The organism is Bacteroides neonati (assembly GCF_000499785.1).
GTDB classification, from domain to species: domain Bacteria; phylum Bacteroidota; class Bacteroidia; order Bacteroidales; family Bacteroidaceae; genus Bacteroides; species Bacteroides neonati.
On sequence record NZ_HG726020.1, the window covers coordinates 647,515 to 705,185 of the forward strand.

Annotated in this window: 52 protein-coding genes, 1 tRNA gene and 1 pseudogene (1 of these 54 running past the window's edge); 37 read left to right on the forward strand and 17 right to left on the reverse strand. The window is 42.1% G+C overall.

All coding sequences use genetic code 11. The features are described 5' to 3' along the window. Window positions 1-39: 39 nt before the first annotated feature. From TY03_RS05725 to TY03_RS22825, 3 genes and pseudogenes are all read right to left on the reverse strand, one after another. The gene (locus tag TY03_RS05725; protein ID WP_042368156.1) at window positions 40-867 is read right to left on the reverse strand and encodes an ROK family protein; all 828 of its coding nucleotides are present in this window, start codon (window positions 865-867) and stop codon (window positions 40-42) included. Window positions 868-1,023: 156 nt separating this feature from the next. Next, on the reverse strand, window positions 1,024-1,998 hold the full coding sequence (locus TY03_RS05730; protein ID WP_042368157.1) for a phosphatidylinositol-specific phospholipase C: 975 nt from the start codon (window positions 1,996-1,998) through the stop codon (window positions 1,024-1,026). Window positions 1,999-2,498: 500 nt separating this feature from the next. Beyond that, window positions 2,499-2,723, reverse strand: a pseudogene (locus TY03_RS22825) (fibronectin type III-like domain-contianing protein); the annotation flags it as partial. Between the two features lie 1,099 nt (window positions 2,724-3,822). On the opposite strand from TY03_RS22825, the gene TY03_RS05740 reads away from it, so the two are divergent. The 5 genes from TY03_RS05740 to TY03_RS05760 are packed head-to-tail and all read left to right on the forward strand — an operon-like array spanning window position 3,823 to window position 12,362. Further along, entirely contained in the window at window positions 3,823-6,981 is a 3,159-nt protein-coding gene (locus TY03_RS05740; protein ID WP_042368160.1) for a SusC/RagA family TonB-linked outer membrane protein, read from the forward strand. 35 nt (window positions 6,982-7,016) lie between these two features. Continuing rightward, window positions 7,017-8,660 carry a RagB/SusD family nutrient uptake outer membrane protein gene (locus TY03_RS05745; protein WP_042368162.1) on the forward strand — a complete coding sequence of 548 codons (1,644 nt, stop codon included), beginning with the start codon at window positions 7,017-7,019 and terminating at the stop codon, window positions 8,658-8,660. Between the two features lie 37 nt (window positions 8,661-8,697). Further along, a complete protein-coding gene (locus tag TY03_RS05750) occupies window positions 8,698-9,696 on the forward strand; it encodes a DUF5017 domain-containing protein (protein WP_042368164.1) in 999 nt (332 codons plus the stop codon). Window positions 9,697-9,739: 43 nt separating this feature from the next. Next, window positions 9,740-10,714: a fimbrillin family protein gene (locus TY03_RS05755; protein ID WP_187373977.1), complete on the forward strand. Its 975-nt coding sequence runs from the start codon at window positions 9,740-9,742 to the stop codon at window positions 10,712-10,714. A 16-nt stretch (window positions 10,715-10,730) separates the two neighbouring features. Next, on the forward strand, window positions 10,731-12,362 hold the full coding sequence (locus TY03_RS05760) for a fimbrillin family protein (protein ID WP_042368168.1): 1,632 nt from the start codon (window positions 10,731-10,733) through the stop codon (window positions 12,360-12,362). A gap of 147 nt (window positions 12,363-12,509) precedes the next feature. Here the strand turns inward: TY03_RS05760 and TY03_RS05765 are convergent, their stop codons facing one another. The 8 genes from TY03_RS05765 to TY03_RS05800 form a co-directional block, all read right to left on the reverse strand. After that, the gene (locus tag TY03_RS05765; protein ID WP_052332402.1) at window positions 12,510-13,424 is read right to left on the reverse strand and encodes a PL29 family lyase N-terminal domain-containing protein; all 915 of its coding nucleotides are present in this window, start codon (window positions 13,422-13,424) and stop codon (window positions 12,510-12,512) included. 21 nt (window positions 13,425-13,445) lie between these two features. Continuing rightward, a complete protein-coding gene (locus TY03_RS05770; RefSeq protein ID WP_230201912.1) occupies window positions 13,446-15,923 on the reverse strand; it encodes a DUF4955 domain-containing protein in 2,478 nt (825 codons plus the stop codon). A gap of 488 nt (window positions 15,924-16,411) precedes the next feature. Then, the gene (gene bglX, locus TY03_RS05775; protein ID WP_042368172.1) at window positions 16,412-18,661 is read right to left on the reverse strand and encodes a beta-glucosidase BglX; all 2,250 of its coding nucleotides are present in this window, start codon (window positions 18,659-18,661) and stop codon (window positions 16,412-16,414) included. Window positions 18,662-18,672: 11 nt separating this feature from the next. Continuing rightward, on the reverse strand, window positions 18,673-19,533 hold the full coding sequence (locus TY03_RS05780) for a glycoside hydrolase family 16 protein (protein ID WP_042368174.1): 861 nt from the start codon (window positions 19,531-19,533) through the stop codon (window positions 18,673-18,675). Between the two features lie 70 nt (window positions 19,534-19,603). Beyond that, window positions 19,604-21,046, reverse strand: a complete 1,443-nt coding sequence (locus TY03_RS05785; protein WP_042368176.1) for a PKD domain-containing protein — start codon at window positions 21,044-21,046, stop codon at window positions 19,604-19,606. Between the two features lie 33 nt (window positions 21,047-21,079). Then, window positions 21,080-22,615 (reverse strand): RagB/SusD family nutrient uptake outer membrane protein, encoded by a 1,536-nt coding sequence (locus tag TY03_RS05790; RefSeq protein ID WP_042368178.1) that lies wholly within the window; start codon window positions 22,613-22,615, stop codon window positions 21,080-21,082. Between the two features lie 21 nt (window positions 22,616-22,636). Then, window positions 22,637-25,816: a SusC/RagA family TonB-linked outer membrane protein gene (locus TY03_RS05795; protein ID WP_042368179.1), complete on the reverse strand. Its 3,180-nt coding sequence runs from the start codon at window positions 25,814-25,816 to the stop codon at window positions 22,637-22,639. A 290-nt stretch (window positions 25,817-26,106) separates the two neighbouring features. Continuing rightward, the gene (locus tag TY03_RS05800) at window positions 26,107-28,998 is read right to left on the reverse strand and encodes a triple tyrosine motif-containing protein (protein WP_042368181.1); all 2,892 of its coding nucleotides are present in this window, start codon (window positions 28,996-28,998) and stop codon (window positions 26,107-26,109) included. Between the two features lie 408 nt (window positions 28,999-29,406). Here TY03_RS05800 and TY03_RS05805 point away from each other — a divergent pair, with 408 nt between their 5' ends. Further along, window positions 29,407-29,889, forward strand: coding sequence for an HU family DNA-binding protein (locus tag TY03_RS05805; protein WP_042368182.1), 483 nt, complete (start codon window positions 29,407-29,409; stop codon window positions 29,887-29,889). A gap of 113 nt (window positions 29,890-30,002) precedes the next feature. Here the strand turns inward: TY03_RS05805 and TY03_RS05810 are convergent. Further along, a tRNA-Thr gene (locus TY03_RS05810) sits at window positions 30,003-30,076 on the reverse strand. Window positions 30,077-30,391: 315 nt separating this feature from the next. On the opposite strand from TY03_RS05810, the gene TY03_RS05815 reads away from it, so the two are divergent. The 6 genes from TY03_RS05815 to TY03_RS05840 are packed head-to-tail and all read left to right on the forward strand — an operon-like array spanning window position 30,392 to window position 34,844. Next, complete coding sequence (locus TY03_RS05815) at window positions 30,392-30,940, forward strand: DUF4199 domain-containing protein (protein WP_042368183.1); 549 nt, start codon at window positions 30,392-30,394, stop codon at window positions 30,938-30,940. A gap of 31 nt (window positions 30,941-30,971) precedes the next feature. Beyond that, window positions 30,972-31,928 (forward strand): glycosyltransferase family 2 protein, encoded by a 957-nt coding sequence (locus TY03_RS05820; protein ID WP_042368184.1) that lies wholly within the window; start codon window positions 30,972-30,974, stop codon window positions 31,926-31,928. Window positions 31,929-31,959: 31 nt separating this feature from the next. After that, a complete protein-coding gene (locus TY03_RS05825) occupies window positions 31,960-32,499 on the forward strand; it encodes a DUF6452 family protein (RefSeq protein ID WP_042368185.1) in 540 nt (179 codons plus the stop codon). Next, entirely contained in the window at window positions 32,444-33,247 is an 804-nt protein-coding gene (locus tag TY03_RS05830; protein WP_042368186.1) for a DUF6048 family protein, read from the forward strand. Before TY03_RS05825 ends, TY03_RS05830 begins: the two co-directional genes overlap by 56 nt. Then, window positions 33,244-33,822 carry a manganese efflux pump MntP gene (locus TY03_RS05835; protein WP_042368188.1) on the forward strand — a complete coding sequence of 193 codons (579 nt, stop codon included), beginning with the start codon at window positions 33,244-33,246 and terminating at the stop codon, window positions 33,820-33,822. Before TY03_RS05830 ends, TY03_RS05835 begins: the two co-directional genes overlap by 4 nt. Before the next feature lie 8 nt (window positions 33,823-33,830). Further along, entirely contained in the window at window positions 33,831-34,844 is a 1,014-nt protein-coding gene (locus tag TY03_RS05840) for an FAD:protein FMN transferase (RefSeq protein ID WP_042368190.1), read from the forward strand. 35 nt (window positions 34,845-34,879) lie between these two features. On the opposite strand, the gene TY03_RS05845 is transcribed toward TY03_RS05840, so the two are convergent. Both TY03_RS05845 and TY03_RS05850 read right to left on the reverse strand, forming a co-directional pair. After that, window positions 34,880-35,251, reverse strand: a complete 372-nt coding sequence (locus TY03_RS05845) for a DMT family protein (RefSeq protein ID WP_042368192.1) — start codon at window positions 35,249-35,251, stop codon at window positions 34,880-34,882. 19 nt (window positions 35,252-35,270) lie between these two features. Next, window positions 35,271-36,017 carry an ATP-binding protein gene (locus tag TY03_RS05850; protein ID WP_042368194.1) on the reverse strand — a complete coding sequence of 249 codons (747 nt, stop codon included), beginning with the start codon at window positions 36,015-36,017 and terminating at the stop codon, window positions 35,271-35,273. Between the two features lie 126 nt (window positions 36,018-36,143). Here TY03_RS05850 and TY03_RS05855 point away from each other — a divergent pair, with 126 nt between their 5' ends. The 5 genes from TY03_RS05855 to TY03_RS05875 are packed head-to-tail and all read left to right on the forward strand — an operon-like array spanning window position 36,144 to window position 40,484. Next, a complete protein-coding gene (locus TY03_RS05855) occupies window positions 36,144-37,565 on the forward strand; it encodes a tetratricopeptide repeat protein (RefSeq protein ID WP_042368196.1) in 1,422 nt (473 codons plus the stop codon). 13 nt (window positions 37,566-37,578) lie between these two features. Beyond that, on the forward strand, window positions 37,579-38,046 hold the full coding sequence (locus TY03_RS05860) for an NfeD family protein (protein WP_042368197.1): 468 nt from the start codon (window positions 37,579-37,581) through the stop codon (window positions 38,044-38,046). A gap of 29 nt (window positions 38,047-38,075) precedes the next feature. Then, the gene (floA, locus tag TY03_RS05865) at window positions 38,076-39,077 is read left to right on the forward strand and encodes a flotillin-like protein FloA (RefSeq protein WP_042368198.1); all 1,002 of its coding nucleotides are present in this window, start codon (window positions 38,076-38,078) and stop codon (window positions 39,075-39,077) included. 4 nt (window positions 39,078-39,081) lie between these two features. After that, window positions 39,082-39,960: a nucleoside phosphorylase gene (locus tag TY03_RS05870; RefSeq protein ID WP_042368199.1), complete on the forward strand. Its 879-nt coding sequence runs from the start codon at window positions 39,082-39,084 to the stop codon at window positions 39,958-39,960. Further along, on the forward strand, window positions 39,960-40,484 hold the full coding sequence (locus TY03_RS05875) for a 3'-5' exonuclease (protein WP_042368200.1): 525 nt from the start codon (window positions 39,960-39,962) through the stop codon (window positions 40,482-40,484). The genes TY03_RS05870 and TY03_RS05875 overlap by 1 nt, the downstream gene beginning before the upstream one ends. On the opposite strand, the gene TY03_RS05880 is transcribed toward TY03_RS05875, so the two are convergent. After that, entirely contained in the window at window positions 40,468-41,118 is a 651-nt protein-coding gene (locus tag TY03_RS05880; protein ID WP_042368201.1) for an NAD(P)-dependent oxidoreductase, read from the reverse strand. The genes TY03_RS05875 and TY03_RS05880 overlap by 17 nt on opposite strands. 171 nt (window positions 41,119-41,289) lie before the next feature. On the opposite strand from TY03_RS05880, the gene mnmE reads away from it, so the two are divergent. From mnmE to TY03_RS05960, 16 genes are all read left to right on the forward strand, one after another. Continuing rightward, window positions 41,290-42,696, forward strand: coding sequence for a tRNA uridine-5-carboxymethylaminomethyl(34) synthesis GTPase MnmE (gene mnmE, locus TY03_RS05885; RefSeq protein ID WP_042368203.1), 1,407 nt, complete (start codon window positions 41,290-41,292; stop codon window positions 42,694-42,696). Between the two features lie 219 nt (window positions 42,697-42,915). Then, complete coding sequence (locus tag TY03_RS05890; RefSeq protein WP_042369203.1) at window positions 42,916-44,076, forward strand: site-specific integrase; 1,161 nt, start codon at window positions 42,916-42,918, stop codon at window positions 44,074-44,076. 4 nt (window positions 44,077-44,080) lie between these two features. Then, the gene (locus TY03_RS05895) at window positions 44,081-44,788 is read left to right on the forward strand and encodes a hypothetical protein (RefSeq protein WP_042368205.1); all 708 of its coding nucleotides are present in this window, start codon (window positions 44,081-44,083) and stop codon (window positions 44,786-44,788) included. Window positions 44,789-44,973: 185 nt separating this feature from the next. Beyond that, entirely contained in the window at window positions 44,974-45,276 is a 303-nt protein-coding gene (locus TY03_RS05900; protein ID WP_042368207.1) for a helix-turn-helix domain-containing protein, read from the forward strand. Continuing rightward, window positions 45,273-45,737: a hypothetical protein gene (locus TY03_RS05905; protein WP_042368210.1), complete on the forward strand. Its 465-nt coding sequence runs from the start codon at window positions 45,273-45,275 to the stop codon at window positions 45,735-45,737. The genes TY03_RS05900 and TY03_RS05905 overlap by 4 nt, the downstream gene beginning before the upstream one ends. Window position 45,738: 1 nt before the next feature. Beyond that, on the forward strand, window positions 45,739-46,392 hold the full coding sequence (locus tag TY03_RS05910) for a P-loop NTPase family protein (protein ID WP_230201913.1): 654 nt from the start codon (window positions 45,739-45,741) through the stop codon (window positions 46,390-46,392). Between the two features lie 7 nt (window positions 46,393-46,399). Beyond that, on the forward strand, window positions 46,400-47,161 hold the full coding sequence (locus tag TY03_RS21410) for a hypothetical protein (RefSeq protein WP_052332403.1): 762 nt from the start codon (window positions 46,400-46,402) through the stop codon (window positions 47,159-47,161). A gap of 19 nt (window positions 47,162-47,180) precedes the next feature. Then, a complete protein-coding gene (locus TY03_RS05920; RefSeq protein ID WP_148335589.1) occupies window positions 47,181-47,414 on the forward strand; it encodes a hypothetical protein in 234 nt (77 codons plus the stop codon). 93 nt (window positions 47,415-47,507) lie between these two features. After that, the gene (locus tag TY03_RS05925; RefSeq protein WP_042368214.1) at window positions 47,508-48,137 is read left to right on the forward strand and encodes a hypothetical protein; all 630 of its coding nucleotides are present in this window, start codon (window positions 47,508-47,510) and stop codon (window positions 48,135-48,137) included. A 57-nt stretch (window positions 48,138-48,194) separates the two neighbouring features. Further along, entirely contained in the window at window positions 48,195-48,662 is a 468-nt protein-coding gene (locus TY03_RS05930; protein WP_042368215.1) for a hypothetical protein, read from the forward strand. Between the two features lie 20 nt (window positions 48,663-48,682). Beyond that, on the forward strand, window positions 48,683-48,907 hold the full coding sequence (locus tag TY03_RS05935) for a hypothetical protein (RefSeq protein WP_042368218.1): 225 nt from the start codon (window positions 48,683-48,685) through the stop codon (window positions 48,905-48,907). 4 nt (window positions 48,908-48,911) lie between these two features. Then, window positions 48,912-49,634 carry a hypothetical protein gene (locus TY03_RS05940; RefSeq protein ID WP_042368220.1) on the forward strand — a complete coding sequence of 241 codons (723 nt, stop codon included), beginning with the start codon at window positions 48,912-48,914 and terminating at the stop codon, window positions 49,632-49,634. A gap of 2 nt (window positions 49,635-49,636) precedes the next feature. Beyond that, window positions 49,637-50,098, forward strand: a complete 462-nt coding sequence (locus TY03_RS05945; protein WP_042368222.1) for a hypothetical protein — start codon at window positions 49,637-49,639, stop codon at window positions 50,096-50,098. Next, window positions 50,095-50,550: a hypothetical protein gene (locus tag TY03_RS05950; RefSeq protein WP_042368224.1), complete on the forward strand. Its 456-nt coding sequence runs from the start codon at window positions 50,095-50,097 to the stop codon at window positions 50,548-50,550. The genes TY03_RS05945 and TY03_RS05950 overlap by 4 nt, the downstream gene beginning before the upstream one ends. 406 nt (window positions 50,551-50,956) lie before the next feature. Then, the gene (locus TY03_RS22830; protein WP_230201914.1) at window positions 50,957-51,151 is read left to right on the forward strand and encodes a helix-turn-helix domain-containing protein; all 195 of its coding nucleotides are present in this window, start codon (window positions 50,957-50,959) and stop codon (window positions 51,149-51,151) included. Between the two features lie 118 nt (window positions 51,152-51,269). Then, complete coding sequence (locus tag TY03_RS05960) at window positions 51,270-52,217, forward strand: DUF3089 domain-containing protein (RefSeq protein WP_052332404.1); 948 nt, start codon at window positions 51,270-51,272, stop codon at window positions 52,215-52,217. Window positions 52,218-52,470: 253 nt separating this feature from the next. Here TY03_RS05960 and TY03_RS05965 read toward each other — a convergent pair whose 3' ends face one another. Then, window positions 52,471-53,205, reverse strand: coding sequence for a DUF3667 domain-containing protein (locus TY03_RS05965; protein ID WP_042368226.1), 735 nt, complete (start codon window positions 53,203-53,205; stop codon window positions 52,471-52,473). A gap of 184 nt (window positions 53,206-53,389) precedes the next feature. Then, window positions 53,390-53,836, reverse strand: a complete 447-nt coding sequence (locus TY03_RS05970) for a hypothetical protein (protein WP_148335590.1) — start codon at window positions 53,834-53,836, stop codon at window positions 53,390-53,392. Window positions 53,837-54,403: 567 nt separating this feature from the next. On the opposite strand from TY03_RS05970, the gene pheS reads away from it, so the two are divergent. The 4 genes from pheS to TY03_RS05990 all read left to right on the forward strand — a co-directional run. Further along, window positions 54,404-55,423 carry a phenylalanine--tRNA ligase subunit alpha gene (pheS, locus tag TY03_RS05975; protein WP_042368231.1) on the forward strand — a complete coding sequence of 340 codons (1,020 nt, stop codon included), beginning with the start codon at window positions 54,404-54,406 and terminating at the stop codon, window positions 55,421-55,423. 107 nt (window positions 55,424-55,530) lie between these two features. Beyond that, window positions 55,531-56,724 carry an MFS transporter gene (locus TY03_RS05980; RefSeq protein ID WP_042368233.1) on the forward strand — a complete coding sequence of 398 codons (1,194 nt, stop codon included), beginning with the start codon at window positions 55,531-55,533 and terminating at the stop codon, window positions 56,722-56,724. After that, window positions 56,721-57,395 carry an endonuclease III gene (gene nth, locus TY03_RS05985; RefSeq protein WP_042368235.1) on the forward strand — a complete coding sequence of 225 codons (675 nt, stop codon included), beginning with the start codon at window positions 56,721-56,723 and terminating at the stop codon, window positions 57,393-57,395. Before TY03_RS05980 ends, nth begins: the two co-directional genes overlap by 4 nt. Before the next feature lie 95 nt (window positions 57,396-57,490). Further along, a protein-coding gene (locus tag TY03_RS05990) for a phosphoglycerate kinase (RefSeq protein ID WP_042368237.1) crosses the window boundary here: on the forward strand, window positions 57,491-57,671 show its beginning. It continues 1,079 nt past the right edge of the window; only the first 181 of its 1,260 coding nucleotides appear in the window; its start codon is at window positions 57,491-57,493; the stop codon falls past the right edge of the window.

The following is a 57,671-nucleotide window of genomic DNA, read 5'->3' on the forward strand; positions in this document are numbered from 1 at the left end:
TAATATTTTCATTCAATATAAAGCTTACATTTATCTGGATTATTCATCAAATAATACAGAAGCTCCAAGTAAACTCGCATCCTCTAAATATGAAGGAATCACTTTCACGTTGTTCAACATAACCTCATAAGGAAAGCTTTGCATCGTCTCCTGCATTGCAGTTTTAAATAAAGGGAAAGCTGAAACAATCCCTCCACCCAATACAATTGCCTGAGGAGCATACGTAAAAAGAATTGCTTTCATTAGACAGCCCAAATGTGAGCCAAATTCTCTCCAGACCTCCAATGCTGCGGCATCACCCTTCTTAGCCCTTTCGAAAACTGCCGCGCCGGTCGTATGGTACCGTTTAAAGAAAAAGCTACTGCAATATCGTTCAAAATCAGCATCAAGATAAGGAAGCGAACCGATTTCACCAGCTCCCATGTATTGCCCATAATATAGGCGACGATTAATGATGACGCCCGCTCCTACACCCGTACCAATAGTAACCCCTACCATATTTGTATAAGGCTGACCAGCACCAAACAGACTTTCCCCCAAAGTGAAGCAATTAGAATCATTATTTATAGCAATCGGTAGCTTAAACTCCTTTTCCATAATGTCTTTCAAATATATTTCTTTCCAAGAAGATATATTAGCAACATTATACACTATTCCTTTTTTCGGATCAACAATAGAAGGAACCCCTACGCCAATGCCATTGACTTGTTCATTCATCATGCTTTCAATAAGCTGAAAGAGTCGGCTAAGTACTTTGGAAGCACTTTGCCGTGCCGGACAGACAGCAGACGCTTTCTTCAGGCATCTGCCATTTTCCACCTGCGCTATGCGAATATTAGTACCTCCTAAATCAATTGACAATTTCATAGTATATTATATTAAGAATCTTGACGTATACAAAATTAAAACTAAGCAGTTCTTTCCGAGGGCTCAATTGCGCATTAAAATCTTCATTTTGCGTAAACAAGTAAGTTTTTCGAAAGAGAGCCTATTATTTAATATCACGAAAACATCGCTTACAGATCAGTTAAAATTACTGTTTATCAGATATTCCACCAATTTTCGTCCACCCTGTCCACCCGTAAAATCGATAAAAACAATGCCACAATTCCGTTTACTGCCTGCCATTAAATGGTTAGCCACGGGCTTATTTACTTTATTTGCAAAAACCAAAGGTGTTCCAAAGGGTAAGCCAGTAGCGCTCAGAAAAGTAATCCCCCATCGAGTCAAAGTAACTGACTCCTCTGATACCCGGTTGAGGTTATTGATACATACTTCTATTTTCTTTCCGGCACCCTCACCAGACTCATATTGATATTCATCTTCAAGTAACGCATGCCCCTCCTCTCCATTTCTATCACGGAGTGTCATCAGACAAGTAGCATCATCTATCCAATTAGTGCAGGCAGCTCCTGGATAATCATCCATCGCACGATCCCTATGAAAAAAAAGAATTTTCCCTCGACAGTCTTTTAACCTCAGATCCGAGCGAAAATCTACAACGAAGTAATAAGCATTAGCCGAATTCTTCAAAGAAGCAGATAATAAAGAAGAGTAATCAGCCAGCTCCCCTCCTTCTTTTTTCAATGACACGATCAATGTTTCAGAGGGATGCGCCTTTAAAAAATGAATAAAAGCAGGCAGTACCTCGCTCTCCCAATATATTTCCTGAAAAGCATGGCTATGAAAGACTCCCAATTTAGTATCCTTCTTCTGCAAACGGATATCAAAAGCACGAATACCTTGATTTAATTGTTCCACAATGCCCAAAGTCTGTGTCTCTAACATGACTCCACCCTTGATAGAACCGCTATCGTGCGTACCCGGTATCGAGATTCTACACACCGGAAGCGTATCAAGAAGACCTTTCATCCACTCAGTTTTACTCACAATGGCTTTTGTGCTTTGCAAGGCGCCATCTGCCGCATAAGTAGGAAAACTCAACCCAGATATAAGCAGAGCCAAGGAATAAGATATTTGCAACCACTTTCGTTTCATAAACTATTACTTTATTCTTTTTGAATGATACAAAAATAAGTGGTTTGATTTCCTTATTCGTCCCAAATTGCGCATTTAGTTCTTCAATTTGCGAAAATTCTAATGCTTAGAATATTAGCATTTTCCAGTAACAGTTTTGCGTTTCTCATTTGTCCCTGAGTAATTGCACCAAAAGCGTGGAAACATCTTTCGTCATAGATATAAATGAGTACAAAAGGGTAGATTTTATATTTCTCCAAGTATTGAATCATACTCGGAAACAGGCCTTTATAGTTACAAAAATGCAAACAAACCGTATGCAGAATACTTATGCAATAAAAAAGTTCATCTGACGAATAGAAAAGTCAATCCGGAATTCTTTCTCACAAAATGAGAGATTCATCATCATTATCTGTAGGCGATATAAAGAGTCCATCCAAAACATTTAATAGAAAAGCTAAAAAAGCAGTTGTTTGAAGGAAAAACTTAACTATCAAATGATTGGGAGTATTGATTCGTTCAACAGTTTTCTTTTCGCCGGGCTTCAAAGTGATGCGCGTAAAGCGTTTCAACTCCTTCACCAGACGGGTAACAGAGCCTACCTTATCTTATACATAAAGTTGTGCCACCTCGGTAGCTTCGTATTTTCCAGTGTTTTCAAGGTTGAAGGTCACCGTTAGCACCTCATCCTTCTTCAGTTCTTTGGCAGATAAGCGCACATTGCTATAAGAAAATGTAGTATATGACTCAAGTTTCGGATTTAGAATTCATGCCGTTTGAGCATATATTCGGAGTGCTGCGAGACGTTTGTCACTTTCGATAATTTAAATAATCAGTTCTTCAGAGGCGCACTAATAAGTTCAGCAATCACTGCTACCACTTCGTATATAATGGCTCATATTTTTCGATCACAGTTAACTCATGTACTCCATCGTAAATATGAGCAAAGAGTACCCCAATTGTTTCGTAGCCATGGAGTCTCTTTATTGAAGCGAGCAAACTATAGCGTATCATAACGAGTGAGATGTGTGGAATTTGAGAAAAAAAATCTCGTGCAGAATAATCATCCAATCCCAATATTCTTTTCCAATCTGCAAAGAAAACCTATATAGACCATCGTATTACATAAATCTCGTAGGCTAGCATGAAGTCCAGTGTTACATCGGTTGCTACTAAGACTTTCCAACATTTATTCTTTCTACGTCGACAAAAAACAGCCTGAAATCTGTACCTCAGAGGGTTGAATCAGCTATCGCGTAGTGACATCTGTAACGACGACTACACCTTATAGACCTTGAACTCTTTTGTTTTCCAATGATTGCTTTAGCAGAACTTCCTCCATTTTTTAGTAGCATATTTTGTGTTTCCCATCTTTACCATACCCAAAAGATGGAACTTCTAGTGAGAACTGGAAACAAAATCCACAAGCCCAGTATAGGTAATCCATGAAATACAGAAATGCCTCAAAGCCTTTTTTATATCAAACATTACGTTGCCACTCTAAATCCCAAACTTGAGATATTTACAGGCCTTTTATCTGTAGCCCCTTAGTGAAAGGGCATACAATCCTTCAGCGCACGACGCAAAGACCCAAAAAACACATAACACTCTATTTTACAACACATTCTGATTATTAATAATGTACAAAAGTATACCTTTTCTGTACTATTATCACTATGTTAGTCTATGAATATCCCTGATATTTGCACAAAGCTATGTATGAGAATCTATGAGAAAATGAAAAAAACGTTTAAAGCCTTTACAGACAAATCTACTAGGAAATAACAGAACTGTAACACGCTTTTCAAAAAGAGACTCATGTAATCTTAAGTTTAAATTTATATTATGAAACAAAACTTATTCACGAATTTCAGAAAGCCAAGTATCATTTTACTTGTTTTACTTCTTTCGTCTGCTGCCTCACAAGCACAAATCAAAATTACCGGTACCATTACCGACGAAGCAAAAGAAGTCTTGATCGGAGCCAATATCAAAGTAAAAGACGGGGCAGCAGGCACCATTACCGATTTGTACGGTAAATACTCAATTGAGGTACCTAACAAGAGGTCGGTTATCGTTGTTTCGTTTATTGGTTATGCCACCACAGAAATAACCGTAGGCGACAAAAAAGTGATCGATGTGGCACTCAAAGAAGACGGTGTCTTACTAAATGAGGTAGTTGCCATTGGGTATGCCAATGTTAAAAAGGGAGATCTCACCGGAGCAGTCGGCAAGGTCGACATGGACGAGTTGAACAAAACCTCAGCACTCTCTTTTGATCAAGCCTTAGGTGGTCGTGTAGCCGGTGTTCAAGTAGTAAGCGGCGATGGACAGCCCGGATCAAGTTCGAGCATCGTTATTCGAGGAAGCAATACCATTTCAGATAGTGCAGATGGTTCTCCTTTGTATGTAATCGATGGCTTTGCTACCGACGACCCTAATGCAGCAGCCTATAACCCCAATGATATCGAATCGATGGATATATTGAAAGATGCCTCTGCCACAGCAATCTATGGTGCAAGAGGTGCCAACGGAGTCATCATCATCAATACCAAGCGGGGAAAAGAGAGTGCACCACAGATAACCTACAATGGCTTTGTTTCGTGGCAATCCCGCCCTCGGTACTTGGAGGTTATGAACGGGAAACAGTTCGTTACCCTACAAAAAGAACTTATGACACAGGATGAGCTTGACCAAACCTATTTCGGATACAGCGAGCAACTGGGGCGTAACCGAACATTGGATGATTACGAGAACATTCCTTATAATAACTGGCAAGAAAAGGTATTTCGTACAGCACCGCTCACCAGTCACCAACTCTCGCTCTCGGGAGGTAGCAGAAACACTCGCTACAGCTCCAGTATCTCTTATTACAATCAACAAGGAGTAATCATCAAATCATCATACCAAAGCTTGAAGGCACGCGTTACCTTAGACCAGAACATCAGCAAAAAGCTAAAATTCGGAGCTACAGTCAATTTTGCCAACAATACCTCTAACGGTTCGGCTCCCTCACAATCGGGCGGCGGAACGGCTCAATATTTCCTTTATCAAGTATTAGCCTATCGCCCATTTGTTCCAACCGAAAAAGACAATTTATTCGAAGAGGTGATAGATGTAACAGGCACATATCCGTACCACCCGTTAGAAACGATTCAGAATATATACGATAGAAACAATACCAGACAGTTGAACCTGAACACCTATCTGAATTGGGACATACGAAAAGATCTGAGTTTCAGAGCTACCTTTGCTTACAGTTGGCAACGAAACAGTCGTCAAGCATTCTACAATTCAAATACCTACCAGGGTGACTCGAGATATTCGGCCAATGGAGTGAACGGTTCGTTTACCGACAGAGAAGCAGATGGCTGGTCGAACGAATATACCCTAACTTACAAAAAACGAGTTGCCAAACACAATTTCACCGGTTTGATAGGTAGCTCTCTCAACAGCCAACAAATAACTGTGCAGGGGGCACAATCCATTCTGGATCCTTTCGAAGAGTTGGGATATTGGGGCATTGATAACGGAACTCCGAGAAACATTACTACCACTAATATTGAAAACAAACTACTATCGTTCTTTACCCGCCTCAACTACGATTGGAGCTCACGCTACCTCTTCACCGCTACGGTACGCGCCGATGGATCATCGCGTTTTCCTTACAACAAATGGGGGTATTTTCCGTCGCTATCATTTGCATGGCGACTCTCTGACGAACCGTTTCTTAACTTAAAAAATACGTTTATATCTAACCTCAAACTGCGTGCAGGATGGGGGGCAACGGGTAATAACAACACCCAAAACAACTACCCCTCTTTGAGGCTGTACGCTACCGATCAGAATTATGCCTTTAACAACACATTATTGCCGGCAGTCTATATCAGTCAAATAGCCAATAAATCGCTGAAATGGGAAACAACGTATCAAACCAATATCGGACTGGATTTCGGCTTGTTCAAAAATCGTATCAATGGAGAGATAGAGGTATATAGTAAGAATACAAAAGACTTGCTGCTCTTTGCCGAAGTACCCGGTTCATTCGGATTCACATCTGTGCAACAAAACATCGGAAGCGTGAATAACCGCGGATTGGAGATCTCTATTAATACCGTCAATATACAAGGAGAGAATGGGCGATTCAAGTGGACAACTAACTTTAACATCTCGTTCAATAAGAACAAGGTGACCGGACTGACCGGCGATCAAGACAGCCGGTTCGCAAGCGTGGTTGCACCGAATAACTATATCGGCAAAGTAGGCCGACCACTATCGGAAATGTATGGCTATGTGTACGATGGCGTGTATCAGTACGAAGACTTTGACGAAATTGCACCCAATACTTTTGTATTGAAGCCGCTTATACCCAACAATACCCAAGAACGCACCAATATCAAACCCGGTGACGTTAAGCTAAAAGACTTGAACGGTGACGGACAGGTAACAGCCGAAGATCAGACCATCATTGGCCATGGACTTCCTATTCACACGGGCGGTTTCACCAACAATTTTGAATGGAAAGGATTCGATCTAAACATCTTTTTTCAATGGTCGTACGGCAACGATGTGATTAACTACAACAGAACAAGATTGGAAACAATGCGCGGAAAGAATTTCAATCAGCTGGCTAGTGTTGTTAACCACTGGACTCCTCGAATAGATAATGGCGATGGTACCTATACACCGGGCAACTACACCAACTATCTGCCTGCCGCAAACCGAAGTCTATCTATTAATACTGACCGTGAAATAGAGGATGCCTCATTTTTACGGCTGAAGAACCTGCAGATAGGTTACAACTTTCAGCCAAAGTTATTGCGAAATTTGAAAATGCGTTCGTTACGCATCTATCTTTCAGGCGAAAATCTGATTACTTTCACTCGATACACCGGATATGATCCGGAAGTATCCACCCGTAATTCTGCTATGACACGCGGATTCGACTATTCGTCTTATCCCAGAACCGTATCTTATACATTTGGTGTCAAAGTAGGCTTTTAATAAAAGAATGTTGAATACAGAATAAATTTACAACTATGAGAAAATTAGTCTCTACACTTCTTCTCTTCCTCGGACTTTGCAGTTCGTGCAACTTCCTCGATACATCCGTTTATGATCAACTGGGAGAAAGTAATCTTTACCGCAATGAAGCCAGTTGTATGTCGGGTCTGGCAGGTGTATATGATGTATTGGGATACAGTGATGTTTACGGACAAAACCTATGGGGCGACCTTGATTCGGGCACTGACATCCTAGTGTATAACCGTGAATATGGGAAAAACAACCTGCAAGTCAGTATGTATACCTACAACAATACCGATGCTACACTCAACAACACATGGCGCGCACTTTATATGGGTGTAAATCGTGCCAATGATTATATGGATCTGATTTCTCAACGTACCGATAAAGAGTGTGGCGGTGCTAGCAAGAAAGCCATGTTCATAGCCGAAGCTAAAGCATTAAGGGCTGTATTTTACATGAACTTGCTCAGTTTTTGGGGAGAAGTGCCTTTGCGGATAACCTCCATTCGTGACCTAAGTACGCAGTTACTGAAGAAATCGCCACAACAAGATGTTTTCAATCAAATTATCAAAGACTTGTCGGAAGCCGAATCCGGCTGTCTACCCGCCACCTCCCTGAATACACCGGGACGCATTTCTCGTACAACTGTTCAGGCCCTGCTTGCACGCACTTACCTTTGGCAATCAGGCTACCCCACCTATGCAAACACTTGGGATAAAGCCTTGAGTTATGCCCGAAAAGTACGAGACAGTAAACTACACAGCCTCTATCCCGAAACAGATGGTAAGAATGGTTACATCGCATTGTTTATCAATATGTGTTCTAATAAATACGACTTGACTGCACGCGAAAGTATGTTCGAAGTAGAATTTTACGGCAACGGATTGGAAAAAAGTAACGAAAGTGGAAAGGTAGGGCTTTACAACGGCATATCGCAAGGACAAGTAGATGACCCGGATGTGCCTTTTGCCTATGCTTGGTACAATGCTACCCGCATTCTATTTCGACTGTATGAGCCGACCGGCGACGCACGCAAATGGTGGAACTTTGCCGACTACAGTTATAAAAGAAATGAACAGACAAAGAGAATAGAGAAGTTATATCTGACCGAAGCACAAAAAATTACATACGAAAAAATACCGGCTACACGCAATCCAGGCAAGTGGCGAGCCGAATATGATCCGATACGTCCGTGGGCACGTAATAACTCTTCGATCAACTATCCGATTATGAGATATGCTGATGTGCTGTTGATGATTGCCGAAGCATCTAACGAAATGTCTGGCCCCTCGCAAGAGGTAATCGACGCGATTAACCTGATACGCGGACGGGCAGGAGCTACTCTTATTCAACTAGCCGACTACGTTGATAAAGAAGCACTGCGCCGATTCATCTTTGAAGAACGTACCCGAGAGCTTTGCTTTGAAGTTCCTCGCCGTATGGAGTTGCGCCGCATGGGCGAACAGTTCTATTTCGACCAAATAAACTTATTAAAAGATCAGGGAGTGGATATTAACAGGCAACCCATTGGATACCAATATGACGATGTACATGCTACTCCGGCTATCAACATTGGCATCAGGCATCTTTATATGCCTATTCCACAAATCGAGCTGAACACGAATCCTATTTGCGGCCAAGCGCCCAACTGGTAACTACAGCCACTCAATAAAACAGAAATAACGAAATAAGATGAAAAAAACAAGTCCATATATTCACATCAACCGGCAGAAAGCAAGCATTGGTATGCTTAGCCTGATATTACTCCTGATCGGTTGCGACCGTAACAGTGTTGACAATGTCGTGTTCGGTCTACGCCTACAAAACGATATCAATACAATTTATACCGATGAATTTGTTACCTTCGAGTTCGAAGGAAATCCCGATTACCTCAGTTTCTTCTCGGGCGAATACGGTAGCAAATATGCCAACAGCAACCGTACCAAACTCGAGTTAGACAGTTTGGGCGTGTCATACACCGCTAGACAGAACTATAGCGACCCGGCAGACTACAGCAACAAAGCCATACTACATGTGCTTATTTCGGAAGACTTCGATGGAAACTATACGCCCAATGGTATCTCTGCGGCCAACTGGACCGAACTGAGCGGGACAGAGCCGGGACAATTGCAGGTACCCATCCCCAAAACAAACTCGACTCTTTCGAACATAGACTATACCGCTACCGATCTGACACCCTACAAGGACAAGCGTATCTTCTTTGCGTTTCGCTACGCGGCAGCCGCACACACCGGTACAAGATATGCGGGTCAGCCACGCATCGACATCACCAATCTAAGAATGGAAAAGCGAGAACCCGATAAGAACATACAAAGCATAACAGATTTAGTGAGTGAATGGGGGTTTAAACCGGTCTTTGTGAAATCGACTTCTCAACAGAAATATAATGTAGCCAAAGCGTCTTTGCTGTTTCAACCAACAAGCGACCATCAGAAAGACAGTATCGATATATGGATGGTGAGTCAAAAGTTAGATTTCACCAGCGTGCAACCTGACCGCGGCATAGCCATCAAAAGTATTAATGCCAGATTAGCAAACTACCAATTTATGTACTCAAAGCCTGGCACTTATACAGCATCTTTTGTTGCTACCAACAGCAATAAGTGGAATTCGACCCATGTGGTAAAAGAGATAACCTTCACCGTAAAAGAGCGTCCAACAAAACAATAAATTAATCACCTACTAAAAATAATACATCATGTACTTCTATCTAATGAAAAAAAGAATCATATACCTATTTGTAGTAGTAGCCTCGCTAATGGCTTGCCAAGACAAGCAAGATGACCGTACCGATTTGAGTAAAGCCTATCCGGCGATCATTGTCGGCAAAGCCTTTTCTTACGATGCCAGTGGTGTGGGAAGTATCTGGAACAGGGGCGAAACCATTGGTGTATATATGTTGGCCGAAGGTAGTGACCGCATCATTACCCCGTACAGCAATATACGTTACTCAGCCAACAAGCGGAACGACCAAGATTATTTCATACCTCAATCTAACGATTCACTACTTTACTATTCGCCCGAAGGCGAGCGGGTAGACATTGCCGCATATTATCCTTATATGGAAACACGTGACGACAGTCTTGTGGCCATCAACCTTAGCAATCAAAAGAATATCCCGAGCACCGGCTTGCTTTATAGCCGCATATCGAGTCTCAACAAGGATGCTCGCAAGGCCAGACTTAACCTGCACCCGGTATTGAGTAAATTATCCTTTAAATTCCGAGTCGCCGATGGGATGAATGAAAACGACTTAAACGGCTTAGGCATTGTACTTAAAGGATTTCCCAGTTCGGGGTATTTTAATGCAGTACGAGGCAGTTTTCGGCAGCATGCAGTCTATCTGGACATTTCACTTATAACCCGAAAAACAAGTATGACGCTCCCTTTGACTAGTGGAGAAACAAGTCTCACAGCCAATGGCTTCGTTATGCCAACGTTCGACACAACGGGTTATCAGGTGATGATACTACTACCTGCTCTGGGAAAAAACAAAAGCTACTTATACGAAGTAAAACAATCTATTAAATCACTGCAAGGAGGTACAGAGTACCGATTTGACACGACCATAGCCAAAGACGGTTTGGATATAAAGGTACAATCATCGCCCATCATTAATTGGGAAGAGGGAGGAACTATCAATGGAGACGGGCAAGAAACCCAATCTTTACTATTTAAAACTAACTAAAAAAAAAGACAACTTTATGACAAGAAAGACAACTTATCTCATGATGATCGCTCTAGTGCTTTTGGCATTGACAGCATGTAGCGAAGAAACAGGCAAAGAACAACTTCCTATGGAAGGAAAGCCTGTACAATTTGAAATGACTTTGAGCGGCATGACCGTTCAATCGCGTACTGTAACCGGAACAGATGCCGGACGAACGACTTCCTGGATGGAAGGCGATGCAGTAGGTATCTTTGTTTACAAAAGGGGGGAAACATCGGGTGCTATCGCAACCAACGCCAAATACATGCTGACCGGCAATAAATGGGTGGCTGCTCAAGGGAGCGAAATTTACGCAACAGACGGACAAGCATATGATTATTATGCCTACTACCCTTACCAAGAAGGGGTAACTGATCCAACCCAAATCAACATTGCAGCAAAAACCGATCAAAGCACAAGCGAAGGAACTGACTACGGACTCAGTGATGTACTGGCCGCAAAAAATGTAACAGTAAATGCGGATGCCACCACTACTCCATTAGTTTTCAAACATTTATTTGCCATGGTAGAGGTAAAAGTGGCAGGAAATATGGTGACTAAACAACCCTCTTCGGTAGTATTAAAAGGCGTTAAAGTAGGATCTAAGCTTAACATTATGGCCAACATGGCCGCTGCAACAGTGAATACTAACGAGCAACCAACAAGTGTTAAGATGTACTATTTAGTCAAAGAAACCGAGATGGTTAACGCTCCTTTCGTATATCGTGCTGTAGTTCCTGCGCAAAGTATTGCCAAAGAAACTCCACTGGTAGCAGTCAATGGCGTAGGAGATAATGCTAAAGATTATGAATTCCAATACTCCACAGAGGTAACTTACGAATCCGGTAAGTATCGATTGATCAATGTTAATATTGGATTGCCCAAAAACAGTATCGAAATTCCTAAAGCCGATCTAACGATTGATCCTTGGGGAGAGTCTGAAGCAATTGCCGGCAACGGCAGCGAAGTCGTTATAAACCTAGTAAGCACCCCGATTAGCAATGCAACAGTTTTGGCTATATACAACACAGGGAATGAGTATAGTGCCGCAATTCCCACCGCATCGTCCCATTGGAATTCACAAAAAGATGCATTGGCAACCGACTTTACAGCCACATTGAAGGATGATGCCACCTATAGAAAAGTAATTGAGTTTACACACGCAGCTCCCCAAGCAAGCTGGTATAAGGGCTCTGTCGGCTTTCACCGCAAAGAGGTTTACGAACCGGGGTTCTATAAATTGACGTTTAAAGTAAAGGCTACAGCACCCAAAGCTGATTTACGTATCTTTATCAGAAGCTCTCATTCAGCAATAGCAGGTGACAATTGGTTCTTTCTGACTGCAGACCAGAAAACCGGGAATATAGGAATGAGCCCTCTTGCCGAAGCAGATACTTGGTACGATCGAACTATTTATTATGATTTTAACATGATCACGTCAAATACCGGTGGAGCCCCTCCTGCTGATGCAAAGAAATCGTCTCTCAATTTAAGTACAAGTGCATTTGATAATATGCAATTAAGGTTTGTACCGGGCACCAATGGAACCATCACTCCCCGCCCAACCTTTACTATTACTGATGTGAAGTTAATCAAAATAGATCAGAGTGAGGTTCCTAGCGTATAGCAACGATTAGTCATTTGCTTACAAGCCTTTATTGAAGCACAAAACTTCTTGAACCCCTCCCACACAAAGAAGTTACTACCTAAAAGGGTCCGATAAAATAAATTATTTTATCGGACCCTTTTAGGTAGTAAGAGGCAAGTAACTCGGTTACTTTAACTGAACTTGCAGTTTAGCTAGTTGTGCAAAAGTACCTGCCACGGCAAGAATCGATACATCTTTCGTATTGTCGGCCACAGCCCGGGTAGCAACGGGAGCGACAACCGTGAGTATCGCGATATTTGTATCAGCATTGGGTGCTCCTAGCATAGCTTTCCAACCATCGGGAGCAGTAACGATCGTGTTTTCGACTCCTTTAATATATACGTTAAAGGTTGTTGAAGATCCTGCACGAATAGTTTGTATACCTTGATATTGAGCATCAAAGTAACAAAAGAAATTTTTGATGATGGGGATAGAAAGTTCCGTTCCGTCTTTCAGCACGATATCCAATGATTTCTCGGTCGGCGTGACACGAGTAAAGAAGGTATTGTCTGTAGCAGCGCTTACTACTGCTTTTACCGGATTCCCTTTCTCATCTGTAACCGAACGATAACTGGTTCCGCCATCATCACTCACCTGCCAATATCCTTCGCCATTGATGCGAAAAACAGGAGTTATTCCATCTTTACCACGAGCTTGAACCGGCTGGCCATCGGATCCTTTCAACAAAACATAAGTTGCTCCTGCATCATAACTCACTTGCCAGTTACCTTCAGAATTAATACCAATGAAGGGTACTGATCCGTCAATTGCCGTTTTCTCTACCAACCGAACGGTACTTCCATCACTCAGTGTAAGAGTATAAATGCCATTTTGAGCAATGGCTTCAGTAATAGTCATTCCTTCTTTGGTCAATTCTCTTATGGCTTTGATATTGTTATTCAACTCACCCGTTTTTATCTCCAAGGCGCTAATACGCATCTTCAGTTCTTCTATATCCGCCCTTAAATTACTGTTATCCGTATCCTTGCATCCTGCCAGGCAAATGACAGCAAACAAAAGCATGTAGCAACTCTTTTTCATATAGTGTATTATTTAAAATGATTATTTCAATGAATTTAACCAGGCAGGTACATACCCGAGACGAACACGTAGCTGTGCTTCATAGAGCGAGTAAGGAATTACAGGATTTCCCTGCGATTCTAATCGTTTGTACTGGCTGCGCTGTTTGAAGGTTTCACTAAAATCAACAGCCGCTCCATGAAAGCCTATGAGTACGGGAGGCATACATTTCAGCCAGGTAGAGCTAGGATCCCACCACATAAATTGATTGTTCCATCCGGATGCGTAACCTACTTTAGAAACATTCATATTCCAAAGAATAAGGTCATCCAAGTGGTTAGGTAACTGCGATTGGTCTCCTCCTTGACGGCCGGCAATAAAAGATCCTTCACAAGCATCAATCAGGGTAGCACGCGGTTGTGTGGCATGGGCTTCAAAATTACTATCTGAACCCCACTTCAACCTCCAGAGAACTGTTCCGATGCTTTGTTTGGATACTCCCGAAGCATGATGCTGACCAGCACCTATCACATAGTTGCTCAAGTCAACAGTAGTCGGACTCAGTGGAAGGTAACCATCACTTTGATCGACTACCTTACCTATAAAGACACGCGATGAAGCAGCCGAACGAATGGCCGAGTGCCCACGTTCTCCACTAATTCTTAAATCATAAGCTGACAAGTTAGCACAGCTATTCATAGTAAGTGCTTCGCTAACACTTACAAAATTGACTCGGCGTATCCACGAGTTTGTGAGTCGTACCATTTCAAGAGGCTTAAACCCGCCGGTATAGGAGGCTGATCCCTGATGTATGAATCCCGCCTTTGCTCTTCCTTGAAGGGTCAAATCCTCTACTCCTACATTCTCATAATGCGGATATTTCTGAATTTTCCAACCCCATTTGGATTCAACCTCATGCATGAGAGGCTCTGCGAAAGTTATTGAGTTACCACTGATCGATTTTACTTGATGATAATCGAGGACCGATACCCCACTCAAGATCATCTCGTTGTTCGGTAATAAATCTGCAACAGGATGGGGTACCAGCTCCTTCGTGATTAGTTCCGGGGTATTATTTTTCAACGTAAGGCATACCCAATCATTGACACCGATGCCGAGTGTAGAGGCTACCTTGACAGTAAAACTACCTTTTGGTGCATTTTCTGTTATCGTAGTTAAATCAGAAAGACCACTATAATGTTTGATAGTAAGCATCACAGAGGGACTCCATAACTCATTGCTGGTAAGTGATGTGTTCTCTGTATCCATGCGCAAGATGGTTTTATCTCGTCCGGCACCTTTAATGACAAAGTTGCCCATCGTAAGGTGAATCATTTTATTGCTTTCCCCCTCCCCTTGCAATGTATATTCGCCTTCGGGAAAGTAAATGATGGCGTTCGTATTGCCCAGAAAACGTGTTGCACCATCTGCCATCTGTACTCTTGTGGCTCCAGCTGCCTCCAACGTTTTATAAAAAGCCTCACGATCGGAAAGTGCATCATTCGGTACAGCTCCGTAATCTTTAACATTAAAGACTTTATATCCTAATGTATAAACATCAGGAGGAGCCACTTCACCATGTTTATAGCCGGCATACGAGAAATCAAGTAATACATTTTCCGGACTGCCGGTTATATACTCGTTCCAAGCTTTACAAGCATTGGCATCGAACTTAGTCGTGAGCAACTTAGTTTGGACGGTAACTACCTTTATATAACGCTTGGGTGAGATAATGGTAATTTGAATCTGCTCCTTTTGCTCGGCAACGGTCTCGTCAGGAGAAGTCAACCGAAGTTCTTTCTCGACCAATATCGCCTTCCAGCCTTTTGGTGCTTGAATAACGACTTCTTCTACCTCACTCTGCTCCACTTCATACACACGAGTCTCCCCAAGAGGAAAAATCTGCTCCGCTTCAGCTCCCTTTATTCGCAGATAAAACGTATTGATGACAGGAAAACGTAGCTGTCCATTATCCGCATTAAGAGTCAGAATGAGCTCTTGTCGAACGGTATCATATATTACACTACTAAATACCGAGTTGCTACTCTCTCCCAGATAAGCATTAATTTTACTATCATTCTGCATCAGATAATCAAAAGTGATAGCGTTGTCGTAACTAACTTGCCAATAGCCATCATTGCTGATACGCATCTGGGGTGACCTCACGGGTTTTCCTTCGCTATTCGTAGGATACGCTTTAACAGGCCGGCCCTCACCGTCAACCATAGCCATGTACTTTATGCCCTGATCGGTACTATACATCCAATAACCTTCCGGACTGATTCGCAATAACGGCACCAAACCGTTTACTGTTTCGGCACTCAAAAGATTAAGAGATTGCCCATTGGCAAGCTCCACTTTATATCCTTTTTCGATAGGGGTAACCCCAACTACTTGCTGCCCCTGCTGCAAGTAATGCAGACCAAGTACGGAAGCAGTCATCTGCTCCATTGCCGTTTCCAGAGTTGTAACACGCTCTTTTAAAAGAGCCGTTTCTAATTGTAAATCATTGTCTTTCATGCAGCTTTGCAAAGAAAGCAAAATAATATAAATACATATAAAACAAAGGTTCGGTGAATTAACGTTTTTCATAAAGTTATCATTTCAATATTTGCATGCTAAGTACGTAAGAAATAGATATACTTATGTATCAAAGAAATACAAAAAGGATACACTTTTGTACATAAAGAACGGCTCATACTAAGATATTGAGTATCAATGCTATAAATTCTTTATTTTTATATCAAAAACTCGAATGAAGTACGATTGCTTCCTTCGCTTTACCCCTCCTAATGCCCATCTTTTAAATTGAAAAGGGTGATTCATTCTAAATAAATGAACACCCTCTTCCTCTTACTCAAACCACTACCTGTTTAAACTTGGCTTTAGAGAATCATTCCACCTTCAGCCATACATCACTACACAGGTTGCGAAAAATCGAAAACACATCTCTCGGTTGGCACCTACGGTCAATTCTTCCAAGGCTAAGAACGACGATTTACACAAAATCAATCGATTACCTTAAATGAATACTCTTCTCCGCTCTGACTGTCGGTAGCCACCCAAAGCCCAAAGTCGCCGGGCTCTACCACCTTCATCATATCTATGTTATAAAACGCCAGTTCGTTTACAGGCAATTCCAAAGAAACCGTTTTCTTTTCGCCGGGCTTCAATGTGATGCGGGTAAAGCGCTTCAGTTCCTTCACCGGACGGGTAACAGAGCCTACCTTGTCTTGTACATAAAGCTGTGCCACCTCGGTAGCTTCGTACTTTCCGGTATTTTCAAGGTCGAACGTTACCGTGAGCACCTCATCCTTCTTTAGTTCTTTGGCAGATAAACGCACGTTACTATAAGCAAATGTAGTATACGACAAACCGTAGCCGAACGGATAAAGTACATCAAACCCGGCATCCATATAGAAAGAGGTGCATCCCAATGAGGTTTGTCCGGCTTCGATAGGGATATCGTTGAGTAGGGTTTCGGTGCGTGTAGCCGGCCGGCCGGTGTTGTTGTGCGAATAGTAAACGGGAATCTGTCCGACCATTTTAGGAAAGGTAACCGGAGATTTTCCGCTCGGCACTGCCTTGCCAAACAACAGATCGGCCAGTGCGGGACCACCCATCGTACCGGGGTGAAAGCAGTAAAGCACCGCTGAGGAAAGATCGGCTTCGCGCCCGATGGTTAGCGGACGGCCTGCCATCACTACTGTTACGAGTGGTTTTCCGGTTTTTGCCAATGCGGCGATCAACTCTGACTGTGCTCCTTGCAGGTTCAAATCGGCCAAACAGTGGGCCTCGCCCGATAGAATCGACTCTTCACCCACAAAAGCAAGCACTACATCGGCACGCGCAGCAGCAGCGGCTGCGGTAGCCACACCCGAGATATTCTTATCGCGGCTATACGTCAATCCTGGTTCGTAGATGATTTTCAAACGGTCGCCATACATCTCTTTGATGGCATCGAGTGGTGTTTTTGTATGCGATTTCTCGCCATCGAATACCCATGTTCCCAACTGTTCGTAAGGAGCATGCGCCATAGGCCCTACAATCGCCACCGTCTTCACTCCCTCTTTCAAAGGCAGTGTCTGATCGCTATTTTTCAAGAGAATAGCCGATTCGACTGCTGCCTGACGGGCAGCTGCCAGATGAGATTCGGCATACATCACCGATGGCTTCTTTTCATCCACATAGGGCTGATCGAACAGTCCCAGACGGAACTTGATACGCAGAATGTTACGAACAGCTTCGTTGATTGTCTCCTCTTTGACCTTGCCCTCTTTGACCAAAGCAGGCAACTGATTCATAAACGTATAACTCACCATCTCCATATCCACTCCGGCGTTGATTGCCTTCATGGCTGCCTCTTTATCATCGGCGGCAAAACCGTGGGCAATCATCTCCTTACCCGATGCCCAGTCGGTTACGACGAATCCGTCAAAACCCCACTCCTTTCGAAGTACCTGTTTTAAGATGAAAGAGTTTCCGGTTGAGGGTACTCCGTCGTTGTCATTGAACGAGGTCATAAAGGTGGCAGCTCCTGCCTTTGCGGCTGCTTCAAAAGGAGGCAGATAGACATTGCGCAAACGGCGCTCGGGAATATAGGTCGAATTGTAATCACGCCCTCCCTCTGCGGCACCGTAGCCTACAAAATGTTTGGGGCAAGCGGCAATAGACGAAGGGTTACTCAGCGAATCGCCCTGAAAACCTTTGACCATGGCAACCCCCATAACAGAAGTGAGGTATGTATCTTCGCCACATCCTTCGGATATACGTCCCCAACGGGGGTCGCGGGCTATGTCGATCATCGGGGCAAACGTCCAGCGAATACCTACCGAAGCAGCCTCAACAGCAGCCACGCGAGCACCTGTCTCTACGATAGCAGGATTAAAGGTAGCCGCCTGACCCAATGGAATCGGGAAAATCGTTTTAAAACCGTGTATAACATCACGGGCTATAAGCAACGGGATACCCAACCGGGACTCCTCGACGGCTACACGCTGCAAAGCATTGACCCGAACGGGATCTACCTCATTAAGAATAGAACCTACTTCACCTTTTTTAATGACACCACACATATCTTCGATATTACCGAAGGAACTGATCTGGTTCATCTGACCGATCTTCTCTGCGAGAGTCATCTTCGAAAGCAGGTTTTCAACTTTGCTCTCGATCAATTTCTCTTTCGAGTCGGACACTTGGGTACACGAAGCGAAAGGCAGCAAGAGCAAATAAGCTGCAAGTGTTTTGAATGTTTTCATGTTATTTCTATTTATTTTTTCTGAAAGATGCGTACATAATCAATTTCGTAAGTAGCCGGCAATCTGGTTTCATCGACTCCTTCCGCACCGCCCCAGTTTCCACCCCAGGCAAGATTCAGCTTCACATAGAAGGGAACGTTGAACGGCCAGCTATTCTTATCTCCTTTCTTATCATTGAGAAACGTAAAATGGCATTGACCATCAACAAAGCCTTTGATAAAGTCGGGCGTCCACTCCAGCGCATAGACATGAAAAGCCGATTCGGCAGTAGGAACCAGTTGTTCGCCTGTCTTTTGCGTACCATTCACATGGTTGTAAGTATTGCAATGAATGGAAGAGCTAACGTAATTGGCACGATAGCCGACCTCTTCCATAATGTCGATTTCTCCATCGCCGGGCCAGGTTGTGAAGTGCTTGGGCATCATCCAGAAAGCAGGCCAAGTGCCTTTTCCTTGCGGCAACTTTAAGCGTGCTTCGAAATAGCCATACGTCCAGCTACCAAGGGTATTCATACGAGCCGACAGAATCTCGTTACGTACTTTTCGTGCAACAATCTTCAGTACTCCGCCGGAAACGAGCGCACAGGTATCTTTATTCTGCACAGCCGCAATGTAGTGTTGAATTTCGTTATTGCCCCAACCACCGCCTCCGGTTTCGTACCACCACTTTTGGGTATCGGGCAGGGAGGGCTTACCGCCACTCAAACGAGGCGCATCGAATTCATCGTTCCAAACCAGTTGATATCCCTCGGGGGTAGGCACATTCATAGCCGGGGGTATATCGGGATCTACTAAAGGAGTCGCATCGCCCTTGCCACAAGCCAACGCATTTACCGAAAGTAATAAGAGAGAGCATAAATATATCTGTTTCATACCTATTTTAGTCTATTATTTTGATAGTAGCCGAAGGGGGATGGCGAGTATATACCATCCCCCTATCGTTTTATTTATCGAACGAAAAGTCGTCAAAGAAGAACAACCCCGGCGCCGCATGGCCTTCGGCACCAAACTGAATAACAATCTGATCTAAATCCTGCCGATCTTTCACCGCACTGAAGTCGAACTCCAATGACAGCCACTTATCGGTGGTTAAGTTCGCCTTCGTCACTTCAACCTGAGTTTGCCAGGCGTTGCCCCCCAGTTCGCTATTTTGCAGTTTGACAACCACCTGCTTCTGTAGGGTATTTACGGCAATCCAATCGCCTGCTACGGCTGCAGGTGTTGTATAATCATTATAGGAGGGGATAAATACTTTCATCCGCACCTTGTTGACGGTTGTCAGATCGAATTTATATCCTGTTGCCGCATAAGAGATATTGGAGTAAAACGAAGAAGTACGCTCATACAGATAGACCCTCTTCGACTGATTAACCGGAACGGGAGCAGGATTACTGTAAATAGAGTCTAACTGCCCCATCTCCTCGCGTTTGAAGTTAATAGATAGCTTGGCTGCCTCAAAGTCTTCTTTCAGCGAAACGGCTTTCAGCGGAACCACGGGCTTTATGTTCTTCTCTTTCGGAATGAGGCGATACCACCAGCTATTGCCACTCTCTACCACACTGATACAACGCACATAGAGTTCATCGTTCGTCAATGACATGATTTGGAAGGTCGAAGCTCCGGTATAATGGCCGAAGAAAGCACCATCGCTCAGGGTGATGGTCTTATCGGTTTCATTCAAAGCGAACGTGTAGTTGGCTTTGGGCACATACTTCACATCAAAATCGCCATTGCCTCCCGGATTTTCGACTACATCGGTAATGCCGAGTGCCTTGCGACCGTTGTCGTTGGTATAGATATATCCGTTGTTTTTCCATTGCAACTTGACACCTACTTGCGTAAAGGTGAACTCCTGAGAATAAAGACTGCATCCCAGCTTGCCATTGGGTGGGCACGACCACCATTCGGGCGATGTGCTTGCTGCCGGGCCGAGTGCAAAATGGCCACTGTGATACTGGTCAAAGACCCATGTCTTACCCGCTAAGTTGGCAGCTCCACCGGTTAGTGCATTATACATAGGCGTGTCGAGGAGCGACATATCATCGGCAGCAATCGTTACCTCTTTGGTGATCGTTACCGCCCCACCGGTAGTGTACAGCGTCATTGCAATCACGTACGTACCTTTGAAAGGGTATTCGGCTTTTACGCTTTCACCCTTAACGGTGGTACCATTGCCTAAGTTCCAGGTAACCACACCGGGTATTTTCGATTCGTAAGCAAGATCAATGACATTGGCCTTGCTCGCTGTCGGTGTAGCGGTAAAGTTCAGTTCGCTCGCCTGTGGCAAAGCATTCAATGCATAGTCGTCCTTTTCTTGCGGAGCACAAGCTGCTACGGCAAAGAGGGCGATCAGCATCAGGACTGTTGTTTGAAATATATTTTTCATATCTGTTTTACTTATTAATGATGTGACTTCATTTTACTTCCACTGTCCGTTTTGAACCAACTCAAACTCCGTTCCGCGCGTTTTATCTATTTCGCCTTGCGGAATGGGAATATACTTCATCCATTCTTCGAAAGTACGAACCGAGTTGTGAACCGCATCGTTCTCGGTCAATACCCGCGTGGCGTCTCCCCATCTTACTAAATCCCAAAAGCGCATGCCTTCGCCCAAAAACTCCCTACGACGTTCTGCTTTGATATTCTCAACGGTAGCAGGTATCGGATTATCGCTTCCGAAAGCCCGTTTACGTATCTGATCCAAACACTCTTGGGCAGTAACCCCTTGTACTTCGGCCTGACCGTTCATCTTTACCAACTCGGCGTAGTTGAGCAATGTTTCGGCATAGCGGAACAGGCGCAGGTTGTTGCAGAAGTTCAGGTCAATATCGCCCGGAGGAGGATTATAGCCTTTACGGGCGGCGTACTTACGCTGAAACAAGCCCGTATCTTGAAAACGAGAAGCATAGGTTCCGGCCTCCCATTTATTGATCGATCCTTCGCGACGTGTATCACCCTTTTCGTACATCGCATAGGCCGACGAACGTACCGGAGCAAATCCCCAGCCACCGATAAATACTTTATCGGGATCGCTCAGGTTGTTGGGCGAAATAAATGCCGGCAGATTGGTTCCGTAACCACCCCATCCACTCGCCCAGGTTTTACCTTCGGGTAACTGATTGCTTTCAAATATCGATTCCTGACAAAACTCATTTTCATCATTCCACATGGCGTCAAAGTTAGGAAACAAGTTGTAGCTACCGCTTTTTATAATGGTGGCCATGTCGTTGGTCAGTTCGGCATAACGAGTTTGGTCTTTCTGATAGAGTACCACACGAGCCTTCAACATGAGAGCGGCTGCACGTGACACACGTCCTGTGTTGGCGGCACTAACCCGCATCGGGAGTTTTCCATCGGTACAGGCAAAGTCGACATCCGCCATAATCTTCGCATAAATCTCATCCGCCGATAGCTGTTTCGCCATATAGGGCGATGTAGTAAGCGGTTGATCGAAATACGGAATATTTCCCCAGAACTTCCACAATAGATGCACATAATATCCGCGCAGGAAGTGCGCTTCGGCTTTGTATTGTTCGAGTTTGGCTCCATCTACTCCCACGGCATTGTTGCAAGCGATGATAACATTGTTGCATCGTGCCAAGCCCGTATAGTAAATGCTCCAGAGCCCGTCTAAACTCTCTGCAGCAGTAGAGGTAAATTGCGATAGTTTGTAGAGCTGGCTCTGGTCGCCGGCATCACCGCCACCCTTATATATATCGTCCGAACGCAGATCGGACATCAGCAACACAGCATTGTAATTGTTATTGGCATAGCTGTCGAACAACAATATCTGATAGGCAGAACCTAGGTTAGAGAGAATGGCACCTTCGGTGGCTGCTGCCCCCGCTTCTTGCTTCTCGGTCGAAGAGGCCGTTAAGAAATCATCGCCACAGGCAGTTGTCAGAAGTGTTCCTGCCAAAGCGGCTACTATTGTTATGTATGTATATCGTTTCATATCGATAATCTGTTTAATGAATTAAAAAGAGATATTAGCACCTACAGATATGGTTCTCGCCTGCGGATAAATACCGCGATCGACTCCTATCCTATTGTAATCTCCCGTTGCAATTTCCGGATCAAATCCATCGTACCCGGTGAAAGTAAGTAGATTTTCGGCAGAAACAAACACACGTAGTTTCTGAACAGAGACGCGCTTGGTCCACATAGCAGGCAAGGTATAACCGAGCTGAATGTTTTTCAACCGGAGGTAAGTACCATCCTTTATATAGAGATCGGACGAACGCCAGTTACTATTAGGGTTGGCAGTGGTCATGCGAGGAATATGGTTGGAGGTACCTTCGCCGATCCAGCGATCCAATATCCATGTGGGGCGATTCATGGCAGGAATATCGCCACGTTGCGAGAAGTCAAAAATATCGTTCCCGGCTGTTCCCTGGAAGAAGAGGTTCAGGTCAATACCTTTCCACTCACCGCCGATCGAAAGTCCGAAGCTCCAATCGGGCATACCTTTGCCGATCTTTGTTTTGTCATTGTCGTCGACTACACCATCTTGATTGATATCGACAAAACGAACATCGCCGGGTTGTGCCTTCGGTTGCATCTTCTGTCCCTTCTCGTTTACATAAGCATCTATTTCTGCCTGATTCTGGAAAAGGCCATCGGTTTTGTAACCATAGAAATAGGGCCATACTTCGCCATTCTTACCTTTAATATAACTTCCCAACCCGGAAGCACCTGCATTTTCGTAAATGGCTTCGCCCGAGGCGTTGCCCAATTTAATGAGCGTGTTCTTCAAGAACGATGCATTGGCGGCAACGTTATAGCTAAAGTCTCCGATCTTCGATTTCCAACCAAGTTCAAATTCCAGTCCCCAGTTCTCCATATCGCCCACATTGGCGATGGGTGCACTTTGCCCTACGTAGCTTGGTATGGGTTGATCCATCAACATACCATTGGTTTTTTTCTTGAAGTAGTCGAAGCTGAAGTTTAATGCATTATTAAAGAAACGTGCATCAAATCCAAGGTCAATTTGCTCAGACTCTTCCCATTTTACATTGGGATTGGGAATAGCTGCCGGAGAGGTTCCGTATTGCATTTCGCCATTCTTACTATCAGACGAAACAAGATAGCCACCGCCAAAATAATAGTTCTGACCGCCATCCATTAATGAGGTATAACGAAAGTTTCCGATGTTTTCATTACCGTTTTTACCCCAACTGAAGCGAAGTTTGAAGGAGTCGAACCATTGAGGATGATTCTCCAGATAGGGTTCATTGAGTACATTCCAGCCTACCGATACGGCAGGAAAAACGGCCCATTTGTTGCTGGGTCCGAAACGTGAAGAACCGTCGCGTCGCAATGTAGCCTGAATCATATAACGTTCGGCAAAGTTATAATCGATTCGGCCAAAGTAAGAAGCCAGTGCAGCGAAGTTATACCCTCCCGTTCCACCATAAATGCGTTCCAAGTCACGATCGGCAATGGCCGAGTTGATATTCGCTTTATTAGGGTCGAGCTCGAGCAAGTTATAATCACTACCTCCCAATTGGCGGTAAGTGTATTTCTGAGCCGACTGCCCAAGCACTACCGATAGGTTATGTTTTTCGGCGAAAGTTTTATGATATGTCAATACGTTTTCTACCTGCCACTTATACCCTCTGTTCATTTCACTCCACACGGAACTCTGGTCTACATTTTTTCCTTGTGTAGCTAAGAAGTAAGGAAACTCATACCCATCTCTTCCCCAAAAGGCGAGATCGAAACCATAACTGCTTTTGAAGGTTAGTCCTGGAAGGAGATCTATTTCTCCCCAAAATGTTCCGACAAACTTATCTTCGTTATTCTTCTCGGAGCGTTGCTGATTGAGCATAGCTACCGGATTGGCTATTTCCTGAAAGCCGGTAGGAGGAATAGAGAATACTCTACCATCCTTGTCTTTCACCGCATTGGGATATTGTGCGAGAATGGCAGCAGCATCTTCGTCACTCGCATAGACGGGTACAAGGGGGTTGAAGGTTAAGGCACTGCCGAGGATTGAGCCATATTCGGAGTTGGCATCGATTCCTGTCGATGTACTTCTCGAATACCCAATGTTGACACCGATACGCACTTTGTTTAACCACTTACGATTCTCGGCCTCAAAAACGGTATAGGTAGAATTGGAGCGAACACTCCAACGCTCATAGTTGGAACGACCGTAGTCACCACCGACAATGCCTTCTTGGTTAAAGTAACCCAACGAGAGGAAATACTGTATCTTTTCACTTCCTCCATTGATACTCACTTGATGATTCTGTATGGGTGCATCATAATTGAAGGTTTCGTCCTGCCAATCGGTTCCCTTACCACTGGACGCAATCTGTTCCTGAGAGTAACGGGGCGCATTACCGTCGTTTACCAAACTTTCGTTCATAATCGTCATATACTCTTTGGCATCGAGCACCGATTTCTTCTTCCACGGATTTTGCCACCCATAGCTAAAGTCATAGTTTACAGTTGTTTTTCCTTTGGTTCCGCTTTTGGTAGTCACAAGCACTACGCCATTGGCAGCACGGGCACCATAGATAGCAGCGGAAGCAGCATCCTTCAATATCTCGACCGATTCAATATCTACCGGATTAAGGTAGTTGATACCACCATCTACGGGCATTCCGTCGACAATGTAGAGCGGATCGCTATTGTTCACCGTACCGATACCGCGAATGCGGACTTTCGAGTCGGAGTTGGGTTGCCCCGAGCTTTGTGTAATCTGAACGCCCGATACTTTTCCCTTCAATGCATCTTCCACACGCGAAGGTTTAGAAACATTCAGATCATCGGCGGAAACCCGACTGATAGCGGCTGTCACTACGCTTTTCTTTTGTACGCCATAGCCCACTACCACCACTTCGTCGAGAGTTTCGGTATCGTCGGCCAGCACCACCCGAAGCGTACGGTTACCCTTAACGGCAACCTCCTGCGAGCGATAGCCTACATAAGAAATGGAAAGAACCGCATCAGGAGCAACCGAAAGGCTAAATTTGCCCTCAAGATCGGTGATTGTACCATTCGTTGTAGCCCCTTTCACTACTACATTAACTCCGGGCAAAGGTTCATTATCCGACCCAGCCACGACTACGCCTTGAACCTGTATATTCTGTGCGAATACAGGAAGGCAAGCCACTAAGAGAAATAAAATCGATAACAACTTTTTCATAAGTTTTTTATAATTAAGATTAACTCATCGTTATTCAAAGCAACCCGATTGCTCGCTTTGAATAGTGCAAACATAGAGTATTAATCATTTCTTCGGATAAAGTCAATTCATTCTTAAATACGTCAATTCAAATAAATGAATACGTTATTAATACGTCAAAAACAAATAAACTATTAATATAGAGGAGAATAGCAATACGCATAAATAATTCGTCAAGAGTGTTATAGAACATAAAAAGAACAATAAACGAGGTGTTAACTCTCTATTTATCGTTCTTTTTACAACAGGCGTTAAAACCCACTATTTAAATAATCAATCAGGTTTATCTCTCGATCCAATTCAAATTTCTTGCGCAAACGGTACCGGATAGTCTCTACTCCGCGGATGGATATATTAAGTAGCGGAGCTATTTCTTTGGAGGAAAGGTTCATTTTAAGATAAGCACACATCATTCGCTCGTTGAACGACAAATCGGGGTGCTTTCGCCCGAGGTTCTTCATGAAATTGTTGTGTACAAGATCAAACTGCTCTTCGATACGCTTCAGCACTTCATCACTTTGAATATTAGAATTTATCTTATTGCTCACCACAAGCAGCATCTTTTTTGCATCGGCACCCCCTTCGCCTTTGAGGCCTGAGATAGCCTTAAACAGGTCTGATTTAATTTCGGTAAGCATCTCATTCTTACGCACAAAATTAATCATAAGATTGGCCATTTCCTGACTTTTATACTGTAAGTCGTGCTGCAATCTTTCTTTTTCCAACTCCATGATCTGACGCTCCTTACGGGCGTTCTCTTCTTCGTATTCTTTCTCTCTCTCTTGCAATTCTTTATCTTTTTCGACCACAGCCTGACGCTTTTTGCGTCGCACACGCACATCATCCCAACGATAAAGATACCATAAACCGGCAAAAAAGAGAATGAAGTAGCACACGTAAGCAATTGCCGTGCGGTACCAAGGAGGATGAATACGAAACTTGAAAGAGTCCATAGCCGTGGTTCCATCCGGGAAAACCGCTTTTACATCAAAGACATAATCTCCTTCGGACAGGTTGCTATACTCTTTAATACGCACGTTGGTGAAGTCCGACCATTCCTTCTCATTGAGCCTATATTGGTAACTCACGTCTTCGACATGAGTTAATGAAGAGAGCCCATATTCAAAACGAATGGAGTTTTGTTGATAAGAAATCTCGGGTTCCTCTTTCAGCGAAAGAAAATTATCACTATAAATCAACGAGTCTTTGGGGTAAGAGAGATAAACATTGCGAATGTGCATAGAGTGACTATAGTCTCTGCGGCTTTGCAACGAAGGTACTTTAAATAATGCGAAACCGTTGTCATTGGGCAGAATCATAAGCGAATCCGAAAGAGGGACAATCGCCTCAGCGCCCTGTACCAACTCAACTGCACGTTGTTCAATAGGTGTAATACAAGTACCCGCACCCCGTTTATACACACGAAGATTCCCAATACAGATTTCGCGATGATTTAAACTAATCAGGTGATTATTATACTCGACCAAACGGGTATACGGATTGGCTCCATTTAATAAATTATCCATTTCCCGACAAGCCTCCATACGATCGGTTGCTTGATTGTGTTGATAAATGCCGCGGGGAGTAGCAAAGTAAACCTTACCGCCAATCTTGCTGGCAAAGAGCTCTTTATTGGTGGGGAATCCCTGTGCGACGCCATACGATTTAATATCCACTACCTGCAAGTGATCGGCACTGAGCTCGAGGCGAATCATCTTATCGGTATTATAAAGCCAAATAATCTGTGACGTTTCTTGCTCGAAGAATCGACAGGAATCGATAATACCTTGCACTTTACTTACGATGCGCCACTCTCCCTCTTTCTTTTCCATCAAATAGAGTCCGTCATAAACACCTACGAACATTTGGTCGGTAGTTCCCATAACCGGCTGACAAACCCATGCTCCTGCTACATCGGCCACTTTCCGCATCGTAGTACCTTCGACCAGAAAGACTCCCCGGTCGTGGAGGCAAAAAAGGTCATTGCCGATGCGGCATAAATTCCAGACTTGTCCGCTCGAATGAGCTACCGGACGAATATCCGGCAAGTTATCGGTCAGGCGAACCGGATAGGGCGTATAATATAATCCGCGATTGGTACCTAAGTAGAGGTATTCGTCTGCCAGCAACGCCGCATATCCGGTACCATAAGAATAAGGATACGAATACAGGTTTGTCAACGATGAATTGAGACAAACGTAATCAATTCCGCTGTCGAGTCCGGCCCATAGATTATTCCATTCATCGAATGCTACCGAAAGTACGGTGTTATTTTGCAAACCATTGTATTCATTAAAATATTTGGCCTGCAACGTTCGTGTATCAATCAGCACCACTCCTTTATGTACCGTTCCCAAAGCAATCATATCGCCGGAAGCATCGGCGCAGAACACCTCATTTTGTCGCATAAACTCCTCTACTCCGGTTACCAGAGGAATGGTTGTTCGACCGTCGCAATAAAACAAGCCATCGTATGCAGTCACTACAATCACCCCCTCTTTATAAGGTACAATGCTTCGAATACGTTTCGATCTTAATTGCTCCGCTCCCTGCAATGGGAAGAAGGTATTGCCTACTAGCACATATACTCCATGATCGGTTCCAATATAGAGTATGCCATTGACCATATCCGAACAATCTATCTTATGCCCCGTATCAATAGAGGTATATTTTCCATTAAGATACTTCAGTACCATACCGTCACCTTGTAGATAAAGAATGTTGTCACTTTCGTGAATACCCCATACATTGCCTAAATAACGGGTCTTTTCGTCAAGCGAATCGGACATACAAGTGTAAATAAGCTTTCCGCCTTTGCCCGGTTCAAAGTAACCGAACTCATTGATACCTCCCGCATAAATACGTTTTTGAGATACGGAAGGGAGCACCGAACGCAGATCGGAGCCATTATGGAGAGGAAAAACACTCCATATATTACCATCGAACTGTAACATGCCGTTTTTATTGGCAAAGTACACCCAATTGTCATTGTAAGCAGCTACTTGCCAGGTTTGTGAACCTTTACCATAAAGACTTTTCGGATAATTAATGATAAAGTTATTCCAATCGGAAGCCCAGGTGGAAGACAGGCTTAGGAAAAATAACAGGAGTACGACAAAGGATGCCTTATTCAATCGGTTCATAGCGGACTTTTATAGTTAACAGGAACGCAAACATACTTCATTCTGACGAACTATGCAATAAAATAAACAAAAAGGTAATCTATACCGAGAAGAAATAAACAGAGGTCCGGAACCTTCGGCCGGGATGGTCGGAACCCTTGAACAAGATGGTCGGACGATTGACGACAAAGCATACTACTTTTTTTGATACTGATAATAAAAAGAGTCCATTCGAAGTTCTTTCTCACGAACAGCTTAAAGGAGTAATTAAATAATAACCTATATATCAATGGATTACAAATTTTCTACAAAAAACAGCTCCAGACGCACCAAATCCTTAGGTACATTGGCAACTAATGTTCATCTTTGCATCGTTGATCAACATAAAGTTAAGAAAATAAATTATTTAATCTTTAAAAAAAACGTAATATGAGTGTAGTATATAGAGTTGTAAAACGCGTATCGAACCCTTTGAAGGCCGATTCGCCTAAAAAGTTTTATCCGCAGGCAATCACCATGGGCAAATCGGTAGATTTGAAGTTTATGGCACAAAAAATGAGAGATTCGTCATCATTATCGGTAGGCGATATAAAGAGTGCCCTCCAAACATTCGTCGAAAAGCTAAAAGAGCAGTTGCTTGAAGGAAAAACCGTCAACATCGAAGGACTGGGAGTATTCATGCTTTCGATTCGTTCGAAGGGAGAGGAAAAGGCAGAGGATGTAACAGCGACCAGCGCCAGCAGTGTGCGTGTTTGCTTTCAGGCAAGCAAAGACCTTAGAGTAAGCAAAATAGCCACCCGCGCCGAAGAGCGTCTCGACCTGATTAGTTTGGAGGACTATCTGAAAGGTATAGGACTATCCACCACCCCGCTAACTCCGGGCGAAGGCGAACCGGAAAATCCATTCGAATAGTGCAGTAAAGAATGTCGCGACACAGTGCATAAGCACCTGCAAATCAAATGGGATTTACAAAAAAAAGCATCTCGATTAAATCGAGATGCTTTTCAAACGTTTCATCGTTTCTGAGCCTCTTGTCGGATTCGAACCAACGACCCCGAGATTACAAATCACGTGCTCTGGCCAGCTGAGCTAAAGAGGCGGGTGGGTAAGCTTACTATATCGCGCCGCTACAACCAACTACCTTTGCTGCGATCAAGCCCTGGAGGATTTGAAGGGAGCTGGCCGTATAGGACTTACCCGTTTTGCGATTGCAAAGGTACGCCTTTTTCCCGAATATGCAATACCCTTGCGTGTTTTTTTCTGCACTAAAAAAGTAAACATTTCATGTTCAGACACTTAATATTGAAAAAAAATCAAACTAATTATGCACACTGGGCTTTATTAACTTTAACAGCCTTATTTTCCTCTTCAACCAATATTATTTGTACCTTTGTGCACTATTTATACTACTAAGATGACAGAAAGCAGAAGTTCTTTACAGAAGTATGCCATGCACTTTGGCACCTATATGGGAATTTATTGGATACTCAAATTCATTCTCTTCCCAATCGGGCTAACCATTCCCTTTATTCTATTCCTCTTTGTTGGGTTAACACTAGGAGTACCATTCATGGGATATTATTATGTACGCATGTATCGCAATAAGGTTTGCGGAGGATACATCAGCTTTATGCAAGCCTGGATCTTTACTATATTTATGTATCTGTTTGCCGCCTTACTAACCGCTTTGGCACATTATGTATACTTCCGCTACATCGACAACGGATTTGTGGCAGACACCTACCTGAAACTATTAAACAACGCATCAAGCTCACAATCAGCCGGAATGCAACCTTATATGGAGCAAATAGAAAAGATGATCGAACTCATCGGCTCAATGACTCCCATCGACATCACCTTACAACTCTTGTCACAAAATGTATTCTACGGAACCATACTAGCCATCCCCACTGCTTTATTCGTAATGAAACGCGATCGGATGTCGATCAACCCGAATGCATAATAACTAACTATATAACTCATAAATAGCCACCATGGATATATCTGTAGTCGTTCCTTTATTTAACGAAGAAGAATCAATTCCCGAATTATATGCCTGGATTGAGCGTGTGATGAAAGCCAACCATTTCAGTTTTGAAGTTATTTTCGTAAACGATGGCAGCACAGATCGCTCTTGGGAAATTATCCAAGATCTTCAATCGCGCGCCGGAAGAGCCGTTAAAGGGATCAAGTTTAGACGCAACTATGGCAAATCGCCCGCTTTATTCTGCGGATTCGAACAAGCCGAGGGCGATGTTGTGATAACAATGGATGCCGATTTGCAAGATAGCCCGGACGAGATACCCGAACTATATCGAATGATTACTCAGGACGGATACGATCTGGTTTCGGGGTGGAAACAAAAAAGATATGACCCGCTATCTAAAACCCTTCCCACCAAATTATTCAACGCTACCGCGCGTAAAGTGTCGGGAATTCATAACCTACACGACTTTAACTGCGGACTGAAAGCCTACCGCAAAGCTGTGGTGAAAAACATCGAGGTTTATGGAGAGATGCATCGCTACATCCCCTACCTGGCCAAAAATGCCGGATTCAAGAATATCGGTGAGAAGGTAGTACACCATCAGGCACGCAAATTCGGAACAACCAAGTTCGGAGGATGGAACCGCTTCTTCAATGGCTACCTCGATTTAATATCGCTCTGGTTCTTATCCAAATTCGGAGTAAAACCGATGCATTTCTTCGGTCTGCTGGGATCTTTGATGTTCATATTGGGTTTTATCGCCGTAGTGATTGTGGGAGGGCATAAACTCTATTATATGGTTCAAGACATGCCGTATCGTTTGGTTACAGATTCTCCTTATTTTTATTTGGCGCTTACTTCCATGATTCTAGGCACACAATTGTTTCTGGCAGGCTTCTTGGGCGAACTCATTTCGCGCAACGCTCCCGAACGTAATAACTACCTGATCGAGGAGAAAATATAAAAAAAGATTAACCCGTAGTGATGAATATGATATGAAAATTTTAATTCGATTCTTTCTGATACTGCTTATCGCCTGTTCTGCAGTCGGTATTAGCACTTCCTGTTCGGACGACAACAATTGTTCGATGGGAGGACGCGATATGATAAACGGTTCGCTATTCAGTATCGAACCGGTGGACAAGAAGGTGGTCAACGATACACTCGACTCATTGACTGTGACTGCTCTTGGAACCGACTCTATTATTATCAACAACCAGAAAAAGGTACATACCCTGTCGCTTCCGTTGCGATTTACCGAAGAAGTAACCGTATTGTTGTTTCACTACGACTATAAACGCCGTCCCGACTATGTCGATACAGTGTATGTGGAACATAAAAATACTCCCTACTTTCAATCGATGGAGTGTGGCTACACCATGAAGCAAGCCATACAACACATCCGGGTAGGAAATGGAAAGGTGAAAGGAACTGTGAGAATGGACTCTATTAAAATAATCAACCCTAATGCCAATATCAATGGGACACAGAATCTTAAGATGTTCTTCCGCTTCCGCGATCGTACTGTCAATTAGCCTGTTTCTCCTCTTCTCGATTGTCTTTCCGGCAGGGGCACAAACCTCACGTCCAACCCATGTACCGAAAAGAGATCAGAAAAAGTATAAGAAAGAAGAGGCAAAACCCGATACGATTCCACTGTTCTATGGTGCATACGTCGGCGTTGACATATTCGGCATAGGAAGCAACCTCTTCGGAAGTGACTTTATGAGTTCGGAGATCAGCTTGGTAGCTAATTTGAAAAACAAATTCCTGCCAACACTGGAATTGGGATATGGTAGCACCGATGCATGGAATGAAACAGGTATCCATTACAAAAGCAGTGCCCCTTATTTTCGTATCGGAGCAGACTATAACACCATGTCGAAGAAGAAGGATAAAAGTAGCTATCTCTTCGTTGGGCTTCGTTATGGTATGAGCAGCTTTAAATATAACATTAACAGCTTGCCGATGGACGACCCTATTTGGGGAGATGCTGTTCAAAATCCCAGTCTCGAAGATGGCATTTGGGGAGGTGCAAGTGTACCTTTCAATCATAGTAATCTAAAAGCTACCGTACAATGGTTCGAGTTAGTAGCAGGGGTCAAGGTAAAGGTTTATAAGAATTTCAATATGGGATGGGCCATCCGAATGAAATACAAAATATCGGCATCGATGAGCGAATATGCCGATCCATGGTATGTGCCGGGGTTTGGCAAATATAAGTCAAACAATATCGGCGTCACCTACTCCTTGATATATACATTACCTATTAAATCAAAATGACAGGATTCGAAATTTGGCTGATCGCCATAGGCTTGGCAATGGACTGCTTTGCAGTTTCAATTGCCAGCGGTATTATTTTAAAACGTATTCAATGGCGTCCCATACTGATAATGGCTTTTTTCTTTGGCCTCTTTCAAGCATTGATGCCGCTCATCGGGTGGCTTTGCGCCAACACCTTTAGTCATTTGATCGAAAACGTCGATCACTGGATTGCCTTCGGCATCCTGAGTTTCCTTGGTGGACGAATGATTATCGAGTCATTCAAGCACGAAGATGACCGAAAAGAATTAAACCCGACAAGCCTCAAAGTAGTACTTACGCTGGCGATTGCAACAAGTATAGATGCGTTGGCAGTGGGCATCTCTTTTGCCTTTATGGGTATCAAAGACCTAACGGGCATTCTTAGTTCTATCTCCGTTATCGGAGTGGTTTCGTTTGCGCTATCGGTGATCGGGTTGCTATTGGGCATTAAGTGTCATTGCAGCCAGGCACGCAAACTACATGCCGAATTGTGGGGAGGCATCATTTTGGTGCTTATCGGAATAAAAATATTGGTGGAACATCTCATCTCTTAATAATTATAATGGAAAGAAAAGCAAAAAAGAGCTTTTTAGCTCTCGGTGTGCTACTACTGGCAACCATCTGGATATTGGCTCGACGCAACGAAGTTCCTTATCATAGCATCAATGGACTGGTTTTCGGTACGGTCTACAACATCACTTATCAGTACGATGGTGACTTGAAAACCGAAATAGAGGCAGAACTTAAACGGTTCGACGGCTCGCTTTCTCCCTTCAACGACACCTCGGTAATCAGCCGTATCAACCGAAATGAAGAGATCGTTGCAGACAGCTTCTTCACGAAATGCTTCGATCGCTCGATGGAAGTTTCGAAAGAAACCCAAGGAGCTTTCGATATCACTATTGCACCATTGGCAAATGCGTGGGGATTTGGTTTCAAGCAAGGTGCATTTCCCGATTCGGCAACGATCGATAGTTTACTCGAAATCACCGGCTATCAAAAAGTAAAGTTGGAGAACGGAACGGTTATCAAACAAGACCCACGCATTATGCTTAGTTGTAGTGCTATAGCCAAAGGCTATTCGGTCGACGTAGTAGCCAACTACCTAAACAGCAAAGGTATTAAAAACTACATGGTCGATATTGGTGGAGAGATTGTAGCCAAGGGTAGAAATCCGAAAAACAACTTATGGCGCATCGGTATCAATAAACCGATAGATGATTCGCTCTCGGTAAACCAAGAGATACAAACCATTTTGGCACTAACCGATGTGGGGTTGGCTACTTCGGGCAACTACCGTAATTTCTATTATAAAGACGGAAAGAAATATGCCCATACCATCGACCCCCGTACGGGATATCCGGTGCAGCACAATATCCTGTCGGCCACTGTGGTAGCCGAAGATTGCATGACCGCCGATGCACTTGCTACCGCCTTTATGGTAATGGGATTGGAAAAAGCCGAAGCCTTTGCCAATGCCCACCCTACGATCGATGCCTGCTTCATCTATAGTGACGAAAAAGGAACCCCACAAATGTTCTTTACCGAAGGTATGAAAAAATACATGGCCAAATAGCATTGACCATCGTCATCAGCCTTCAACCATACACTTTAGGGCTTTAAAAAGACAAAGTAAACAGCAGCTACCAGGCAGATAAAAGCGGCTAGGTGATTCCAATGCAGAGATTCGCCTTTAAAGTAAACGGAAGAGAAGAGAACGAAAACGAATAAAGTAATCACTTCTTGAATAACTTTAAGCTGCATTAGCGAGAATGGACCTCCATTCCCGCTGAAGCCAATGCGATTGGCGGGTATCTGAGCACAATACTCAAAGAGGGCAATGCCCCATGAGAATAGAATAACAGCCAAAAGTGGCCAGTTGCTGATTGCTTCCGTTTCTTGAAGTTTAAGATGCCCATACCAGGCAAAAGTCATAAAGACATTAGATACAATCAGCAATAAAATAGAGTAAACACCACTCATATCATTTTATAATTTACATTCAATCAATTTTGTCGGGCAATAATTCTTCCTGCACATGGGTCATGCTGCCCCACATGCTATATCGGGCTTCGGGGTTCAATGCTTCTAACTGACGCAGAATACCCTTCATATCACTCCGGCTCGATTGCGATTCGTATGGACAATTCTTAACCTGCTTCCGGTAGCCTCGATACGCAGCCAGTTCGATCAAATCGCTCTCATGCACCAGACACATGGGGCGAATGATCGTCATCTCAAACTTATCCATCACCAATTTCGGAGGCATAGTGCTGAATGCTCCCTGATAAGTCATATTCATCAATAAAGTTTCCAAGATATCATCCATGTGATGACCTAAGGCTATTTTATTACAACCGTGTTCTTTTGCTACCGCAAAGAGCGCTTTCCGGCGATTCCACGAACAGAGAAAACAGGGTGACTTACGGGTGTCGGTTGTTGGATCGAAAGAGGTTTTGTAGACAACGAATGGCACACCATACTGTTCGGCATGAGCTTGCAGATAAGCAAGATCACTCTTATAGGGTATATTTTCCATCACCACGTGAACGGCTACGACTGAAAAACGAGGTTTAAATATCTGCGAACGCTTCCCCAGCAACTCAATCAGAGCCAAAGAATCTTTTCCACCCGAAAGACCAATCAGTATCTTATCACCCTCTTCAATCAACCTATAAGATACCACGCCTTTATTGAATCTACGCTCAATACGGCGAATCATTTTTTCTTCTTCTGTAAACTGTGCCATAATTTAAAAATCGGCTACAAAAGTAAGAGAAAAGAATGATTTAAAGAAGAATTAACATAATAGAATAAGAGAAAAAAGGATAATTCCCAATTAATTTGTACTTTTGAAGTTCACTAAATAAAACGTATGAAGAAAAAATATATCCTCTTCCTCCTTATCAGTTTCTTCACGATAAGCCTTTCGGCACAAACGCTGGAACAGGCTCGAAACTTATATGCCAATAAAGAATACGAAAAGGCTGCACCCATCTTTGAAAAATATGTCAAATCTCAGCCAACTAATGGAAATTACAATTTATGGTACGGCGTGTGCTGTCTCGAAACGGGACGTCCTGCTGAAGCAGTGAAATATCTGGAAACAGCTGTAAAAAGACGCGTCGCGAGCGGGCAGCTTTATCTGGCGCAAGCTTATAACAATGTGTATCGCTACGAGGATGCGATCCAATGCTACGAAGAGTATATTGAAGCACTTAAAAAGAGAAAGCAACCTACCGAAGAGGCAGAAAAGCTGTTAGACAAGAGCAAAGCCGATTTTAGAATGTTCAAAGGAGTCGAAGAAGTATGTGTCATTGACAGCTTCGTAGTAGACAAGGCTTCTTTCCTACAGACTTACAAAATCAGCGAAGAGTCGGGTAAGCTCTATACCTTCGATGAATATTTCAAAGTGACCGGCAACCACCCCGGTACGGTTTACGAAACAGAATTAGGCAATAAGCTGTACTACAGTGAAACGGGAAAAGATGATTTATTGAATATCTTCTCTAAAAACAAACTGATCGACGAATGGAGCAAAGGCACCTTATTGCCCGAAAACATCAATGCGACGGGCAACACCAACTATCCCTTCGTATTGACCGATGGTATTACGATCTATTATGCGAGTGATGGCGCTGGGTCGATTAGTGGATATGATATTTTCGTTACCCGCTACAACACCAACACCGATACCTATCTGACTCCTGAGAATGTGGGAATGCCTTTTAATTCGCCATTCAATGATTATATGTATGTAATCGATGAGTATAATAATCTGGGGTGGTTTGCTTCCGACCGTTATCAGCCTGAAGGAAAGGTATGTGTCTATGTCTTCATCCCCAATAGCTCGAAGCGGATATATAATTATGAATCGACTCCACACGAACAGATGGTATCACTGGCACAATTGCGCTCTTTGAAAGATACCTGGAAAGACAAAACAGAAGTACAAGAAGCCTTGCAACGACTCGAAAGTGCGATCAACCATAAACCGCAAGAACGGCAGGTGTACGACTTTGTTTTTGTGATAGACGATCAACGCACGTATCACCAATTAAGCGATTTCCGCTCAAAGCAGGCTCAAGAACAGTTTCAGCAATATCAACGCATGGAGAAAGACTTCAAGCAACAGGAAAGTAAACTTGATCAACAACGCCAAGCCTATACAAAGGGCAATAAAGAAGCAAAAGCAAAACTGACTCCCGCTATTCTTGATTTGGAGAAGCGGGTTCGCCAAATGTCGCTAGAACTCGATGAACAAGCAATCAAGGTGCGCAGCATAGAAAAACAATAAATCAATATAAACTATGGAGATACTGATTATAATCGCATTCATTATTGTAGCAGTGGTATTGCTATTGATTGAACTATTTGTGGTTCCCGGCATCAGTTGGGCAGGAATCTCAGCCCTTGCATGTATAGTTTACGCCAATATCTACGCATTCACACATTTGGGTGCCCTTGGAGGTTTTATCACGATGGCAGTATCGGCTATCACTTGCATTGGTTCGCTTGTGTTATTCATGCGCTCCAAAACATTGGAACGGCTGGCACTGAAAAAGGACATCACATCGAAGGTAAATAAACAGGCCGAAGAGAGCGTAAAGATTGGTGATAGAGGTTTAACGACCACACGCCTGGCATTGATTGGTTACGCCGATATTGAAGGTAAAATTGTAGAGGTGAAATCAATGGACGGCTTCCTCAGCGAGAAAACACCCATTGTGGTAAGTCGCATCGATGAAGGCACCATTCTTGTAGAGAAACAAAAATAATAATATTCACTTAAATCCAAAAGTAGATTATGAATTTCGACCCTATGTATCTGACTATCTTCCTGATAGCAGGAGGAGTTATCTTTCTAGCTCTGTTTTTTCATTATGTGCCGTTTTTCCTTTGGTTATCAGCCAAGGTATCAGGAGTCAACATCTCACTGATACAGCTTTTCTTGATGCGTATTCGTAACGTTCCTCCTTACATCATCGCTCCGGCCATGATCGAGGCACACAAAGCCGGTCTGCGCAATATTACACGCGATGAACTCGAAGCTCACTTTCTGGCAGGAGGACATGTAGAGAAGGTAGTACATGCATTGGTATCGGCTTCTAAAGCAAACATCGAACTATCCTTTCAAATGGCTACAGCTATCGACCTTGCCGGACGTGACGTATTTGAAGCTGTACAGATGTCGGTAAACCCGAAAGTAATTGATACTCCACCGGTAACGGCTGTGGCAAAAGATGGTATTCAATTAATAGCCAAAGCTCGTGTTACCGTTCGCGCCAGTATCAAGCAATTGGTGGGTGGTGCAGGCGAAGACACTATTTTAGCTCGTGTAGGCGAGGGTATTGTCTCTTCGATCGGTTCATCGATAAGCCATAAGTCGGTACTCGAAAATCCGGATTCAATCTCGAAGCTGGTGCTACGTAAAGGACTAGATGCCGGAACTGCCTTTGAAATATTATCTATCGATATCGCTGATATTGATATCGGCAAGAACATCGGCGCCGCGTTGCAGATTGATCAGGCTAATGCCGATAAGAATATTGCGCAGGCCAAAGCCGAAGAACGACGTGCTATGGCAGTAGCTTACGAACAAGAAATGAAAGCCAAGGCGCAAGAGGCTCGCGCCAATGTAATTCAGGCAGAAGCCGAAGTGCCCAAAGCGATGGCAGAAGCCTTCCGTAGCGGCAACTTGGGCATTATGGATTACTATAAAATGAAAAATATTCAGGCAGATACGTCTATGCGTGAAAATATCGCAAAGCCTTCTACCGGAATATCAACTAAACCACTTAGCGAATAAATGTATGAAAAAAAAGTTTCCTTCATCAGAGCTTATCATTAACGAAGATGGCTCTGTATTCCATTTGCACGTAAAGCCCGAGCAATTGGCAGACAAAGTAATATTAGTAGGCGACCCAGGACGGGTGGCATTGGTTGCTTCGCATTTCGAAACCAAAGAGTGCGAAATAGAAAGCCGTGAGTTTAAAACAGTTACCGGCACATATAAAGGCAAACGTATCACAGTTGTATCAACAGGTATCGGGTGTGATAACATCGATATTGTGGTAAATGAGCTTGATGCCCTAGCCAATATCGACTTTAATACACGCGAAGAAAAAACAACTCTTCGCTCACTTGAATTAGTGCGTATCGGTACATGTGGTGGTTTGCAAGTCAACACACCGGTTGGTACGTTTGTCTGCTCACAAAAGTCAATTGGCTTTGATGGGCTACTTAATTTCTATGCCGGACGCAACGCAGTCTGCGACTTGGCTTTTGAACGGGCATTTCTCAATCATATGGGATGGTCGGGCAATATGTGTGCACCGGCTCCTTATGTGATTGATGCCGACGAAGCCCTGATTAATCGCATTGCTCAAAACGACATGGTTCGCGGTGTAACCATTGCTGCCGGTGGCTTCTTTGGTCCGCAAGGACGTGAACTGCGCGTTCCTCTTGCCGATCCAAAACAAAATGACAAAATAGAGTCGTTCGAATATAACGGATATAAAATAACCAATTTCGAGATGGAGAGCTCAGCGCTCGCCGGATTGGGCAAGTTGATGGGCCATAAAGCGATGACTGTTTGTATGGTTATTGCTAACCGATTGATCAAAGAAGCCAATACCGGTTATAAAAACTCGATTGATACGCTTATTAAAACCGTACTCGACCGTATCTAATGAATACCTTCACCGCCATCGACTTTGAAACAGCTACAGGTGCTATGGAAAGCGCCTGTGCTGTAGGCATTGTTACGTTAACCAACGGAGTGATTACAGATGAGTATTATAGTCTCATTCAACCACCCGAGAATGAGTATTGGCGATCGAATATACTGATACATGGAATTACCCCGGCTATGACCGAATCATTGCCGGGATTTCATGCTATATATCCGGAAGTACGAAAACGGCTACAAGGACGTTTGGTAATTGCGCACAACGAACAATTCGATCGCAATGTACTGAAACGTACCATGAGTATGTACGGGCTTGATTACGAGGAATTACTCCTCCCCGATCGTTGGGAATGCACGTGTCGTATTTATCGTTCGCTTGGCTATAAGCCAGCCAATCTCAATGCTTGTTGCGAACGAGAAGGCATCGAGCTCAAGCATCACGAAGCTCTTTCGGATGCACGCGCATGTGCACTACTCTATCAAAATTTTCTTGATTATCATCGCCCGGTCAATACCCTATGGTAAAGCGTTCATAATGATGGGCAGGCTTTTCCAGCTCATTAATCATCGCCAAGGCGTAGTCTTCAACAGAAATATGGCTATTCCCAGTCACATCCGTAATCATATCGTCTTTTCCCAAACGATATCTACCACTGCGCACACCGTGAGATAAATCAGCAGCAGGCGAAAAGAAAACCCAGTCCACTTCTTTCTCTTTACGCAAAAAATTCAAATAAAATTCAGATAAGGCTTGCACTCCAGGCATAATAGCATCAGGTACTTCGCCCGAATCGACTAAACGAACACCCGGAGCTATAAACAAAGATCCGGCACCACCTACCATTAAGAATCGGTTAACACCTGCCTTCTTTATCCCATCGATGATGGTCAGATATCCTCCAAGTGTCTCTTCATAAATGTTTGGATTCGACCAACCCGGATTAAAAGCACTGATAACCGTATCAAATCCTTTGCAAACCTCGTAGACCTGATCCACTGATGAAACATCGGCTTTGACTACCTTCAAACGTTCATCAACTCTCTTTATTTTTTCGGGATGACGAACAACTGCCGTCACATAAAATTCTCGGTTTAGTGCCTCATTCAAAATAGCTGACCCAACAAAACCACTAGCTCCTATTAATACGACCTTTTTCATGCTGTAATCTTCTTTAAGCGTTTCTATAATTTCGATATCAATAGAAATAACACCTCATACGCAGAATTGTTGTTACCCTCAAATAGGCTTTATCCTAAGAATAACTTAGCCTTCATTTCTCTTTTTAAGCAGAGATTTTCTATCTTTGCCTTTCAAATCAAAACTGAGAAGATGAATCAAGACACCATTTGCGCCATAGCCACCGCCCAGGGTGGAGCCATCGGTACTATACGTATTTCAGGCTCCAAAGCCATTGAGATTGCTAACCGTATTTTTGTACCGGCTCGTTCAGGCAAACAACTGAGCGATCAAAAAGCCTACACCCTCACCTTTGGTCGCATTTACGACGGAGCAGAGATAGTAGACGAAGTGCTTGTTAGTCTATTTCGCTCACCTCACTCCTATACAGGTGAAGATAGTGTCGAAATAGCTTGTCATGGTTCCAGCTACATCCTCCAGCAGGTAATGCAATTGCTTATTCGCAATGGCTGTCGCATGGCACAACCGGGCGAGTATACCCAAAGAGCTTTTCTCAATGGAAAGATGGATCTTAGCCAAGCCGAAGCAGTAGCCGACCTGATTGCCTCTTCCTCAGCAGCAACTCATCGATTAGCCATGAGCCAAATGCGTGGTGGATTCAGTAAAAAACTGACGGATTTACGTACCAAACTGCTCAACTTCACCTCTATGATTGAGTTAGAACTTGACTTTAGCGAAGAGGATGTTGAGTTTGCCGACCGCGAGGCTCTCCGTCAGTTGGCCAATGGTATCGAAAACGTTATATCTCGCTTGGTACAATCGTTCAGCATAGGCAACGCCATCAAGAATGGTGTACCTGTTGCAATTATTGGCGAAACCAATGCCGGAAAATCAACTTTGCTCAATGTATTGCTTAATGAAGAGAAAGCCATTGTCAGTGATATCCATGGCACCACACGCGATGTTATTGAAGATACAGTCAATATTGGCGGTGTAACCTTCCGTTTTATTGATACTGCCGGCATTCGCGAAACCGATGATACCATTGAAACATTAGGTATCGAACGTACTTTCCAAAAATTGGATCAGGCCGAAATAGTAATTTGGATGCTCGATGCCGTTGATGGAACTTCGCAAATTTCCCAATTATCAGATAAAATTCTTCCGCGTTGCGAAGATAAACACCTTTTATTGGTATTCAATAAAGCCGATTTGGTAACACCAAGCGAACAAGTTCTCCCCTCACCGCTATTTCCCAATTTCCCGCATTTCCCCGAAGACCGTGTGAATGCCATCTTCATATCGGCCAAACAACGGCAACATACCGAAGACTTACAACAACTGTTGGTTAACGCAGCTCACCTGCCAACCGTTACTCAAAATGATGTGATTGTTACTAATGTCCGCCATTACGAAGCACTGACCCATGCCCTTCAGGCCATTCAACGTGTTCAAGAAGGTCTTGCAGTAAATATCTCTGGAGATTTCCTCTCTCAGGATATTCGGGAGTGTATTTTTCATATTTCTGATATTGCAGGAGAAGTTACAAATGACATGGTTCTACAGAATATATTTTTGCATTTTTGCATCGGCAAGTGAAGCCCAATTTTCACAATGAAAATAAGAACCAAAAATAAGACAAGAATAGGATAATAAACAGCTTTAGATACAGCATATTAGCATACATTACTATTCTTTCTTATTTTTCATTCAATTTCTTTTTCATATCCGATTTTTATCCTATTTTTGTCACTAGTTTGTCACTCTTGAATAATGAGAGACAAAAAACTGTCACCCAGAGACAAAAAAATCAGCGATATGAAAACAAATAAATCTAAAATTCAAAAGGAACCCGTTAAGCTCAGAGAAAAGGATCTTACTAATGGGAACAAAAGTCTTTACCTGGACATTTACAGAGATGGTAAAAGAGTGAGAGAGTTTCTAAAGCTCTATTTGATTAAAGCTACTACTCCAGTAGAGAAAGAGCAAAACAAACAAACATTAGCAACCGCCCAGGCTATTAAAGCCAAAAGACAGATTGAGATCCAAAACGGAGAATATGGTTTTGCCAGCCATTTTAAGTTAAACACACCTTTCCTGGAATACTATAGAAAGCTCTGTGAGGATAGACATGGTAATCCTGAAAGTAGAGGGAACTGGGGCAACTGGTATAGCTGTTTACAGCACCTACAAAGATACTGTGATGAAAAAACCACTTTCAAAGATATTACTCCTGATTGGATTGAGGGCTTTAAGGATTTCCTGGACAATGTAGAAAAAGATGCTTATAAAAGAAGAAATAATTCTTTGACAGAGGGTAAACCACTGTCTCAAAATTCAAAAGTTTCATATTTCAATAAGCTAAGAGCCTGTATAAACCAGGCGTTTGAGGATCGTATCATCCCCATCAATCCACTAAGAGGCATTGATGGGTTTAAACAAGATGAAACAGAACGAGTATATTTAACCACTGATGAAATTCAGAAATTAGGTCAAGCTGAATGCAGATACCCAGTTTTAAAGCGTGCTTTTCTTTTTAGCTGCCTTACAGGTCTTAGAAAAAGTGATATAGAAAAACTTACCTGGAAAGATGTGCAGAAGTTTGATAAATATACTCGTATCATATTCAAACAGAAAAAAACTGGAGGTCAGGAATATTTAGATATTAATTCCCAGGCAGATCACTTTTTAGGGGAAAGAGGGAATAATGAAGATCGTGTGTTTGCTGGATTCCACTATTCTGCCCAACTTTTATTAGAGCTAAAACGCTGGTGTATGGATGCTGGGATAACCAAAGCAGTCACATTCCACAGTGGTAGGCATACATTTGCTGTAATGATGATTACACAGGAAGTAGATATATACACAGTGTCAAAGTTGTTGGGACATAAAGAGATTTCCACTACTCAGATATATGCAAAGGTTATAGATAAGAAAAAACAGGAGGCTGTGGAAAAAATTCCAGAATTCAAATTTTAAGTTTATGAATTACTCAAATACAATATCTGCATTAAAAAAGGATCTGATTGAAATAAAAAGTAGATTGAATCATATAGATCTTAATCTGTTTTTGAATGATCCTGATTGCACCTTTGGAACAAAACCGTATTACAGTAGCATTTACTATCTTAATATAAAACCAGACGAGGCTCATAATTATATTGAAAGAATGCAGCGCATCTCTGAAAGTATAAAGCTCATCACTGATAAATTAGGGTTGGAATATTTACTTAGTGAAGTCTTTCAAATTAAAGAACTCGCAAAAATATCAGATGAAACATTTCATTATTCCTTTTTCTTTGATTTGTACTCTTTAGCTTGTAAAGTTGAGGTATATATTGAGAAACAAATTAAAATTCCAAATTTACAGCAAGAAGATCCTATTCTAAGTAAAGATCAATACAACCAATTAAAAGCAAATTTCATATCTGGCATGGATTATAGCACGCTTACTCATGTTATGAAATATAAACAGCTACCAATAGGAGAAACTAAAGGAGAATGGAAGAGTAAACCCGTAGAGGCTTACAGGTTTGCAAATCGTTTCAATATCAAATGTTCTGAATTTAATAAATGTTTCTGTTTCACAAAGGCTGATAGAAAATTAAGATATAACGATAAGCCAGGTGTAGATCAACCAGACACTGGAGCCATAGATAATGTTTTTTACAACAAAAAAGCGACCATGTAAACATCTTACTCTACAACCAATTACATCATAAAGCGACTTAAAAAGCGACCAAAAGCGACCTTTTTAAGTCGCTTTTTCCTTTGATTATCAGAACTTTACATTAGCTTCTTTACTTTACATTTGCACCATAAGAAACCCGACAGTGGGAACGGTGCACAGTTCCTAAAGTCACAACATTAAGACTTATGGATGAAAAAATTTTAGAGAAGCTTAATCAAATAGAAAGATACAGCCTTTTAGCAGCAAAGAATGTACTTTGCTTAGAAGATGTTGCAATGCTAACAGGATTGTCAAAATCATGGCTCTATAAAGCAACTTGCAATCATCTGATTCCTTTTTATAAGCCAAACGGAAAACAAATCTATTTTGATCGTACAGAGATTGAATCCTGGATGAAACAAAACAGGATTGCCACCGCTCAGGAAATAGATCAGCAAGCAACCACCTATGTAGTAACTGGGCGTATGCAGAAAGGAGGTGCAAAATGATCCTCACAGACTACTATATGTTAGAACGTCTCCCTGAGTTCCTTAAAAACCGCACCCCTCGTTTTGACTGCACAGCCTCAACAGGTGAATATCCTCCTTTTGAAGATCTTGCAAGCAAAAGCCGTGTAAAACTATTTTTCTGTTACTTCAACGGTTTGCCCAACTCATTCAGCGAAAATGCCAGAAATAAGGCAGAAAGATGTATTACCAACACCAAAAACATAAGCAGTGTTTTTATTCCAGTCCTTAATAAGCATTGGCTGGGATATGGAGATGTAAAGGGTACTCAGGATGCTTTACTCTTTGCCTTTTCATGGGACTACTCCAGGATGGAAATATTTGTAGCCAGAGGTCATAAGAATAACCAAAAAAGACTATTCAACCTCCTTTACGACAACGAACTGATGGAGGATATGGATAAGTTAAGAAACCGAGCTGTTAACCTGGTAAATTCTAAGTAATATGGACAATGAGCTGTTAGAGAAGTTTCAGGCTGTCCTGAATAAAAGAACAAATAGTAATGCTATAGAACGATTCAGAATTACCCAATTTGATGAACCGACTATATGTAATATGTTGATGCGGTGCTATCAGGCTAAGGTAGAAATGAGGAGAATTCACTTTGTAGCTGATGATAACACGAAACAAAACGTTTCCAAGGCTGCCAAATGGCTTACTGGTAATTATAAAGTAGGGCTTATCCTATATGGTGGTGTTGGCAATGGTAAAACAACACTTGCAAGATCAATTTGTGAACTCATCTCCATTCTCTTTAAAAAAGATGAATGGACTGGGAAAGGAGTAGTTAAGATTACTGCTTTAGAACTCTCAAAAATGATGCTGGATAGTCCTGATCGGTATAATAAAATAAAAGATTGTGAATTACTTTTCATTGATGATATTGGGATTGAACCCGCCAGTGTGAAAAGTTGGGGAAATGAATGCTCTCCAGTAACAGAACTTATATACTCCAGGTACGACAAACAACTATTCACATTAGCAACATCCAATCTTAATGATGCTGAGCTGAAAGATCGGTATGGAATAAGGATTTCAGATCGTTTCAATGAAATGTTTGAGAAAGTGTATTTCCCTGGTAAAAGCTATAGAAAATAATTCTGATATGGAGGGATGGATAAAAATACATAGAAGCATAACATCCCATTGGATCTGGAATGATCCCTTAAAACTAAAGTGGTGGTTGGATATACTTATCACAGTAAATCATACCCCCGCAAAAGTGAATATAGGGATGCAATTATATGAATGTGGGAGAGGTCAATCTATCATGAGTTTGAGTAATTGGGCTGATCGCTGGAAAGTATCCAAAGACAAAGCCAGAAACTTCTTAGTACTATTAGAAAAAGATGGCATGATTATACATGAATCACTTGGAAAAACTACACGGATAACAGTCTGTAATTATGATAGTTACCAGAGTGATTTACACGATAGCCAAACGATAATCCAACGATCAAACAACGATAGCCAAACGATAACTCACACAAACAAGAATGATAAGAATAACAAGAATGATAATAATGATAAGAATATACCTAAAAAGGCTGGTTTTAGGAATAATTCAAATTGTGATTTATCATTTGTTCAAGAGGATTTTTTAGAAGTCTTTCAGTGCTGGCTGGAGTATAAAAAAGAAAGAAGAGAATCCTATAAAACCGAGGCTTCATTGCAAGCCTGCTATAAGAAGATCCTAAAGTTATCTGGAGAAAACGTAGAGAAAGCACACAAGATTATTGAGAACTCAATGGCAAATAACTGGGCTGGTTTATTCGAGCTTAAAGATTCACCAGGTAGATCTAACAATTTTGAATCCACAAAAGACAATTTCTCAAACAACTCTGATGGATACGGGGATACATTGTAAAACAACAAAAATTAGAAAAATGGAAATAGAAGAAAGATTAAACGCTTTGGAGCAAAGATTTCAGGGCGTTGTGGCAGAAAAGGAAGCAAAGATTAAAGAGCTTGAAACCGAACTGTCAGGCTTGAAAGAAAAGCCAAATGAGCAACAGGATCCAGAGGATGTATATGCTGATGAATTAGTAAAAAAATACTCAGTCCCAGCAGGATCCAAAGTAGGCACAACATCAAACGGTCACAAAACGGCTGATTTTTGACAGTATTAACTCCTGTAGGGCTTAAAATTATTTTGTTGGATAAAACCCATGTAGAAAAGGATAAATGCCATACAGGGCAAATTATTAAGAAAAATGGAAGAAAGAATTTTAGTATATCGTGATAAGAAAGATGTAGAAGCTTATAAAAGCGACTATGAAAGAGCCAGAAATCACTCACAAAAGATCATTGATTTCCTCAAAAATCAAAATATTGAGATAAGCCTTAATCTTGTTCGGTCTCTAATAAAGCAAAATTTCCCTGTTGCTCCGCTGATTCAAAATAGAGATAAAGAAAAACTCCAGGGACTTCCAGAGGCTTTAAAAAAGGTAGTTGAATCCGATAACAATAAGGTAGTACAGGAATGCAATGAACTTATCCAGGCTGCTCAAAAATCCATGAGAGAAAACGATCAACATTATGTTGATTTTTCAAAATTAGATCTGGTTGATGGGATAGTTATCATAACCGATGAGGCTATTAAAGAGGCTGAGGATCTTGGATCTATTTATGTAGATACCGACAACAGAAAAAAGGTTTATGAAAAGGCTTTAGCTGCTAAAAAAGCCCTGGAGGAATTGGATCAGACAATCAAAGAGGTTTATTGTGATTCTGATCCTGTTCGTGGTATTGCTCCACGTAGAGGTCAAGGGGCACGGATCCTAAACGTTGACTATGATGGAGAGGTGGAACTTGATGGCTATTTCCTCAAATATATTCAGTAAAACAGATGGGGGCTTAGGCTCCCATCGTTGGAAAACGATATTAAAACGATATTAACGATGGAAAAGAATAAAAAAGGATTTCAGCCTGGGCACAATCTGGGAGTAACCTTTTCCTCTACCAGACAACCTAAAAACAGAGGCAGAAAACCAGCTTTGTACAAGCAACTCCTAAAGACTACAGATATACGTGTAGAGATTGAGCTAAGCAAAGAAGACTACTATAAGGTAATCCGCTATCTAATGGAACGTACACCAGGTGAACTAAAGAGAATAGCTAAAGATGAAAATATCCCTGTTTGGGTATCGAATATCATTAGTGCCATCTTTATGGATGTGAAAGCTGGTAGGATCAACACACTCAACACTGTTTTTGATCGCTTGTTTGGTAAACCGACTCAGGTTATTGAGGGTGAAATAGAGAGCACGGTTAATCATAATATTGAGGTGGATGTATCTATTCTTACTACTGAGGAGCTGCTACAGTACAATGTACTCCTGGAGAAAATTAGAGAAAACAGTAAATAACAATCTAAAAAACAATTTATATGGCAAATGAAATAAATGGAACCTTAATAGAGCGTTGTGCAAATTTCAACATTTTCCAAGCTGAATATAATGGCTATCCAATTGTCTATCGGGTGTGGAAAAATAGAAAGGTTGAATTTAAGGTTACCGAAGATCTTGTAAACGCTGGACTTGCAATAGTAGTAGAACCAGGAGTTTTAGAAAGTAATAAAGAGTATTGGATAGATCCAACCAGAAGAGGATAGTAATATGGCTATAACAAGAATAACATTAGATGCTAAAACGCCTGAGATTCTACTTGAATCCACGACTACTGGTGGTTTATATGGTGAAGATGGTACAGAATCATCTGACATAAAGATAAACGCCAGTGAGGGAGTTATGGAAGCAAGAAACAACAATGGTGTAGCGCAAGTTTCTGCCTCTGGAGTGTTTTGCAATAATGCTGGGACACAAGCAGTGGCAGCCTCAACAGGAATTGAGAGAAAGGCTGCTATTGTGGGGCTTGGATATGGAACGGTCAATAAATATGATTGGGAGAATGAAAACTTTATAGCTGGTGTATATGGCTATTCAAGCAACAGCGGTACAGCTCCAGCTTATGGCGGTTTTTTCCAGGATATATTAATCTCTGGATTGATCCTAAAAAGTATATCTGTATCTGATAGCTCAGGAACAGTCTATTTGTCTAAATCTGACAGTTTCATTCTGGGGCTAACAAATAGCGGGGTTACAAAAACTCTTTACCTCCCTAATGATGGTATAATCGGCAGAACAATCCTGGCAAAACAAATAGGTCAAGGAACAATCAGGTTCTATCCCCGATCAGGTCAATATATCCATGATGATAGCACTCAAAACGATTATTATGATATTCCTGAGGGATGGTTAGGAATATTCATGTTTACTCGGTTCAATCTAAATGGATCAACAAGAGATGTGTGGACAGTTAGCATGTGTAAATTCAGATAATTATGGTAGAATACGGTTATATAGAAAACGGCTATCTAATATCTAAGATATTGAAGCCAGAAACTGAAAATTATAAAGATGAAGAAACAGGGTATATTAAAACCAGAACAATCTCCATCAATGAACAAATTGAGCAGTTAGATTGCATTTGGAAGCCTGTGGCTCCTATTGATGAAGATAAGAGAAAATGTGAGGATGGCTATATCATACGCCTGGTGCCCTATGATGCAGCAGATCACATAGATTATGAGTATCAGAAAGTCCTGGATGTTCAAAAGATCAGAAAGGACATAGCAGTACAAAGAGAGTTTTTAGATAGCACCGACTATCAAATAACAAAATGCAATGAGGCTTATATGTTAGGTGATCCTCTCCCCTATGATCTTAAGGCTCTCCACATCGAGAGACAGACTGCCAGGGACAAAATCAATGAGTTAGAAACAATTTTAAATCAAGCAAAATGAAAGAGTTTATTAGATATGGTTGTAATAATTACTATGAGACATTAGTAGTTGATGATGAGGCTGCTGAGGCTGCTGGTGTAGAGATCTCTATTCCTGATGGATTTAAGCCATTGGTAAAACTGGAAGATAACAGACCAGATCCAGAGAATCCCCGTTATGTAAAACTAATCTTTCAGGAGGATAAAGTATATTATAAGCCATACGACCAGCTATTAGAGGTTAGTGCTGATAATGTACATGTAGTTCCATTAGATCAGTTCTTATATGTTGATCTTTCCTATGATTTAGCAACTCCTACAGAAGAAATACAAAACGACATGAAAGAATATTTGTCTCTGTGGCTTTCTCCAGAGTATCAAGCATGGCGTACTAAGGTAGCTAATGAGGACTACTTACCAAAAATACTGCAAAATCCCCAGGGAAATGCTTTAACTGCTGAGGAAAAAGTATAAAAACGTCCTGTTTTGTCACTGGGTTGTCTCCAGAAGCAAATACTATTTGCATTATAATCTAAGAATCAAAGTAATAACATATATTTTTCACATTCTTATAAAGGAAATAAGAAGCAATAAATTAAAAATAAAAGGTATAAACATCTATAAAGAGTGTAGGTGTGTGCTTCCCTGTTTGCTTTCCTTTAAAACAGTCCGATTTAAAGGAAAGCAAACATATCGACTAAACAAATATATGCAGAGTTGGTGAGCGAGAAGAAACGTGGGGCGGCAAATAAGATCTTGCTGAAATAAAAGAGATAATGTTCGCAATAATGAACAAATCAGATTAACTTTGCGTATAATTAGAGGCTTTACCATATTGAAAAAAGCTTTATTTCTTAACTAACAGCATACCCCGACAGCTTTGGGGAAGAATATCAAATATGTACGTCTTCGTCCAGATTTCTCTTCGGAGCAGATTGCAGAAGGCGCAGGAGTATCACCAAACACACTCATCAAGATTGAAAAAGGAGATGAGGGTATTGCTGTCGGGTATTATTCTCATGTGCTGGCTGTGCTTGGATTAGATAAATATCTGATATTGATTAAAAAAGGATGATAAACTTGGTCACAGCTTGCAAAATAACAAAATTAACTGTAAAAGAACGAGCTTCAAAGAAGTAGAAAATGCCACAGAGTAAAGATATAAGATTAAAGAAAAACTATAAATTACATCTATGAAATCATTTATAATCATATTTGCTATCGCATTATTTTGGACAGGATGCAAAGAGCAAGACCAAGATATCAACTTAAAATACAGCGATCCTCAATTGTGGTATCGCAACGCAAACAAAGCAGGCAACAAGAGCTTTGATGTGTTTTATTTGTTACCTACTTGTGTTTGGGACCGGGTAGACACCAATGGCGACACCCTACACTATGCCGACCCTCAGCTCTTCAGTGATAGAGAGGCCATGCAACCATCATTCGAACTTGCCGAGCAGATATTTGGTCACGATGCAAATTTCTACTCACCTTACTATCGGCAACTTGCACTTCAGTCATGGCGTTCAGATTCGCTTGTCAATGCTAGATTCCCGCACGCTTTTGATGATGTAAAGCAAGCTTTTGATTACTATATGAAGAGTGTAAATAATGGTCGTCCATTTGTTTTGGCTGGTTTTAGCCAAGGCGGTAAATGTGTGGTTGAGCTACTAAAAACACTTAGTAACGAACAATGTAGACAACTAGTTGCGGCCTACGTTATTGGATACAAGGTGACAGCTTTAGATACATTAAATTACAAACAAATCAAACCTGCCACTAGCGAAAAAGATTTAGGAGTAACAATTTGCTACAACTCTGTGGCAAGCGCAGATGCAATTTGTCCTGTACTCTACCCTAGTGTGTTTTGTATTAATCCGATTAATTGGTCGACATCCACTACGCAAGCCACACTAAACGATAGCGTTACTATTCACATCAACAAACAGTATAATGTGTTAGTCCTTGATGGTTTTAATCCCGATAATTATTATCTTAAGTCTTTAGATTTTCTATTTAAAAAGGGCAATTATCATCTTCAGGAGCTAAGTTTTTACCATCAAAATCTTTCTGAAAACGTAAAGACTCGTTTTCAAACATTTAGCTCAAAGAAATCAGAAACTCCTGTCGGCATGTAGTTTGGAAAGAAAAAAAGATTACCTAGAGATGCGAAACTTTAGTTAGTAATAAGAACAATAACAAACTGGTCGTTACAATAAAAAAACGGATACAGACACTACTATTTTTCCTTCCTTGCAAGAGTACCATTTTAAGGGTGTGTTAACTACGTACTTTTTGCACCAAAGAATACGTACTCTTCAATACCAACACTATATACTCTTGCGTAAGAACAAATGGAATACCCCAAAAGAAGTAGCAGAATTAACAAAATCAGATATTATACTTAAGAATCAGATAAATAAGAAGAAGTAAACTGAAAATAAGCAGAACGAATGCAATACTTAGCACAGACTTAATCAGTGCCCACCACCACGACGATGACTTGAATATAAACATCAAAATAATAAGGTTATAAACAATCGTACTTATTGTCATCATATCATACACTAAAACAGCATGGGTAAAGTAGAATATAGGATAGAAAGCCAGCAAAATAAAAATCTTTGTGCCCGTTATATAGGAATAGATAACCAAATGTTCCATGTAGTTAAACCCATTCTTTCTATAAAACAGATAGGACGAAAATGCAAAAATTGGAGTCGAGAACAATAACCACAATGAATAATACTCATAATAGTAAGTATACATATATGAATAGTCTATTTCATTAATATTGAGTTTATTCACCTCCATATCAGGAAAGACATTGGCCAGATGTATCACCACGCTATAAAAAGCCCCTAAAACGAACAAGTACTGAATAGGGCTTATGTACTTTTTCCTTTGTCCGCTAATATACGCCAATATCATATGCCTGGGATGAATAAGCAGTTCTTTTACTGCATATAACACTTCGCGATGTAAATACACGAATATACGCTCCAGGTCATTTATAATAGCCTTGTATTCAATGCGTCCAGTCTTAGCCGACTGACCGCAATGGCTGCAATAATTATCTTTTATCTTATTACCACAATTAAGACATAACTTACTGTTCTTATGCATATATCATTTATTTTTCATAACAGAAAACAGCTCTTCAATGTTTATTGATTTCAGTTCTTGACACTCACTCCACCATAAAGTTGTGAGATGGGGTATAAAACAAGAAATCTCCAATACCTTTCAGACACACTGTGCCGAGGTATTGGAGATATTAAGTTGATAAGCCAACGAGAAAGAAAGCAGGCTACATTTTACTGATCAACGCCTTGCGAACTTCAAATTTACTAATTTGAACACCCCTTGAAGGCAGCCATACTTTCAAAGTATGCTTCTCACCGCGCAGTATTTTTACCTTAAAGGTAGCTTTTACCGTATCTGTTATTTTGTTTTTTAGAATCAACTCTTGCGGCTCCAACGTATCCATACCCAGAAGTATTTTCGGGGACCGATCGCTGATCTCGTCTTTATTGATCGAATAGTGAACATTTACAACATAGGTACCACCTGCCAAATTACTGGCAAGAGAATACTCGGCATAAGGCCATACCGTTTTTTTTCCTTTTGCCTCACCAGCCTTATCATAAGACGACTTCTTTCCGACCACATACGTTTTGTTTTTGTACTCCGTAACACCTAGAAATCGAGAATATTTATGCGCTGTAGCAGCAATAGAAACATGCATATTCTTCATCTGATTCTTATCATTGGCAGACAAAGAAAAGATTATATAAAAAATTAATACAAAAAATAGAATAAATGATTTTTTCATGAACTTATAGTTATTGTTTGGGTATAAAGGCTGCAAAAATAAGAATACAGCCAGAAAGTATAATCCTAACGAAAGTTAAAAAGCATTGTTATTATTAAATAAACAAGGGATATCTAAGCTAAAAATTCAGATACAGATGCCCATACTACCTTATAATAGTTACAAAAAGCCCATATATACCTACTTTATGCGATTGTATATCTTTGCAATACCCGCTATCTTTGCAATATCAAAAAACAAACACAATAAGGGGAATTAATTAGTCATAATTATAATTACGTAACCACATGTAAATAAAATCATCCGCTCGGCCTGCGAAGGTAGAGCGGATTTTCATTTTTTAGAATTATGTGCATGAAACAAGTCCTTTTGGGAAAACATAAATACAGACGATTTCATAAAAACAATGCTCCATTTGAAGGGGGTTTATGATAAAACCACTATCTTTGCAACGTTTATAAAATCAAAGAATAACAATAAATCAAAGATATGATAGCTAAAATCAACCAGCTTCTCGAAGAAGTTGAAGTACTGAAAGCTGCCAATGCAGAAGAGTTAGAAGCACTTCGCATCAAGTTCCTCAGTAAAAAAGGAGCCATCAATGACCTGATGGCGGATTTCCGCAACGTGGCAGCCGACCAAAAGAAGGAAGTCGGTATGAGATTGAACGAACTCAAGAACAAAGCGCAAGAGAGAATCAATGCATTGAAAGAGCAGTTCGAAAGCCAGGATAGCGGTTGTTCCGATATGGACTTAACCCGTTCGGCCTATCCCGTAGAACTGGGTACCCGTCATCCCCTTTCTATCGTTAAAAATGAAATTATTGATATTTTTGCCCGACTGGGATTCAGCATTGCCGAAGGTCCGGAGATAGAAGATGACTGGCATGTATTCTCGGCATTGAACTTTGCCGAAGATCATCCGGCACGCGACATGCAAGACACATTCTTTATCGAGGCAAACCCCGATATCCTACTCCGCACACATACCTCATCTGTACAAACACGGGTGATGGAGAGCTCACAACCTCCTATCCGTATTATTTGTCCCGGACGCGTTTACCGTAATGAAGCCATTAGCTACCGTGCGCACTGCTTCTTTCATCAGGTAGAGGCACTGTACATCGACAAAGATGTATCGTTCACCGACCTCAAACAGGCTTTGCTGCTTTTTGCTAAAGAGATGTTCGGAGCCGATACGAAGATTCGTCTTCGTCCGTCGTACTTCCCTTTCACGGAGCCAAGTGCCGAAATGGATATTAGTTGTAACATTTGCGGAGGAAAAGGGTGCCCTTTCTGCAAGCATACCGGTTGGGTAGAGATCTTGGGTTGCGGTATGGTCGATCCGAACGTACTCGAATCGAATGGTATCGACAGCAAGGTATATAGCGGATATGCTCTGGGAATGGGTGTAGAGCGTATCACAAACCTGAAATATCAGGTAAAAGACCTCCGTATGTTCTCCGAAAACGACACACGCTTCTTAAAAGAATTTGAGGCAGCATACTAAACGGTTGACGATGAGCAACTGATCATTTAGAACGATTGAAGTCACTACCGGCAACAAAATCGCCGGAGTTACTTCAATCGTAATTACTCATCTATAATTAAACTCGTATGAAGGACAAACTCGTTACTCGCGGTTATTGTCTGATATTGGCCGCAAACTTTCTTTTATATTTTGCCTTCTACCTGATACTTCCTGTACTCCCGTTCTACCTAACCGAAGTCTTTCACACAGGAAGCGCAGCTATAGGTATCATTCTTTCTTGTTACACGGTTGCTGCCTTGTGTATCCGCCCTTTCTCGGGTTATCTGCTCGACTCGCTGGCTCGAAAGCCATTGTATCTACTTGCTTACTTTGTATTCATTGCCGTGCTTGCCGGATATATCTGGGCAGGCATACTGAGTATATTTATCATGCTGCGTGTAGTGCACGGTTTGGCTTTCGGAATGGTAACGGTGGCGGGAAATACCATTGTGATAGACGTTACTCCGTCATCACGACGAGGAGAAGCGGTAGGGTATTACGGACTGATGAACAACACCGCTATGAGCATAGGTCCCATGACCGGACTATTTATGCAAGAGGTATACTCATTCAACACCATTTTCGGTTGTGCTTTCCTATCGGGTGCACTAGGCTTTGTGGCTGCCTGCATGGTTCAAACACCTCCCCGGGCGAAAGTAAAACGAGAACCGATTTCGCTCGACCGCTTTATTCTCTTAAAAGGTATTCCGGCAGGTATCACACTAATGCTACTCTCTATTCCTTATGGAATGACAACGACCTACATAGCCATGTATGCACAAAACATAGGTATTACGCTTAGCTCCGGATTATTTTTCACTTTCATGGCTGTAGGTATGGCTATATCGCGCATATTTTCGGGCAGACAGGTAGACAAAGGACGGATTACGCAAGTGATCACCTTCGGTCTTTATCTGGTGTGCAGCTGCTTTCTGCTGTTATCGGCCTGCGGAACATTGTTTCCAATGGCTCCCTTCGCTACCGAAACCCTCTTCTTTACAATTGCCTTGTTTTTAGGCATAGGATTCGGAACGATGTTTCCGGCATTCAACACCTTATTCGTGAACCTTGCCCCAAGTAACCAACGTGGCACAGCCACTTCCACCTACCTCACCTCGTGGGAGTTTGGCATCGGCATCGGATTGGTGGCTGGTGGATATCTGGCACAAGTCACCTCCTTCGACAGTGCTTACTTGGCCGGCGCTTGCCTCACCATCGTGTCGGCCTTTTATTTTATACTGAAAGTAGCTCCTCATTATCATAAAAACAAATTACGATGAGAAAGAAAGAACGTTATGAAAAGATAATAGCCTGGTTCAAAGAGAATGTGCCGGTAGCTGAAACAGAATTGCATTACAACAGTCCGTTCGAGTTGCTGATAGCTGTCATTCTATCGGCTCAATGCACCGATAAGCGAGTCAACATCATCACTCCCCCACTCTTTCGCGACTATCCAACGCCCGAAGCATTGGCTGCAAGCTCTCCGGAAGTGATATTCGAATACATTCGTAGCGTTTCCTATCCTAACAACAAAGCCAAACACCTGGTAGGAATGGCACGCATGTTGGTAGAAGAATTTAACAGTGAGATACCCGCTACACTCGACGAGCTGATCAAGCTACCCGGTGTAGGTCGCAAAACAGCCAATGTAATTCAATCGGTTGTATTCAACAAAGCTGCCATGGCGGTAGATACACATGTATTTCGTGTCAGTCACCGTTTGGGTTTAGTAAGTGCAACCTGCACCACTCCTCTGAGCGTTGAAAAAGAGCTAATGAAGCATATTCCGAACGAACTGGTTCCGATTGCACACCATTGGCTCATCCTACACGGCCGGTATATATGCCAAGCCCGTACGCCTCAATGTGATAAGTGCGATTTGAAAATGATGTGCAAACGCTACACCCGTACCTATAAAGTGGAGAAAGAGGCTTCTAAGACAAAGAAATAAATACCGAATTCATAGCGAAAAATAGAAATAAATACTAACTTTGCACCTCAGAGAAAAAAGAAATACCAACATTTTAAAAATAAATATAGAGTATTATGCAAACAATTGACAAATTCAATTTTGCCGGCAAAAAGGCATTCGTTCGCGTGGACTTCAATGTACCTTTGGACGAAAACTTCAACATCACTGACGACACTCGTATTCGCGCTGCACTTCCTACCCTGAAGAAGATTTTGGGTGATGGTGGTAGTGTGATCATCGGCTCACATTTGGGTC

Bases quoted from the DNA above. Each gene is read 5' to 3' on its own strand.
- TY03_RS05725 (WP_042368156.1), bottom strand. From the start codon at position 867: ATGAAATTGTCAATTGATTTAGGAGGTACTAATATTCGCATAGCGCAG.
- TY03_RS05730 (WP_042368157.1), bottom strand. From the start codon at position 1,998: ATGAAACGAAAGTGGTTGCAAATATCTTATTCCTTGGCTCTGCTTATA.
- TY03_RS05740 (WP_042368160.1), top strand. From the start codon at position 3,823: ATGAAACAAAACTTATTCACGAATTTCAGAAAGCCAAGTATCATTTTA.
- TY03_RS05745 (WP_042368162.1), top strand. From the start codon at position 7,017: ATGAGAAAATTAGTCTCTACACTTCTTCTCTTCCTCGGACTTTGCAGT.
- TY03_RS05750 (WP_042368164.1), top strand. From the start codon at position 8,698: ATGAAAAAAACAAGTCCATATATTCACATCAACCGGCAGAAAGCAAGC.
- TY03_RS05755 (WP_187373977.1), top strand. From the start codon at position 9,740: ATGAAAAAAAGAATCATATACCTATTTGTAGTAGTAGCCTCGCTAATG.
- TY03_RS05760 (WP_042368168.1), top strand. From the start codon at position 10,731: ATGACAAGAAAGACAACTTATCTCATGATGATCGCTCTAGTGCTTTTG.
- TY03_RS05765 (WP_052332402.1), bottom strand. From the start codon at position 13,424: ATGAAAAAGAGTTGCTACATGCTTTTGTTTGCTGTCATTTGCCTGGCA.
- TY03_RS05770 (WP_230201912.1), bottom strand. From the start codon at position 15,923: ATGAAAGACAATGATTTACAATTAGAAACGGCTCTTTTAAAAGAGCGT.
- bglX (WP_042368172.1), bottom strand. From the start codon at position 18,661: ATGAAAACATTCAAAACACTTGCAGCTTATTTGCTCTTGCTGCCTTTC.
- TY03_RS05780 (WP_042368174.1), bottom strand. From the start codon at position 19,533: ATGAAACAGATATATTTATGCTCTCTCTTATTACTTTCGGTAAATGCG.
- TY03_RS05785 (WP_042368176.1), bottom strand. From the start codon at position 21,046: ATGAAAAATATATTTCAAACAACAGTCCTGATGCTGATCGCCCTCTTT.
- TY03_RS05790 (WP_042368178.1), bottom strand. From the start codon at position 22,615: ATGAAACGATATACATACATAACAATAGTAGCCGCTTTGGCAGGAACA.
- TY03_RS05795 (WP_042368179.1), bottom strand. From the start codon at position 25,816: ATGAAAAAGTTGTTATCGATTTTATTTCTCTTAGTGGCTTGCCTTCCT.
- TY03_RS05800 (WP_042368181.1), bottom strand. From the start codon at position 28,998: ATGAACCGATTGAATAAGGCATCCTTTGTCGTACTCCTGTTATTTTTC.
- TY03_RS05805 (WP_042368182.1), top strand. From the start codon at position 29,407: ATGAGTGTAGTATATAGAGTTGTAAAACGCGTATCGAACCCTTTGAAG.
- TY03_RS05815 (WP_042368183.1), top strand. From the start codon at position 30,392: ATGACAGAAAGCAGAAGTTCTTTACAGAAGTATGCCATGCACTTTGGC.
- TY03_RS05820 (WP_042368184.1), top strand. From the start codon at position 30,972: ATGGATATATCTGTAGTCGTTCCTTTATTTAACGAAGAAGAATCAATT.
- TY03_RS05825 (WP_042368185.1), top strand. From the start codon at position 31,960: ATGAAAATTTTAATTCGATTCTTTCTGATACTGCTTATCGCCTGTTCT.
- TY03_RS05830 (WP_042368186.1), top strand. From the start codon at position 32,444: ATGGGACACAGAATCTTAAGATGTTCTTCCGCTTCCGCGATCGTACTG.
- TY03_RS05835 (WP_042368188.1), top strand. From the start codon at position 33,244: ATGACAGGATTCGAAATTTGGCTGATCGCCATAGGCTTGGCAATGGAC.
- TY03_RS05840 (WP_042368190.1), top strand. From the start codon at position 33,831: ATGGAAAGAAAAGCAAAAAAGAGCTTTTTAGCTCTCGGTGTGCTACTA.
- TY03_RS05845 (WP_042368192.1), bottom strand. From the start codon at position 35,251: ATGAGTGGTGTTTACTCTATTTTATTGCTGATTGTATCTAATGTCTTT.
- TY03_RS05850 (WP_042368194.1), bottom strand. From the start codon at position 36,017: ATGGCACAGTTTACAGAAGAAGAAAAAATGATTCGCCGTATTGAGCGT.
- TY03_RS05855 (WP_042368196.1), top strand. From the start codon at position 36,144: ATGAAGAAAAAATATATCCTCTTCCTCCTTATCAGTTTCTTCACGATA.
- TY03_RS05860 (WP_042368197.1), top strand. From the start codon at position 37,579: ATGGAGATACTGATTATAATCGCATTCATTATTGTAGCAGTGGTATTG.
- floA (WP_042368198.1), top strand. From the start codon at position 38,076: ATGAATTTCGACCCTATGTATCTGACTATCTTCCTGATAGCAGGAGGA.
- TY03_RS05870 (WP_042368199.1), top strand. From the start codon at position 39,082: ATGAAAAAAAAGTTTCCTTCATCAGAGCTTATCATTAACGAAGATGGC.
- TY03_RS05875 (WP_042368200.1), top strand. From the start codon at position 39,960: ATGAATACCTTCACCGCCATCGACTTTGAAACAGCTACAGGTGCTATG.
- TY03_RS05880 (WP_042368201.1), bottom strand. From the start codon at position 41,118: ATGAAAAAGGTCGTATTAATAGGAGCTAGTGGTTTTGTTGGGTCAGCT.
- mnmE (WP_042368203.1), top strand. From the start codon at position 41,290: ATGAATCAAGACACCATTTGCGCCATAGCCACCGCCCAGGGTGGAGCC.
- TY03_RS05890 (WP_042369203.1), top strand. From the start codon at position 42,916: ATGAAAACAAATAAATCTAAAATTCAAAAGGAACCCGTTAAGCTCAGA.
- TY03_RS05895 (WP_042368205.1), top strand. From the start codon at position 44,081: ATGAATTACTCAAATACAATATCTGCATTAAAAAAGGATCTGATTGAA.
- TY03_RS05900 (WP_042368207.1), top strand. From the start codon at position 44,974: ATGGATGAAAAAATTTTAGAGAAGCTTAATCAAATAGAAAGATACAGC.
- TY03_RS05905 (WP_042368210.1), top strand. From the start codon at position 45,273: ATGATCCTCACAGACTACTATATGTTAGAACGTCTCCCTGAGTTCCTT.
- TY03_RS05910 (WP_230201913.1), top strand. From the start codon at position 45,739: ATGGACAATGAGCTGTTAGAGAAGTTTCAGGCTGTCCTGAATAAAAGA.
- TY03_RS21410 (WP_052332403.1), top strand. From the start codon at position 46,400: ATGGAGGGATGGATAAAAATACATAGAAGCATAACATCCCATTGGATC.
- TY03_RS05920 (WP_148335589.1), top strand. From the start codon at position 47,181: ATGGAAATAGAAGAAAGATTAAACGCTTTGGAGCAAAGATTTCAGGGC.
- TY03_RS05925 (WP_042368214.1), top strand. From the start codon at position 47,508: ATGGAAGAAAGAATTTTAGTATATCGTGATAAGAAAGATGTAGAAGCT.
- TY03_RS05930 (WP_042368215.1), top strand. From the start codon at position 48,195: ATGGAAAAGAATAAAAAAGGATTTCAGCCTGGGCACAATCTGGGAGTA.
- TY03_RS05935 (WP_042368218.1), top strand. From the start codon at position 48,683: ATGGCAAATGAAATAAATGGAACCTTAATAGAGCGTTGTGCAAATTTC.
- TY03_RS05940 (WP_042368220.1), top strand. From the start codon at position 48,912: ATGGCTATAACAAGAATAACATTAGATGCTAAAACGCCTGAGATTCTA.
- TY03_RS05945 (WP_042368222.1), top strand. From the start codon at position 49,637: ATGGTAGAATACGGTTATATAGAAAACGGCTATCTAATATCTAAGATA.
- TY03_RS05950 (WP_042368224.1), top strand. From the start codon at position 50,095: ATGAAAGAGTTTATTAGATATGGTTGTAATAATTACTATGAGACATTA.
- TY03_RS05960 (WP_052332404.1), top strand. From the start codon at position 51,270: ATGAAATCATTTATAATCATATTTGCTATCGCATTATTTTGGACAGGA.
- TY03_RS05965 (WP_042368226.1), bottom strand. From the start codon at position 53,205: ATGCATAAGAACAGTAAGTTATGTCTTAATTGTGGTAATAAGATAAAA.
- TY03_RS05970 (WP_148335590.1), bottom strand. From the start codon at position 53,836: ATGAAGAATATGCATGTTTCTATTGCTGCTACAGCGCATAAATATTCT.
- pheS (WP_042368231.1), top strand. From the start codon at position 54,404: ATGATAGCTAAAATCAACCAGCTTCTCGAAGAAGTTGAAGTACTGAAA.
- TY03_RS05980 (WP_042368233.1), top strand. From the start codon at position 55,531: ATGAAGGACAAACTCGTTACTCGCGGTTATTGTCTGATATTGGCCGCA.
- nth (WP_042368235.1), top strand. From the start codon at position 56,721: ATGAGAAAGAAAGAACGTTATGAAAAGATAATAGCCTGGTTCAAAGAG.